At 68.5% G+C, this 57,671-nt stretch carries 51 protein-coding genes and 1 tRNA gene (1 of these 52 running past the window's edge); 17 read left to right on the forward strand and 35 right to left on the reverse strand.

What is annotated here, in order from left to right:
* Positions 1-160 precede the first annotated feature (160 nt).
* From VHB92_RS07845 to VHB92_RS07885, 9 genes are all read right to left on the reverse strand, one after another.
* On the reverse strand, positions 161-937 hold the full coding sequence (locus VHB92_RS07845) for a hypothetical protein (RefSeq protein WP_325453049.1): 777 nt from the start codon (positions 935-937) through the stop codon (positions 161-163).
* Positions 937-1,605, reverse strand: coding sequence for a helix-hairpin-helix domain-containing protein (locus VHB92_RS07850; protein WP_325453050.1), 669 nt, complete (start codon positions 1,603-1,605; stop codon positions 937-939). Before VHB92_RS07850 ends, VHB92_RS07845 begins: the two co-directional genes overlap by 1 nt.
* Positions 1,606-1,729: 124 nt before the next feature.
* Positions 1,730-4,303, reverse strand: coding sequence for a leucine--tRNA ligase (leuS, locus tag VHB92_RS07855; RefSeq protein WP_325453051.1), 2,574 nt, complete (start codon positions 4,301-4,303; stop codon positions 1,730-1,732).
* 223 nt (positions 4,304-4,526) lie between these two features.
* Positions 4,527-6,002, reverse strand: coding sequence for an aminodeoxychorismate synthase component I (pabB, locus tag VHB92_RS07860; RefSeq protein WP_325453052.1), 1,476 nt, complete (start codon positions 6,000-6,002; stop codon positions 4,527-4,529).
* Between the two features lie 79 nt (positions 6,003-6,081).
* Positions 6,082-7,014 carry an ABC transporter substrate-binding protein gene (locus VHB92_RS07865; RefSeq protein ID WP_325453053.1) on the reverse strand — a complete coding sequence of 311 codons (933 nt, stop codon included), beginning with the start codon at positions 7,012-7,014 and terminating at the stop codon, positions 6,082-6,084.
* Between the two features lie 41 nt (positions 7,015-7,055).
* Entirely contained in the window at positions 7,056-7,790 is a 735-nt protein-coding gene (locus VHB92_RS07870; protein WP_325453054.1) for an ABC transporter permease, read from the reverse strand.
* Positions 7,787-8,476 (reverse strand): ABC transporter permease, encoded by a 690-nt coding sequence (locus VHB92_RS07875; protein WP_325453055.1) that lies wholly within the window; start codon positions 8,474-8,476, stop codon positions 7,787-7,789. Before VHB92_RS07875 ends, VHB92_RS07870 begins: the two co-directional genes overlap by 4 nt.
* Positions 8,473-9,429, reverse strand: coding sequence for an ABC transporter ATP-binding protein (locus VHB92_RS07880; RefSeq protein WP_325453056.1), 957 nt, complete (start codon positions 9,427-9,429; stop codon positions 8,473-8,475). Before VHB92_RS07880 ends, VHB92_RS07875 begins: the two co-directional genes overlap by 4 nt.
* A 256-nt stretch (positions 9,430-9,685) precedes the next feature.
* Complete coding sequence (locus VHB92_RS07885) at positions 9,686-10,333, reverse strand: TetR/AcrR family transcriptional regulator (RefSeq protein ID WP_325453057.1); 648 nt, start codon at positions 10,331-10,333, stop codon at positions 9,686-9,688.
* 143 nt (positions 10,334-10,476) lie between these two features.
* Between VHB92_RS07885 and VHB92_RS07890 the strand changes: the two genes are divergently transcribed.
* The 3 genes from VHB92_RS07890 (at position 10,477) to VHB92_RS07900 (ending at position 13,449) form a co-directional block, all read left to right on the forward strand.
* Positions 10,477-11,529, forward strand: coding sequence for an App1 family protein (locus VHB92_RS07890; protein ID WP_325453058.1), 1,053 nt, complete (start codon positions 10,477-10,479; stop codon positions 11,527-11,529).
* A gap of 34 nt (positions 11,530-11,563) precedes the next feature.
* A complete protein-coding gene (locus VHB92_RS07895) occupies positions 11,564-12,661 on the forward strand; it encodes a winged helix DNA-binding domain-containing protein (RefSeq protein WP_325453059.1) in 1,098 nt (365 codons plus the stop codon).
* Positions 12,662-12,747: 86 nt separating this feature from the next.
* Positions 12,748-13,449: a TMEM175 family protein gene (locus VHB92_RS07900; RefSeq protein ID WP_325453060.1), complete on the forward strand. Its 702-nt coding sequence runs from the start codon at positions 12,748-12,750 to the stop codon at positions 13,447-13,449.
* Between the two features lie 25 nt (positions 13,450-13,474).
* Here the strand turns inward: VHB92_RS07900 and VHB92_RS07905 are convergent, their stop codons facing one another.
* The 5 genes from VHB92_RS07905 to VHB92_RS07925 form a co-directional block, all read right to left on the reverse strand.
* Positions 13,475-14,440: a carbohydrate ABC transporter permease gene (locus VHB92_RS07905; protein ID WP_325453061.1), complete on the reverse strand. Its 966-nt coding sequence runs from the start codon at positions 14,438-14,440 to the stop codon at positions 13,475-13,477.
* Entirely contained in the window at positions 14,437-15,393 is a 957-nt protein-coding gene (locus tag VHB92_RS07910; protein ID WP_325453062.1) for a sugar ABC transporter permease, read from the reverse strand. Before VHB92_RS07910 ends, VHB92_RS07905 begins: the two co-directional genes overlap by 4 nt.
* Positions 15,394-15,486: 93 nt before the next feature.
* Positions 15,487-16,869, reverse strand: coding sequence for an ABC transporter substrate-binding protein (locus VHB92_RS07915; protein WP_325453064.1), 1,383 nt, complete (start codon positions 16,867-16,869; stop codon positions 15,487-15,489).
* A 113-nt stretch (positions 16,870-16,982) separates the two neighbouring features.
* Positions 16,983-18,719: an alpha-amylase family glycosyl hydrolase gene (locus tag VHB92_RS07920; protein WP_414653083.1), complete on the reverse strand. Its 1,737-nt coding sequence runs from the start codon at positions 18,717-18,719 to the stop codon at positions 16,983-16,985.
* Positions 18,720-18,990: 271 nt separating this feature from the next.
* Positions 18,991-19,998 (reverse strand): LacI family DNA-binding transcriptional regulator, encoded by a 1,008-nt coding sequence (locus tag VHB92_RS07925; protein WP_325453066.1) that lies wholly within the window; start codon positions 19,996-19,998, stop codon positions 18,991-18,993.
* A gap of 91 nt (positions 19,999-20,089) precedes the next feature.
* Here VHB92_RS07925 and VHB92_RS07930 point away from each other — a divergent pair, with 91 nt between their 5' ends.
* The gene (locus VHB92_RS07930; RefSeq protein ID WP_325453068.1) at positions 20,090-20,938 is read left to right on the forward strand and encodes a UbiA family prenyltransferase; all 849 of its coding nucleotides are present in this window, start codon (positions 20,090-20,092) and stop codon (positions 20,936-20,938) included.
* On the opposite strand, the gene VHB92_RS07935 is transcribed toward VHB92_RS07930, so the two are convergent.
* The gene (locus VHB92_RS07935; protein WP_325453070.1) at positions 20,898-22,307 is read right to left on the reverse strand and encodes a DHA2 family efflux MFS transporter permease subunit; all 1,410 of its coding nucleotides are present in this window, start codon (positions 22,305-22,307) and stop codon (positions 20,898-20,900) included. The genes VHB92_RS07930 and VHB92_RS07935 overlap by 41 nt on opposite strands.
* Before the next feature lie 204 nt (positions 22,308-22,511).
* On the opposite strand from VHB92_RS07935, the gene VHB92_RS07940 reads away from it, so the two are divergent.
* From VHB92_RS07940 to VHB92_RS07950, 3 genes are all read left to right on the forward strand, one after another.
* Positions 22,512-23,678 (forward strand): hypothetical protein, encoded by a 1,167-nt coding sequence (locus VHB92_RS07940; RefSeq protein ID WP_325453072.1) that lies wholly within the window; start codon positions 22,512-22,514, stop codon positions 23,676-23,678.
* 43 nt (positions 23,679-23,721) lie between these two features.
* On the forward strand, positions 23,722-24,735 hold the full coding sequence (locus VHB92_RS07945) for an LLM class flavin-dependent oxidoreductase (RefSeq protein WP_325453074.1): 1,014 nt from the start codon (positions 23,722-23,724) through the stop codon (positions 24,733-24,735).
* Between the two features lie 273 nt (positions 24,736-25,008).
* Positions 25,009-25,848 (forward strand): MerR family transcriptional regulator, encoded by an 840-nt coding sequence (locus VHB92_RS07950; RefSeq protein ID WP_325453076.1) that lies wholly within the window; start codon positions 25,009-25,011, stop codon positions 25,846-25,848.
* 66 nt (positions 25,849-25,914) lie between these two features.
* On the opposite strand, the gene VHB92_RS07955 is transcribed toward VHB92_RS07950, so the two are convergent.
* The 10 genes from VHB92_RS07955 to rplU form a co-directional block, all read right to left on the reverse strand.
* Positions 25,915-25,990: transfer RNA gene (locus tag VHB92_RS07955), tRNA-Ala, on the reverse strand.
* A 76-nt stretch (positions 25,991-26,066) separates the two neighbouring features.
* The gene (rsfS, locus tag VHB92_RS07960; protein WP_325453078.1) at positions 26,067-26,441 is read right to left on the reverse strand and encodes a ribosome silencing factor; all 375 of its coding nucleotides are present in this window, start codon (positions 26,439-26,441) and stop codon (positions 26,067-26,069) included.
* 114 nt (positions 26,442-26,555) lie between these two features.
* On the reverse strand, positions 26,556-27,803 hold the full coding sequence (locus VHB92_RS07965) for a hypothetical protein (protein ID WP_325453080.1): 1,248 nt from the start codon (positions 27,801-27,803) through the stop codon (positions 26,556-26,558).
* Between the two features lie 239 nt (positions 27,804-28,042).
* Entirely contained in the window at positions 28,043-28,663 is a 621-nt protein-coding gene (gene nadD / locus VHB92_RS07970) for a nicotinate-nucleotide adenylyltransferase (RefSeq protein ID WP_325453082.1), read from the reverse strand.
* Positions 28,664-28,675: 12 nt separating this feature from the next.
* Positions 28,676-28,912, reverse strand: coding sequence for a hypothetical protein (locus VHB92_RS07975; RefSeq protein WP_325453084.1), 237 nt, complete (start codon positions 28,910-28,912; stop codon positions 28,676-28,678).
* Positions 28,913-29,012: 100 nt separating this feature from the next.
* Positions 29,013-30,299 (reverse strand): glutamate-5-semialdehyde dehydrogenase, encoded by a 1,287-nt coding sequence (locus VHB92_RS07980; protein WP_325453086.1) that lies wholly within the window; start codon positions 30,297-30,299, stop codon positions 29,013-29,015.
* Between the two features lie 94 nt (positions 30,300-30,393).
* Positions 30,394-31,227 carry a glutamate 5-kinase gene (proB, locus tag VHB92_RS07985; protein ID WP_325453088.1) on the reverse strand — a complete coding sequence of 278 codons (834 nt, stop codon included), beginning with the start codon at positions 31,225-31,227 and terminating at the stop codon, positions 30,394-30,396.
* A gap of 4 nt (positions 31,228-31,231) precedes the next feature.
* Complete coding sequence (gene obgE / locus VHB92_RS07990) at positions 31,232-32,746, reverse strand: GTPase ObgE (RefSeq protein WP_325453090.1); 1,515 nt, start codon at positions 32,744-32,746, stop codon at positions 31,232-31,234.
* A 216-nt stretch (positions 32,747-32,962) separates the two neighbouring features.
* Positions 32,963-33,217, reverse strand: a complete 255-nt coding sequence (gene rpmA / locus VHB92_RS07995) for a 50S ribosomal protein L27 (RefSeq protein ID WP_325453093.1) — start codon at positions 33,215-33,217, stop codon at positions 32,963-32,965.
* Between the two features lie 21 nt (positions 33,218-33,238).
* On the reverse strand, positions 33,239-33,547 hold the full coding sequence (gene rplU, locus VHB92_RS08000; RefSeq protein ID WP_325453094.1) for a 50S ribosomal protein L21: 309 nt from the start codon (positions 33,545-33,547) through the stop codon (positions 33,239-33,241).
* Between the two features lie 195 nt (positions 33,548-33,742).
* Between rplU and VHB92_RS08005 the strand changes: the two genes are divergently transcribed.
* Complete coding sequence (locus VHB92_RS08005) at positions 33,743-34,015, forward strand: DUF4031 domain-containing protein (RefSeq protein WP_325453095.1); 273 nt, start codon at positions 33,743-33,745, stop codon at positions 34,013-34,015.
* 84 nt (positions 34,016-34,099) lie between these two features.
* Here the strand turns inward: VHB92_RS08005 and VHB92_RS08010 are convergent, their stop codons facing one another.
* Positions 34,100-36,925 (reverse strand): Rne/Rng family ribonuclease, encoded by a 2,826-nt coding sequence (locus VHB92_RS08010; RefSeq protein WP_325453097.1) that lies wholly within the window; start codon positions 36,923-36,925, stop codon positions 34,100-34,102.
* Between the two features lie 534 nt (positions 36,926-37,459).
* Between VHB92_RS08010 and VHB92_RS08015 the strand changes: the two genes are divergently transcribed.
* A complete protein-coding gene (locus VHB92_RS08015; protein ID WP_325453099.1) occupies positions 37,460-38,071 on the forward strand; it encodes a vitamin K epoxide reductase family protein in 612 nt (203 codons plus the stop codon).
* A gap of 116 nt (positions 38,072-38,187) precedes the next feature.
* Here the strand turns inward: VHB92_RS08015 and ndk are convergent, their stop codons facing one another.
* From ndk to ileS, 4 genes are read right to left on the reverse strand one after another with little or no spacing between them, the layout of a single operon-like run.
* Positions 38,188-38,604 (reverse strand): nucleoside-diphosphate kinase, encoded by a 417-nt coding sequence (ndk, locus tag VHB92_RS08020; protein ID WP_325453101.1) that lies wholly within the window; start codon positions 38,602-38,604, stop codon positions 38,188-38,190.
* Positions 38,601-39,140, reverse strand: a complete 540-nt coding sequence (locus tag VHB92_RS08025) for a DUF4233 domain-containing protein (protein WP_325453104.1) — start codon at positions 39,138-39,140, stop codon at positions 38,601-38,603. Before VHB92_RS08025 ends, ndk begins: the two co-directional genes overlap by 4 nt.
* Entirely contained in the window at positions 39,137-40,510 is a 1,374-nt protein-coding gene (locus VHB92_RS08030; protein ID WP_325453106.1) for a folylpolyglutamate synthase/dihydrofolate synthase family protein, read from the reverse strand. The genes VHB92_RS08025 and VHB92_RS08030 overlap by 4 nt, the downstream gene beginning before the upstream one ends.
* A complete protein-coding gene (ileS, locus tag VHB92_RS08035) occupies positions 40,507-43,848 on the reverse strand; it encodes an isoleucine--tRNA ligase (protein WP_325453108.1) in 3,342 nt (1,113 codons plus the stop codon). Before ileS ends, VHB92_RS08030 begins: the two co-directional genes overlap by 4 nt.
* Positions 43,849-44,263: 415 nt before the next feature.
* Here ileS and VHB92_RS08040 point away from each other — a divergent pair, with 415 nt between their 5' ends.
* The 6 genes from VHB92_RS08040 (at position 44,264) to VHB92_RS08065 (ending at position 51,612) form a co-directional block, all read left to right on the forward strand.
* Positions 44,264-45,763 carry a sensor histidine kinase gene (locus VHB92_RS08040; protein ID WP_325453110.1) on the forward strand — a complete coding sequence of 500 codons (1,500 nt, stop codon included), beginning with the start codon at positions 44,264-44,266 and terminating at the stop codon, positions 45,761-45,763.
* Positions 45,764-45,767: 4 nt separating this feature from the next.
* Entirely contained in the window at positions 45,768-46,424 is a 657-nt protein-coding gene (locus tag VHB92_RS08045) for a response regulator transcription factor (protein ID WP_325453112.1), read from the forward strand.
* A 152-nt stretch (positions 46,425-46,576) separates the two neighbouring features.
* Positions 46,577-47,941 (forward strand): MFS transporter, encoded by a 1,365-nt coding sequence (locus tag VHB92_RS08050; protein ID WP_325453114.1) that lies wholly within the window; start codon positions 46,577-46,579, stop codon positions 47,939-47,941.
* A 257-nt stretch (positions 47,942-48,198) separates the two neighbouring features.
* The gene (gene valS / locus VHB92_RS08055) at positions 48,199-50,820 is read left to right on the forward strand and encodes a valine--tRNA ligase (protein ID WP_325453117.1); all 2,622 of its coding nucleotides are present in this window, start codon (positions 48,199-48,201) and stop codon (positions 50,818-50,820) included.
* A gap of 79 nt (positions 50,821-50,899) precedes the next feature.
* The gene (locus VHB92_RS08060; RefSeq protein ID WP_325453119.1) at positions 50,900-51,355 is read left to right on the forward strand and encodes a GNAT family N-acetyltransferase; all 456 of its coding nucleotides are present in this window, start codon (positions 50,900-50,902) and stop codon (positions 51,353-51,355) included.
* A gap of 2 nt (positions 51,356-51,357) precedes the next feature.
* Positions 51,358-51,612 carry a hypothetical protein gene (locus VHB92_RS08065; protein WP_325453122.1) on the forward strand — a complete coding sequence of 85 codons (255 nt, stop codon included), beginning with the start codon at positions 51,358-51,360 and terminating at the stop codon, positions 51,610-51,612.
* Positions 51,613-51,627: 15 nt separating this feature from the next.
* On the opposite strand, the gene VHB92_RS08070 is transcribed toward VHB92_RS08065, so the two are convergent.
* From VHB92_RS08070 to VHB92_RS08080, 3 genes are all read right to left on the reverse strand, one after another.
* Complete coding sequence (locus VHB92_RS08070; RefSeq protein WP_325453124.1) at positions 51,628-51,828, reverse strand: hypothetical protein; 201 nt, start codon at positions 51,826-51,828, stop codon at positions 51,628-51,630.
* Positions 51,825-52,496 carry a helix-turn-helix domain-containing protein gene (locus tag VHB92_RS08075; protein ID WP_325453126.1) on the reverse strand — a complete coding sequence of 224 codons (672 nt, stop codon included), beginning with the start codon at positions 52,494-52,496 and terminating at the stop codon, positions 51,825-51,827. Before VHB92_RS08075 ends, VHB92_RS08070 begins: the two co-directional genes overlap by 4 nt.
* A gap of 186 nt (positions 52,497-52,682) precedes the next feature.
* Positions 52,683-53,495, reverse strand: coding sequence for a methyltransferase domain-containing protein (locus tag VHB92_RS08080; protein ID WP_325453129.1), 813 nt, complete (start codon positions 53,493-53,495; stop codon positions 52,683-52,685).
* 40 nt (positions 53,496-53,535) lie between these two features.
* Here VHB92_RS08080 and VHB92_RS08085 point away from each other — a divergent pair, with 40 nt between their 5' ends.
* Together VHB92_RS08085 and VHB92_RS08090 are read left to right on the forward strand one after the other, a co-directional pair.
* Positions 53,536-55,557, forward strand: a complete 2,022-nt coding sequence (locus tag VHB92_RS08085) for a M3 family metallopeptidase (RefSeq protein ID WP_325453132.1) — start codon at positions 53,536-53,538, stop codon at positions 55,555-55,557.
* Between the two features lie 153 nt (positions 55,558-55,710).
* Complete coding sequence (locus VHB92_RS08090) at positions 55,711-56,040, forward strand: hypothetical protein (protein WP_325453134.1); 330 nt, start codon at positions 55,711-55,713, stop codon at positions 56,038-56,040.
* A 123-nt stretch (positions 56,041-56,163) separates the two neighbouring features.
* Here the strand turns inward: VHB92_RS08090 and VHB92_RS08095 are convergent, their stop codons facing one another.
* Complete coding sequence (locus VHB92_RS08095; RefSeq protein WP_325453136.1) at positions 56,164-56,547, reverse strand: four-helix bundle copper-binding protein; 384 nt, start codon at positions 56,545-56,547, stop codon at positions 56,164-56,166.
* Between the two features lie 242 nt (positions 56,548-56,789).
* Positions 56,790-57,671: the 3' portion of an ATP-dependent Clp protease ATP-binding subunit ClpX gene (clpX, locus tag VHB92_RS08100; RefSeq protein WP_325453139.1), read on the reverse strand. Its footprint extends 399 nt past the window's final position; the window shows 882 of its 1,281 coding nt (coding positions 400-1,281); its start codon lies beyond the right edge, outside the window — the gene reads right to left on this strand; its stop codon occupies positions 56,790-56,792.

Raw genomic sequence — 57,671 nt, forward strand, 5'->3', positions numbered from 1 at the left:
CGCGCTCAGGTCGTTGTCCACCAGCTCGCCAGCGATGGCGATGCCTCGGCTCTTCTCGAACGCCTCCAGCTCCGCGCGCTGCCGGTCGATGCCCGCCTGCTCATCGCGGGGGTCGCTGCTGATTCGGAGATATCGCCACGCTGTCATGGCGTCAGTGTAACTAGGTGTTCCTTAGGCTGGCCTGCTTCATGTCGGCCGACAGCGACTCGGGCAGGTCGTGCACGTCTCCGATCGCCAGCCCGGGCAGGAGCGCTCCTCCGTCGCCGGGGAGACCCCGTGCCACGGCGGCGAACGCGGACCGGACGGAGTCCGCCGCAGCCAGAAGAGCAGGCGGATCGCGCAGCGCACGGGGACGAGCCGACGCATACACGAGCGCGGCGTTCTCCGACGACGACGGAAGCATACGCAGCGTGCCGGTGACCTGGACCGTCTGGCCGATGCGCACACTCGTTCCCTCAGGGGCGAACACGAGCACGGGCATCCGAGCGGGAAGGGACGTCTCACCGGCCGTGAGGACATCGACGGTAGCCGAGAAGCGGACTCCCCCGGCCCCCGAGCCCGCAGTCAGCGAGCCTGCCGAGCTTCCGGAGGCCTGCGCGAGAGATCCGACCTCGAGCCGCATGCTCACCGTGTGGTGCGCGAGGCGGGATGCGGCATCCGGATGCCTGGCGGGCATGGCCGCAGCCGCCGCCGTCGCGACCAGGGCGGCTCCCGCGGCCGCAACGCAGACCGCCGCCGCTATCGCCGTGGCCGTGGCCTTGACGCCACGCGTCCCGCCTCGGTCGGCCGCGAGGCGCAGCACGACCGCGGCGCCGGCCGAGGCCACGGCAAGCACCCACAGCGTGCAGGCGAACCATTCACCGTCGGGCAAGGCGATCGCCACCGCTCCGCCTATCCACGCTGCGACGGCAGGCAGGGCGAGCCGGAGATCGAGCATCAGACGGTCACCAGGTCTTTCAGCCCATCGAACGTCTTCTGGCCGATGCCGCTCACGTTCATCAGGTCGTCGATCGACGTGAAGCGGCCGTTCTCGGCGCGCCAGGCGAGGATCTTCGCCGCCATGGCGGGACCGACCCGAGGAAGCGTGTCGAGCTCCGCCTCGGTCGCCGTGTTCAGATTCACCTTCGCGCCGGGCAGCGCGCCCGCCGGCTGCCCTCCGGACCCAGGTGCTTCAGGCTGTTGCACGGGATCGCCCACATGCGGAACGACGAGCTGCTCGCCGTCGCTCAGCAGCCGGGCCAGGTTCACGCCCGACTGCTCGGCGTCGTCCGTCATCCCGCCGGCCGCACCCACCGCGTCGACGACGCGGGAACCTGCCGCAAGCGTGTAGAGGCCAGGTCGCTGGACGGCTCCGAGCACGTGGACGTAGAGCACAGCCGGCTGGGTGGCCTCCGGTGTGCTGCGCGACGAGTCCGCCGTGGTGACGCTGACGGACGGAACGTGGCCGGAATCGCCTCGCGGTGCGAGCATGCCGACCAGAACGGCGGTCGCGAACGCTGCGATCAGCAGGACGGCCGCGGCGCCTACACCCAGCCGCACCTTGAGCGAACGCGGCACGGCGCGCGAACGTGGAGACAGCTGTTCCAGGGGGTCGTCGGCATCCACTTCCGCGACGATAGAAGGCGCACGACAGGCGTGATCGTCGAACGGGTCCAGCAGGGGACGACGACCTCACGCTGCCCGCTGTGGACGACGACCCGGCCAGCGGCGCCGGCCCGTCGTCTCGCGGCTACTTCTTGGTGGCGATGTTCACGACGCGTGGCGGGCGCGCGATGACGGCGGCCACCTCACGGTCGCCCAGAGCCCTCTGCACCGCCGCCGACGCCCTCGCGAGCTCCTCGAGCTCCTCGGCTCCGATCCGCGGCGACACCTCGATGCGATCACGCACCTTGCCGTCGACCTGCACGATCGCGGTCACCGACTCCTCGACGAGCAGGCTGGGGTCGGCCTTGCGCCACGGCTGCGCCGCAACCGTCGGCTCGTAGCCGAGCGCCGCCCACATGTCCTCCGCGGTGTACGGAGCGAAGAGGTTCAGCATCAGGGCGATCGCCTCTGCTGCCTCTCGGACCGCGGCATCCTTCGGGCCCGGGCCCGAGTCGATCGCCTTGCGCGTGGCATTGACGAGCTCCATGAGCCGTGCGACGACGACGTTGAACTTGTACGACTCGATCAGCGCTGGAGCGTCGGCCAGCAGCCGGTGCGTGACCCGGCGCAGCGCGACATCGCCCGTCCGCCAGTCGATCTCCGGGGCGCTGTCGACGTCCTGTGCCACGCGCCAGGCGCGGGCGAGGAACTTCGCGCTGCCTGCTGCGGAGACGTCTGCCCAGTCGATGTCGTCCTCAGGAGGGCCGGCGAACACGAGCGTGACCCTGAGCGCATCAGAGCCGTGCTGACGCAGCTCGTCGGCGAACTCGACGAGGTTGCCCTTCGACTTGCTCATGGCCGACCCGTTCAGGATGACCTGCCCTTGGTTCAGCAGCGATGTGAACGGCTCGGTGAACGAGACGTAGCCCAGGTCGAAGAGCACCTTCGTGATGAACCGGGCGTAGAGCAGGTGCAGGATGGCGTGCTCGACGCCGCCCACATACTGGTCGACGGGCGCCCACTTCTCCACCTCGGCCGGGTCGAACGCCTGAGTGTCGTCGTTCGGCGAGAGGTAGCGCAGGTAGTACCACGAGCTGTCCACGAACGTGTCCATGGTGTCGCTGTCGCGCGTGGCTGTTCCGCCGCACCGCGGGCACTCGACTGTCGACCACTCGGTCGCGGCGCCCAGCGGGCTCGAGCCCTTCGGCTTCAGGTCCAGCCCGTCGGCATCCGGCAGCAGCACGGGCAGCTGGTCCTCGGGCACCGGGACTTCACCGCAGTCGGGGCAGTGGATGATCGGAATCGGCGTGCCCCAGTACCGCTGGCGCGAGATGAGCCAGTCACGCAGCCGGAAGTTGCGCGACGCGTGACCGATCGACGCGGATGCCAGCGCCTCCGTGATGCGGTGGATGGCGTTGTTCTTGCTCAGTCCGTTGAACGGCCCTGAGTTGATCAGTCGCCCGTCGCCGGTCAGCGCGACACGCGTGGACGCGGGATCCAGCGGGGGCAGGTCCTCAGGCAGCAGCGCCTCGCCGGTCTGCGGATCCCTTGGGATGACGGGGATCGCGCCGGTGACGGGCGCGTTCGTGTCGACGACGACGCGCACCGGCAGGTCGAACGTCCGCGCGAAGTCCAGGTCCCTCTGGTCGTGAGCGGGAACGGCCATGATCGCGCCGTGGCCGTACTCGGCCAGCACGTAGTCGGCGGCCCAGATGGGCAGGCGCTCACCGCTCAACGGGTTGATCGCGTACCGCTCCAGGAAGACACCGGTCTTCTCACGGTCAGTGCTCAGCCGGTCGATGTCGGTGGTCGCCTGCGTCTGCCTCAGGTACGCGTCGAACCGCTCGCGAACCTCGGGCGAGGCATCCTCGACCAGTTCGGCCGCCAGGTCGGAATCCGGCGCGACCACCATGAATGTCACGCCGTACAGCGTGTCCGGCCTCGTCGTGTACACCGAGATCGGCTCTTCGCGGCCCTCGATCTTGAAACTGACATCCGCGCCGATCGAACGGCCGATCCAGTTGCGCTGCATGGTCAGCACCCGAGCGGGCCACGCGCCCTCGAGCTGGTTCAGGTCGTCGAGCAGCCGGTCGGCGTAGTCCGTGACGCGGAAATACCACTGCGTCAGCTTCTTCTTCTCCACCAGGAAGCCGCAGCGCTCGCAGTGGCCGTCGATCACCTGCTCGTTGGCCAGCACGGTCTGGTCGTTGGGGCACCAGTTGACGGTGCCCGCCTTGCGGTAGGCCAGACCCTTCTCATACAGCTTCAGGAACAGCCACTGGTTCCACTTGTAGTACTCGGGGTCGCTCGTGTGCAGCTCTCGGCTCCAGTCGAACGACGGTGCGTAGATGCGGAAGCTGCGCTTCTGCTGCGCGATGTTGTCGTACGTCCAGCCGCGCGGATCGATGCCGCGCTTGATGGCCGCGTTCTCCGCGGGCAGACCGAAGGAATCCCATCCGATCGGGTGCAGCACGTTGAAACCCTGCTGGCGCCAGTAGCGCGCCACGACATCGCCGAACCCGAATGCCTCGGCGTGGCCCATGTGCAGGTCACCGGACGGGTACGGGAACATGTCCAGGATGTACTTGCGCGGGCGGTTGTCGCCCGGCACGTCGGCACGGAACGGTTGAAGCTCTTCCCACACCGGCAGCCACTTGGCCTGAATGGCGGCGAAGTCGTAGCGGGCGTCGGGCGCCTCTCGCTCGTCGTGTTGTGACACGTCGCTCTCAATCTCTGTGCGGGGATGGGTGTGCGGACAACCCCGTCCGCACGGAAAATGGGGGCGTTCAAAGATTACCCGCTCGTGTCGGCGCGATTGCCGCGCGATCACGGGGGACGCAGCGATGCGGGAGCGCCTGCTCTCGGAACCGCCTCGATGACTCGGAACGCTACTAGTGACAACGTCTCGGCACCCTGGTTCGTTCCGAGCACCGGGGTCGGGCTCAGATTCCGAGGGCGGCCAGCGGAGCCGCGGCCTTCAGCTCGGTTTCCGCCAGCTCGTTCTGCGCGACGGACAGGGCAGTGATCCCGCCACCCGTGCCGACGGATGCCATGCCGTCGCGCATCACGATCGTGCGGATGACCATGGCCAGCTCGGCCGAGCCGTCGAGTCCCAGGCGGCCGAGGCATCCGCTGTACACGCCTCGCGGGCCGCGCTCCAGGTCGTGCAGGATGCCCATGGCGCTCAGCTTCGGCGCGCCGGTCATCGAGCCTGCTGGGAAGCACGCGTCGACCACGTCGAGCACGTCGACCCCGTCGGCGAGCTCCGCGCGCACCGTGCTCACCAGCTGGTGCACGTGCCTGTGTGTCTCCACCTCGAGGAGCTCGGGAACCGACACCCCGCCGACCGTGGCCACTCGAGCGAGGTCATTGCGCATCAGGTCGACGATCATCAGGTTCTCGGCACGTTCCTTCTCGTCTGCTGCGAGCTCTCGCGAGAGCTCGCGATCCTCGGCGGCATCCCTTCCGCGCCGTCTCGTCCCTTTGACCGGCCGGGTCACGGCCACCCGTCCCGCTACCTGCAGGAACAGCTCGGGCGAGGCGCTCAGCACGGCGACGTCGTCGACGCGTACGAACGCTCCGTGCGTCGCCTGGGAGATGCGTCGCAACCGCCGGTAGACGTCGAACGGCGGCGCCTCCGTCGCCACCTGGACGCTGTTCGTCAGACACAACTGGTACGCGTCACCTGCTCTGATCGAGTCCTGGCACGCCTCGATCATCCGGAGGTAGGCGTCGCCGGAGTGCCGCCAATTCGGTCTCGACGAGGGCGCAGGAACGTCGGGGAGCTTCTGGTCGCATCCACTCGCTCGGCCCGCCCAGGGTGGTCGTCCTCGCGCCATGCTCCGCAAGCGTTCGCTCGTCACGGCCGCCCACGCACGGCCGTCGGCATCGTCGAAGAACCAGAGGAACAGCCCACCGTCGCGATGGTCGATCTCGATGACCCGGTCGGCGAAGAGCATTGCCGCCTCTGGCACCTCGGATCGGGCGACGGAGATCGCGAGCCGCCTGGCACCGTACTCGTAGCCGAACCAGCCCACCCAGCCGATCGGCGAAGGCGGCGCAGCCGATGCTCCCCCGTCGGCGGAGCGCGACCCCCGGTCGGCGCCGACGGCCTCGTGGGACCATGCGCCCGGCGCAGCACCGCGCGACTGCGAGCGCAGGGCGGCGTCGAGCGTGCCTTCGGCAGGCATCACCACGCCAGGGCGCAGGTCGTACAGCCTCTCCTGATCGACCAGATAGCTCGGCCGCACAGGTGATGCTGCGCCGAGATAGCTCGAACCCGTGTCCGCGTGGATGCCCGGGTCGAGCCAGAACGCACGGGTCTCGTCCGCGTACAGCGCCTCGAACACCCGCTCGGGGTCCAGGCGCAGGGGGAGCCGTTGCCTTCGCACGGACGCTGACGCGTCGTACTCAGGCAACGGCTCCCCCTCGTCGGACTCTCCCGGGCGCGTCACCGCGGAACATCCCGGCTTCGGGCCGTGGCCCCGTGCACACCTCCTACTTGAAGAGGTTCTTCGAGTCCAGCCACTCCTTCGCGATCTGCGACGCCGACTCCTTCGCCGATCCGGAGCTCTTGTCGTTCAGGCTCACGAGATCGTCGGTGGTGAGAGCGCCGGAGACCGTGTTCAGCACGTTCTTCACCTTGTCGGTGACCTTCTTGTCGTTGATGACCGGCACCACGTTCTCGGCGATGATGATGTTCTTCGGGTCCTTGAGCGTGACGAACCCGTTGTTCTTGATCGCCGAACTCGTCGTGTAGATGTCCGCCAGGTTCACGGTGCCGTCCAGCAGCGCCTTCACCGTCAGCGGGCCGCCGCTGTCGCTGATCGGATCGAGCGTCGCGGTCACCCCGTACGCCTGCTGAAGGCCCTTGATGCCGTACGGCCGTTCGGCGAACTCGGGGTTCGCACCGACCTTGAGCGGCTCGGTGACGTTCTTGAGATCCGACAACGAGGTCACGTTGTACTTCTGCGAGAACTCCTTAGTGACGTTGTAGGAGTCCTTGTCCTGCGCCTTCGACTGATCGAGCACCTCGTAGCCCTTCGGCAGCGCATCGCTCAGCGCCGCATAGACGTCGTCGCTCGACTTGGCGTCGCTCTTCGGGTCGTAGTACTGCAGGAGGCTCCCCGAGTACTCAGGGACGAGGTCGATCGAGCCGTCCTGCAGCGCCTTCAGGTACACCTCTCTGGCGCCGATGTTCGGCTTGATGCTGGCGTCGACCCCGTTCTGCTTCAGCGCCTGCGTGTAGATCTGGGCGATGATCTCGGACTCCGGGAAGTTGGCCGAGCCGACGACGATGGCTCCGCCGGGCTTGGCGGACGAAGACGAGGACGAGGAGTCCAGGGGGTTGCCTGACGAGCAGCCGGCAAGAGCGAGGGCACTCACCGCCGCGACGGCTGCGAGGGCGATAGCGCGTGTTCTCAGTGACATGGTGCTTCGCTTTCTTGTGATGGGCTGAGACCTGACTGCACTCAGCCTGCTGTGGTGGATTGCGAGGTCGTGGCGAGCCTCTTGGATGACCGCACGCGCACGTCGGACGCCCGTCCGACGACGACGCCGCGCGGCACGACGAGCCGCTGTACGACGGCGAAGATGCCGTCCGCGATCAGGGCGAGCAGGATGACCAGCACGGATGCGCCCAGCATCTCAGCGTAGTTCTGCACGGCCAGGCCGTCGTAGATGAACCGGCCGAGCCCGCCGAGCGGGAGATACGCCGCCACGGTCCAGGTGGCGATCACCTGGAGACATGCCGACCGCACGCCCCCGATGATGATCGGCAGCGCGAGGGGAAGCTCGACCTTGACGAGCACCTGCCACCCGGTCATGCCGATCGACTTCGCGGCGTCGATGGTCTCGCGGTCGACGGCATCCACACCGGCGTACGCGCCGGCGAGGAGCGGCGGCAGCGCCAGAACGACCATCACGATCAGGGCCGGACCGAATCCCAGTCCGAGCAGAAGGGCGAGCAGCAGGAGCACGCCGAGCGTCGGCAGCGCGCGCAGCACTCCCGAGAGCTGCACAGCGAGTGCCCTGCCCTTGCCGGTGTGGCCGATCGCCAGACCGATGGGCACGGCGATGACCGCGGCGATCACAAGGGTGACGATGGTGTACAGCAAGTGCTCGCCGACACGGGCCGGGATGCCGCCTGGACCGGCCCAATTGGCGGGATCCAGCAGCCAGACGAACGCGAGATTCCAGGAGGTCATGCTGCACCCGCCAGCTGTGTCCTCTCGGCGGCCCGACCCCGCTGACGGCCGACGGCGCGGCTCGTCCAGGGCAGAAGCAGCCGGCCGACCGCGGCGAGCACGAGGTCGAACACGACCGCGATCACGACGGTGCCGATGATTCCGACCAGGATCTCCAGCGGGAAGTCACGCTGGAAGCCGTCGATGAAGAAGTATCCGAGGCTCGTCACGCCGATCACCGAGCCGACGCTCAGCAGACTGATGGTGCTGACCGACACCACCCTGATGCCCGACAGCAGAACAGGCCCGGCCAGCGGCAGTTCGACGTACCAGAACCGGCGCCACGTCGAGAATCCGACGGCGGTTGCAGAGAGCAGAATGTCGACATCCACGGAGGCGAACGCGTCCGAGGCCGTGCGCACCATGATCGCGAGCGCGTAGAGGCTCAGTGCGACCTCGATGTTGACGGGGTCGAGGATGCGCGTGCCCAGAAGGCTCGGCAGCGCGATGAAGAGCGGCAGTGACGGGATGGCGTAGAGCAGCCCCACGATGGCGAGCACCGTGCCGCGGCTCGCGTGGTAGCGATTCGCGAGCCAGCCGACGGGGATGGCGAGCACGAATCCGACGACGATAGGCACCGCGGACAGGGCCGCGTGAACCAGGGTCAGCTCCCAGATCTGACCCGCGTTCTCGACCAGCCAGTTCACGGCTGCCGATCACCCTGCGCCGAAGCACCCGAAGCGGTGGCGGCCGCTCCGGCCTCGTCGGAAGAACCGAGTGCGGTCGTCGTCGCCCGGCCTTCGCTGTCGTTTTTCTCCCCGGATCCGCGCGAGTCGTCTCGAGTCCGCCCGTCGACGAGCACGCCGGCGGCACGGCCGTCGCCGTCGACGACGAGCTCCCGTCCCGCCTCCGAGCGGAGGTGCAGCGCGCGCTTGCCGCGATCCGCTCCCACGAAGCGCGCGACGAAGTCGTCGGCAGGCTCGGCGAGGATCTCGTCCGGCGTGCCGATCTGGGCGACGATGCCGCCCTTCTTGAAGATGACGACCTGGTCGCCGAGCAGGAACGCCTCGTCGATGTCGTGCGTGACGAACACGACGGTCTTGTCCAGTTCGCGCTGCAGGCGCACGAGCTCCTGTTGCAGCTCGGCGCGCACTAGCGGGTCGACGGCGCCGAACGGCTCGTCCATGAGGAGAATGTTCGGATCGACCGCCAGTCCTCTGGCCACCCCGACCCGCTGCTGCTGGCCGCCGGAGAGCTGGCTGGGGTACCGGTCGGCCAGCGAACGATCGAGACCCACGGTGTCCATCAGCTCGAGCGCCCTCGCTCGCGCGTCGGTGCGGGACACGCCTCGCAGCCGTGGCACCGTCGCGATGTTGTCGGCCACCTTGCGGTGCGGGAGCAGACCGGAGTTCTGCATCACGTATCCGATGCTTCTGCGCAGACCGACGGGTTCGAGGGTGGACACGTCGGCGCCGTCGATCTCGATGGTTCCGCTCGTCGCGTCGACCATGCGGTTGATCATCTTGAGGATGGTGGTCTTGCCACTCCCGGACGACCCCACGAGCACCGTGGTCTTGCGCGACGGGATGACCAGGCTGAAGTCCCTGACGGCAACGGTGCCATCGGGGAACTGCTTCGTCACCGATCGGAACTCGATCATCGTCTGGCTGGCTCATTCCTGGGTGGCGACCGCCACGGCCGCATCGAGTTGCTGTGCCCCAGCGAATCACGGAACCGCTGCTGCTGGGCGGGGCGAACCCCGGAAACAACTATGTCGTAAGGCACCGACATTCAGGGCGTTGTTCAGGAAATACGCTGTAACCGGCGTTCCCGTTCGGTAGGACCGTTCAAGTGCGACACAGTCCGCGCCGCGCTCAGCTGGTCGCTATGGTCAGGATCGGGGACGCCGGCTCCGGTCAGTCGTAGTACTTCTCGAGGTAGGCGATGGCCACGACGGCCGCCTCGGCGAGGATGCGCGCGTCGCCGTCCGGCGCCCGCAGGTAGGCGCGCTCGATGAGCGACTGCGCCATCTGACTGGCGATGTCCAGCCGGAACACGAGCTCGTCGTCGTAGCTGAAGCCGTAGCTGGCGACCAGGATCTCGGCGAGGCGTTCGGCGAACTCGTGCACGTGGTCGACGGTGGTCGTGCCGTCGTCGACGCCGCGGACCTCTTCGAACCGCATGATGCGGAATCCGGGCTCCGTGCGGAACATCGCGGCGAACTGCTCAGCGAGCGTCGCGATCGCCTCCTGCCACGTCGCCGGTTGCCTGCGCTCCAGCTCCTCGGATGCCGCGAGCCGGTACCGGAGCACGGCGCGGTCATGCAATGCGGACAGCAGCGCGATGCGGTCGGGGAAGTAGCGGTAGACGGTTCCGATGGATGCTCCGCTCAGCTCCGCCACCTGCGCCGTGGTGAGCCGGTCGAAGCCCACCTCGTCGACGACGGCGGCAGCTGCGTCGAGAAGCGCATCGATCCGCGCGAGACTCCGTTCCTGCGCCGGTTCGACGCGAAGCGCCCCGGCACTGACCGTCTCCTGCGTTCCGACGAGGATCTCCTCGATCATCTACTGCCAACTCCTTTCACCGCGCGCGACACTGCGCACGTTCACCGCCATTGCGTCCGTTGCGACGGTACCCGACTGTTCTTCATGTTCCTAGGGTTTGCCCGAACCGTCACCCGGGGCAACGGGCGTGGAAGACTGTACCGATGGCCGAACGTCCCCGCTCCGTGACGCGCATCCACCGCGCAGCACGCATCGAGGACGCCTTCCACGCGTTTCGCGCCCGGCGCGCGTTGAAACGCGGATATCTGCCGACCGTGCTGTCGTACACCGGGTACGGGACGACCGAATGGATCCGCGTGCTCGGCAGAGTCGTGCTCGCCAGGGATCCACGGCCGGGATCCCGCGCCGAGCGCAAGAACCGCCGGCGTGAGGAGAGCGTGCGCGGGTGGCGCAGCTTCATGAGCGTTCCCTACAGCGAGGCCGAGGTGGTCGTCGAGGTCGACGGAACGCGTCATGCCGTCAGACCGGACCGCGGCGGTGTGATCGACGAGGTCATCCCCGTCCGGCTGGAGCCGGGCATCCACACGGTCACGCTGCGGGCGAACCGCAGCGGTCACGTTTCACAGGCGCCCGTGCAGGTGGTCGGGGATGACACACCGTTCGGCGTCATCTCCGATGTGGACGACACGGTCATGGTCACGGCGCTCCCCCGGCCCTTGCTGGCCGCCTGGAACACGTTCGTGCTCGATGAGCACGCCAGGGTGCCCACGCCGGGCATGGCCGTGCTGCTCGAACGGCTGGCCGCCTCTCATCCCAACGCTCCGGTGCTGTATCTCTCCACCGGCGCTTGGAACGTCGCGCCCACCGTCACCCGGTTCCTCTCCCGCAACCTCTTCCCGCCGGGTGCGCTGCTCCTCACCGACTGGGGGCCGACGCACGACCGCTGGTTCCGCAGCGGCAGAGAGCACAAGGAACAGAGCCTGCGGCGTCTCGCCCGCGAGTTCCCGGGCGTGAAGTGGCTCCTCGTCGGCGACGACGGCCAGCACGACGAGGAGATCTACGCGCAGTTCGCGAAAGAGCATCCGCAGAACGTGTCCGCCGTGGCGATCAGGCAGCTCTCCAGCACGGAGTCGGTGCTGGCCGGTGGCCGCTCGACGGCGGAGAAGCATGCCCAGACCAGCGGCGTCCCCTGGGTCTACGGCGGGGACGGCGCCGACCTGCTGGCGCAGCTCAAGGAGCTCGGCATCCAGGCCTGAGGCCGGTGTCGGCGGCCGCTGAGAGGATGACCGCATGACCGGCACACCGTCCACGGCCTGGCTACGCGCTCAACGGCTGCGCTCGCAGCTCCTCGACGGCACCGAGGCCTCCCCTCTCGAGGTGGTACGCACTCTGGGCGCCGTGCAGGCGCAGAACGCCCTCGCTGGCAGGTGGGCGATCGGCCTCCGTGCGGCCGGCGCGACGGATGGCGACATCGAGCGCCTGTACGCCGACGGCGCCATCGTGCGGTCGTGGACGATGCGCGGCACGTTGCACATCGTCGCCGCAGAGGACCTCGGCTGGATGCTGTCGCTCACTGCCGCTCGGCAGAGGGCGGGCGCCGCACGCGAGGCCGTCGTGAGGGGCATCACCGAGGCGGATTTCGAGCGGGCGTCGGAGCTCATCGCACAGGAGGTCGACGAAAGCAGTCCGCTGACGCGGGCAGAGGCGCTGGCGGCACTGCAGCGCTCCGGCGTCGACGTGGGCAACGAGCGCGGATACCGCTTCATCAGAGACGCAGCGCTGCGCGGCCTCGTGGCGTGGGGACCGTCGCGCGGCAAGCAGCAGCAGCTCGTCGCGGTGCCTGGCCCCGTCGCAGCGGCGAGCGAGGCGGACCGCGATGAGGCGCTGGCGCGCTTCCTGCTCCGATACGCCACAGGCCACGCACCCGTCACGGTGTCCGATTTCGCGTGGTGGTCGGGTCTCACGCTCACCGATGCGCGCCGTGCCGTTGCCGTGGCCGGCCGTCGCATCGAGTCGCTCGGCGAAGAAGGCTGGCTCGTGCCGGCCGAGGGCGAGTCCCTGGTGCAGGGCTCGCCGTCGGGCGGCACATCCGCCCTCGCGCCCGTGCAGGCGACGCCGGCATGGGACGAGTACGTGCTGGGCTACCGCGAGCGCTCCCCCGTGCTCGATCCGGCCTTCGCGGGCCGCGTCTCGCCGACCGGCAACGGCGTGTTCCTGCCGACCATCGTGTCCTCCGGTCGCGTCGTCGGCACCTGGCGCCACAGCGTGCAGCGCTCACGCCTGATCGTGCAGACGGATCCGTTCACGTCGCTCACGGCCTCGGAACGCCGTGGCTTCGATGCCTCCGTCGATCGGATGGCGCGGTTCCTCGGCGTCTCACGGGCATAGCGGCGACGGCGTTCGTCACTGCAGCCCATGGCATCGTTCGGCGTGCCTGTCCAGCAGCGCGACATGCGCCGCCCTACGTTGTGATCATGTCCGGCGACGCGACCCCCAGGGATACGAACGTGCACGACGCCGTTCCCAAGACGTTGTCCTCTCGCCGTCTGGAGGCGTACTCAGACGGCGTCTTCGCCATCGCCGCGACGCTGCTCGTGCTCGACCTCAGCGTGGACAAGCTGAAAGTGGGGTCTGATCCGACATCCGGCGAGCTCTGGGATGCCCTGGGCAAGGACTGGGCGAGCTTCCTCAGCTTCGCCATCAGCTTCATCCTGCTCGGGCTGCTGTGGGGCATCCACGTGCGCCAGTTCGAGTTCGTCGAACGCGTCGACGGCATGGTGCTGACGCTCAACACGCTCCGGCTTCTCGGCGTCGTGCTGATCCCGTTCACCACGAGCCTGACGGACAGATTCAACGAGACCGTGCCAGGCAGGTTCCTGCTCCCGCTCAACTTCTTCTACGTGATCGCCGTCGGCTGGGTGCAGTGGCGGTACGTGTCGTCCGCCTCCCGCGGGATGACCCCGAACATGTCCGACCACTACCGTCGGCTGTCGCAACGCAACGCCCTCATCGCCATGGTCATCTCCGCCGGCGTCGCGATCGCCTCGATCTGGGTGGGCTCCATCGCCTTCCTGCTCTTCATCGTGAGCAACGTGTTCGACGCGCGGGACCGGCGGCGGGCCAGGGGTGAACCCGGAAGGCGGAGCCGCCGCGAACGCCGGGAGGCCGAACGCTAGGCGGCCAGCCGCTCGCGACGCCCGTTCATCCCTTCACGGCACCGCCCAGCCCTCCGCCGCGCAGGAACGTGCGCTGGAAGATCAGGAAGATCACGACCGGAATGAGCGTCGCGATCGTAAGCGCGGCCAGGTAGACGCCCAGGTCCGTCGACGACTGGATCTGCGGAAGCCGCACCGACAGCGGCTGGATGCCGATGTCTTTCAGCACGAGATTGGGCCAGAGGAAGTCGGCCCAGGCGGCGTTGATCGCGAACACGGAAACGACGCCGAGGATGGGCTTCGACATCGGCAGCACGACCGACCAGAACAGCCGGAACGTGCCTGCGCCGTCGGTCTTGGCCGCCTCGAACACCTCCTTCGGCAGACTGTCGAAGAACCGCATTACGAGCAGGACGTTGAATGCGCTGGCGCCGGCCGGCAACCAGACCGCCCAGAACGTGTTGATGAGCGAGTGCCCGATGAGCGGAGGGTGCAGCACGGTGAGATACAGCGGGACGAGCAGCACCACGGCCGGCACGAACAGGGTGGCGAGCACGAGACCGCTGATGATCCTGCCGTAGCGGGGCTTCAGCACCGAGAGCGCGAATCCCCCGGTGGTGGCCACCAGAAGCTGAACCGCCCACTCTCCCGCCGCCATCCAGATCGTGTTGAAGAAGTACTTGCCGATCTGCACGTCGTTCCATGCCCTGGCCAGGTTCGACCAGGCAGCGCCGCCCGGGAAGAGCGCGAGCGGATGCGCGAGCGTGTCCTGGGTCGGCGTGATCGCGGACTTCAGCAGCCACAGCAGCGGAAGCAGGCCGACCGCCACCAGGCAGACCCCGAGGGCGACGCTGAGGATCGTTCCCACGATGCGCACCTGCGGACGGCGCCGATCGGCGGTGGAGAGGATGCCGCGATCGGCCTGCTCCTGAACGCTCCTGCGTGCACGGCGCCTCGGCGGCTCCGCGGCCTGCTCTGGAACGGGAAGCTCGGCCTGGATGCTGGTGGTCAATTGTCGCTCCATCTCGCGGTGAGCCTGAAGTACGCGATCGACAGCACGGCGAGGAACGCGGCGAGCATGAGGCTGAGCGCCGTCGCCTCCCCGTACGCCCCGCCGAGCGACTGGGTGAACGCGTACTGGTAGATGAGCAGCAGGATGGTCGTCGTCGAGTCGACGGGTCCGCCGCCGGTGAAGAGGAACGGCTGCAGGAACACCTGCGCGGTCGCGATGATCTGCAGGATCAGCGTGATGAAGAGGATGCCGCGCAGCTGCGGCAGCGTCACGTGCCAGATCTTGCCCCAGAGGGAGGCGCCGTCCACCTCCGCGGCGTCGTAGAGGTCGGGCGACACGGACGTGAGCGCCGCCAGGTAGATGATGATGGTGCCGCCCGCTCCCGCCCAGGTGGCCTCGAGCACAAGGGACGGCATCGCGGTGGCGGCATCCTGGATCCACGGCTGCGGCGGGATGCCGACCCAGCCCAGGATGGTGTTGAAGACGCCGCGCGGACTCGCGTCGTAGAAGATCTTCCAGAGCAGCACAGACACCACGGGCGGGATGACCACCGGCAGGTAGGCGAGCACGCTGAAGAAGCCCTTCATGCGCTTCACCTCGCTCATCAGCACGGCGGCGACGAGCGGGATCGGGTAGCCGAAGAGCAGCGCGAGCCCGGCGAAGTACCCCGTGTTGCGCACGGCGATCCAGAACACCGGGTCGCGGAACACCGCGACGAAGTTGTCCCAGCCGACGAAGACCGGTGCCGTCACCAGATTGGTCTTCTGGAAGCTCATGACCACGGCCTCGACGATGGGGGTCCAGGAGAAGACTCCGAAGATGATCAGGAGCGGCAGCAGGAAGACCAGCGTGGTCAGGCCGCCGCGCTGCACCCAGGTGACGGGGTTGTGCCGCCGCCCGATTCGCAGCCGCGCCGTGCCGCTCTGCGAACGGGCAGAAGTGTGAACGCTCATGGTGCTCTCGTCTCGATGTCGGACACCGCGACGCGTGGCCGCCGACCTGGGCCGGCGGCCACGCGACTCGCGGTCTGGCTGCGTGGCGTGCGGCTACTTGCCGTCCGCGTCCACCAGCGCCTGCACCTTCGTGTCCACACCCTTCAGAAGCGTGTCGACATCGGCGTTCTGATCGGTGAGCACGGCCTGCACGACGCTGTCGAGCGCTCCGTAGAGGTCCTGCGTGTGCGATGGCGGCTCAGGCGAGATCTTCTGGTTGAAGATGTTGTCGTTGAACGGCTTCAGGTTCTCGACGGGGATGTTGTCGTACGGCTTGATCCACTCCTGGTTCTGCTCCCACGTGGCCTTGTCGAACACCGGCAGCGTCGGCGCGTTCACGGCCTGGTCGCCCTTGGCCAGGGTCTTCGCGTTGTTGATCGCCGCGGTCTTGTCGACCGTGGGCTCGGTGCGGTAGAAGTTGATCCACTTCACGGCCGCGGCGACCTGCTCGGGGCTGTCCTTCACGTTCACCACGTCGACGTTGCCGCCGGAGAGGATGCCTGCGCTCGCGCTGGATGCCAGCGGGAACGTGGTCACCCCGTACTTCTTCTGGTCGAATCCGTTGGCCTGCATGAGCGAGCCGATCACGTCGGATCCGCTCATGTACATGGCGATCTGACCGGAGGCGAAGGCCTGGTTGATCCCGCTCCAGTCGAACAGGAAGTTGCTGCCCATCGAGTTGTCGCCCCAGCGCAGCTTCTTCAGCCAGGCGAGCGCCTGCTTGGTCTGCGGGTTGTCGGCCGTCACCGTGACCTTGCCGTCCGACGCGACCTTCTCGAGCTTGCCGCCCATCGACTGCGTCAGGGTGGCCAGCTCCCAGCCTCCCGTGTTGTCCTCGGTCATCTGCATGTAGCCGGCGACGCCCGGCACCTTCGCCGCGATGGTCTTCGCGTCCTGCTGGATCTCGTCCAGGGTCGTCGGCGGCTTGTCGGGATCGAGCCCGGCCTTCGTGAAGATGTCCCTGTTGTACGAGAGCGCCATGGCGTACGGACCCCACGGGATGCCGTAGATCTTCCCGTCGTTACCGGTGGCGACGTCCAGCACATTCTTGTTCCACTTGTCGGCCGTCGGCGTCTGCTTGAAGTACTTCGTGATGTCCGCGAGCTGTCCGTTGTTCGCCAGCGTCTTCGAGTCGGTGAACGGCACGTTGAAGACGTCGGGCAGCGTGCCGCCGGCGAGCTCAGCGGCGAACGTGGTGCCGGTCCACTGATACTCGATGGCCTTCACCTTGATGTCCGGGTACTTCTTCTCGAACTGCGCGACCCGATCGTGCAGCGACTTCAGCGCATCCGCCGTCGCGCCGGGCAGCACGGGTGCGACCACGAGGTTCACCTTGCCGTCGTCGCCGCCGCCGCTGCTCGAGGAGCAGCCGCTGAGGATGCCGACGCCGACGAGCGCCGCAGCGGTCAGCATCGCGATCTTTCCTGGTGACTTCATTGTCCTGTCCTTCCGGAGTGTGATGGTGCGGTTGGTGATTCGGGTCGTCTGTCCGAGCGGCTCGCCCGCGGCGTCCGCGAGGACGGGGGTCGGTGTCGGGCCGGACCGTGCCGTCATGTGCTGTCCCTGCGGCCGGTGTGCCGAGCGCGATGCGTCCCGTCGGGGTCGGTGCGAAGCCAGACCGTGGCGTCCGGGGGCAGCAGTCCCCGATCGAGCGGGCTGCTGGCCAGCAGGATGCCGTCGTTCTCAGGCAGCTGGACGCTCACCCCGGTCAGGTTGGTGACCGACAGGAATCGCTCGCCGCGTCGGAATGCGAGGATGCCGTCGGCCAGGTCGCGCCACGCGAAGGCGCCGCCTGCAGCTGCGTTGAGCGCGCGCCTGAGGCGGAGCGCCTGCCTGTAGAGCCAGAGCATCGACGACGGGTCCGCCTGCTGCGCCTCCACGGTGAGGGACGCCCAGTTCGCGGGCTGCGGCAGCCACGGCCGGGCCGTGGCATAGCGGGGGCTGAACCCGAACGGCGACGCGACCCCGCTCCACGGGAGGGGCACCCGGCATCCGTCCCGCCCGGGATCCACCCCGCCGGAGCGGAAGTGCATGGGGTCTTCCAGCACCTCCTCGGGCAGGTCCTCCACCTCGGGCAGCCCGAGCTCGTCGCCCTGATAGAGGTAGAGGGCACCGGGAAGGGCAGCCGTGAGCAGCCCGGCCGCGCGAGCCCTCCTGGTTCCGGATGCCAGGTCGGTCGGCGTCCCTGTGCGCTTCTTCGCGAACGCGAACGACGTGTCGTCACGTCCGTACCTGGTGACGGGCCTCGTGACGTCGTGATTGGAGAGCACCCACGTGGAGGGTGCTCCGACCGGCGCGTGCGCGCGCAGCGTGGCGTCGATCGACTCGCGCAGCTCACGGGCATCCCACGGTCGGGCGAGGAACTCGAAGTTGAAGGCCGTGTGCAGCTCGTCGGGCCGCAGGTACTTGGCGAAGCGCTCGATGTCGGGCAGCCAGATCTCTCCCACCAGCACTCTGGTGCCCGGATAGGAGTCCGCGATCGCGCGCCAGTTCCGGTAGATGTCGTGGAGCTCGTCGCGATCCTGCGTCGGGTGTTCACCGGGGCCCGGGGTCTCCGGCACCTCCGGCAGGCTCTCGTCTTTCACGAGCAGCGCCGCCGAGTCGATGCGCACCCCGCCGACGCCTCGATCGAACCAGAACCTCAGAACGTCCTCGTGCATGCGGCGCACGTCGGGGTGATTCCAGTTCAGGTCGGGCTGCTGCGGGGTGAAGAGGTGCAGGAACCACTCCCCTGGCGTTCCGTCGGGATTCGTCGTGCGCGTCCAGGTCTCGCCCGAGAAGTTCGACACCCAGTGAGTCGGAGGCTCGGAGCCGTCCGCTCCTCGCCCCGGATGGAACCAGAACCGCTCGCGTTCCGGCGAGCCCGGCCCCGCTGCCAGCGCCGCTTGGAACCAGGGGTGCCGGTCGGAGATGTGGTTGGGGACGATGTCGATGATGGTGCGGATGCCGAGCGCCAGCGCATCCCTGATCAGTGCCTCCGCCTCCTCGAGCGTGCCGAAGCGCGGATCGATCGAGGTGTAGTCGGCGACGTCGTAGCCGCCGTCGGCGAGCGGCGACGCGTACCACGGCGTGAACCAGATGGCGTCGACTCCGAGATCCTTCAGATAGCCGAGACGGGATCGCACGCCGGCGAGATCGCCCACTCCGTCACCGTTCCCGTCCGCGAAGCTGCGGGGGTAGATCTGGTAGATGGCTGCACTGCGCCACCACGCGGGATCGTCCGACGACGGCGACGGACGGCCGGCGGCCGCCGCCTGTTCGACGGGCGCCGGCGGATGAGCGCGCACGGCATCGGCAACGGGAAGGTCCACTGAAGGAGCCTTTCTGGGGCGGCGGCACGGCCGCGCAAGGCGGCGATGCCGGAACAGAAGAGCGGGTTGAAGGGCCACGCGACACGGTTGACCGGAGGCTTGAAAGCCAAAAGTAGCTATCTCGACAAGATGACGCAAGAACTAACCATTTGGCAATTGGCTTGCGTGAAATTGCGTCTGTTTGCACGCACAGAACCGATGCGCACGCGCGGAACCCCGCGAGTGTGCGGTGCTCGGCGCCTCTCTGTCAGCGGCGAACCGGCGACGTCGACGCCCTCACGACGAGCTCCGGCTCGAACAGGAACTCGTCGACCGAGGGGCGCACGCCGCTGATCTGCTGGGTCAGGAGCTCCATCACCATGCGGCCCATGGGTTCGATCGGCTGCCGCACCGTGGTCAGCGGCGGCTCGACGCATCCCATCAGAGCCGAGTCGTCGTATCCCACCACCGACACGTCGTCTGGCACGCTGAGACCAGCTCTCCGCACGGCCCGGATGACACCCAGCGCGAGCGGATCGCTGGCGGTGACGATGGCGGTGACCCCGGCGCGCACCAGCTGGACGGCCGCGGCCTGGCCGGCCTCCAGCGAGTAGAGCGAGCGCACGACGAGGCTGTCGTCGAACTCGAGCCCGGCATCGTGGAGCTCCTGCTGCGCCGCCTCGTACTTGCGCTTGGAGGGCACGTGGTCGGGCGGGCCGAGCACGAACCCGATACGCGTGTGGCCGAGCTGCAGGAGATGCCTGATGGCGAGCTGCGTGGCGACCCGGTCGTCGCACGAGACGGTGGGGAACCCGATGCCGTCGATCGGCGCACTGACCAGCACGGTCGGGAGATCGACGTCGCGCAGCCTGTCGTAGTGCTCGTGCGATCCGAGCTCCTGGGTGTAGAGACCGCCTGCGAACACGACGCCGGACACGTGCTGCTCCAGGAGCAGGTTCACGTAGTCCGATTCGGAGATGCCGCCTGCCGTCTGCGTGCACAGCACCGGCGTGTATCCGTTCTGCGCGAGCGCGCCGCCGACCACTTCGGCGAACGCGGGGAAGATCGGATTCGACAGCTCGGGGAGTACGAGACCCACGAGTCGCGCCCGCTCTCCACGCAGTTTCGTCGGCCGCTCGTAGCCGAGCACGTCGAGGGCCGTGAGCACTGCCTGGCGGGTGGCCTCGCTCACCCCGGGCTTCTCGTTGAGAACGCGGCTCACGGTCGCCTCGCTCACTCCCACCTTGCGAGCCACCTCGGCCAGACGCTTCGCCATGCAGCCATCGTTGCAAACCTTTGCGGGATTACGCAAGAAGCCGACGGGTGCCGCGCAGAGACGGTGTCCCACTCGATCTAACATGTCCTTCATGCCGGCAGCCCTGCGAGGTCTCGCGCGAGCGAGTCACCCGGGGCCCGCGCTCGTCGTGACGGCCGTCGCGGCCGTGCTGGCGGCATCCGTCTCCTACCCGCCTGGCCGGCTCGTCATGCTGACGGCCGCTATCCTCGCCGGCCAGCTCTCGGTCGGCTGGTCCAACGACTGGATCGATGCCGCCAGAGACCGCGCGGTGGCGCGCGCCGACAAGCCGGTCGCCCTCGGACTCGTCTCACGCCGAACCGTCGGTGTCGCCGCCTGGATCGCTCTCGCCTCAGCCCTGCTGCTCACTGCGGCGCTCGGCCCGCTCGCTCTGGCGGCGCACGCGCTGGCCCTGCTCAGCGCGTGGAGCTACAACGCCTGGCTGAAGCGGAGCGTGCTCTCCGTGCTGCCCTACGTCGTCAGCTTCGGCCTGCTGCCTGCCATCGTGACGCTGGGAGCGCTCGAGCCCCGGATTCCCGCCTGGTGGGTGGTGACGGCCGGATGCCTGCTGGGCGCTGCCGCGCACATCACGAACGTGCTGCCCGACCTCGAGCAGGACCGTGCGACGGGTGTGCGGGGCTTCGGCCACCTGCTCGGCGCCACGGCAGGCGGCCTCGTCGCCTTCGGTCTGCTGGCACTCGTCGGCATCGTGATCGCCGTCGGCGCACTGGCATCGGGACTTCGGGGCTGGCCGGCCGCGCCGGTGGTGGCGGGAGCCGTGCTCACCGTGCTCATCGCGGCGGCGGGCGTGGGACTCACGCTGCGCGGCAGCCGGACGAGGTGGCTCATGCGGCTTATCATGGGCAGCGCCGTCGTCGACGTCATCGCGCTGGTGGCTGCTGGCTCGGTACTGGCGGCGTGAAGGCGGGAGGCAGGTCTGCTTGCGCAGGCGCCTTCTTGTTCTCGATCCCGATGGCGGAGACGACGCCGCCCATGACGAGCAGCACGATGCAGACGATGAGCACGCGCTGAAGTCCGGCCTGTCCGAGCGGGCCGGCCACGATGAGCCCGGCGCACGCCACGGCGACGAGGCCCGCGATCCTGGCGACGGCGTTGTTGATCGCCGATCCTATGCCGGCGTGTTCCGGCGGAACGGCGCCCAGGATGGCCGCAGTGAGCGGTGCGACGGTGATCGACAGGCCCAGGCCGAACACGAGGATGCCGGGCAGCAGCTCGACCCAGTAGTTCACCTGGGTGCCCATCATGAGCATGAGCGCGAAGCCTCCGGCGGCGACCACGGGACCGACCCCCATGAACAAGCGCGGGCCGATCTTGCCGGAGAGCGCGCCGAACCGGCCGGAGAGGAGCAGCATCACGACGGTGGGCGGAATGAGCGCGAGGCCGGCGAACGTCGCGGGATACCCGGCCACCTCCTGCAGGTAGATGCCGATCATGAGCGTGCCGAGCGACAACGCGCCGTAGACGACGAGCGTGGCGAGGTTGCCGACGCCGAAGTTGCGGATGCGGAAGAGGGTGAACGGGAGCATGGGATGCGTGCTGCGCAACTCGACCACCGTGAACGCGGCGAGGGCCAGGCATCCGATCAGTCCTACCGCCCACACCAGCGGACTGGACCAGCCGACCTGCCCCTGTTCGATGAGTGCGAAGACCACTCCGCCGAGACCGACCGCACCGAGCACGGCTCCGGCGTAGTCGACATTGCCGTGGGCGTGCTTGTGGTCCAGCTGCACGCGCCAGAGGATGAGCACCGTCACGGCGATCGGCAGCGGGTTGATCCAGAACACGAGGCGCCACGACAGCGTGTCCACGAAGAGGCCGCCGAGAAGCGGCCCGGCCAGCATCGCGGCTGACGTCCAGGCCGTCCACCTGCCGATCGCCTTCGGCTGGTCGTCCTGGCTGAAGACCTGGATGATGAGCGCGAGCGAGCTCGGCACGAGCAGCGCGCCGGCTATCCCCTGCACCGCCCGGAAGACGACGAGCGACACGCCGTCCGGCGCCAGCGCGCACGCGATCGACGCGAGGCCGAAGCCGAACAACCCGATCATCATGATGCGCTTGCGTCCGAACGCGTCGGAGAGCGAGCCGGCGAGCAGGATGAGCGCACCCAGCGTGATGAGGTAGGCATCCACCACCCACTGCTGCAGCACGAGCCCGCCGCCCAGCTCCCGCTCGATGGCCGGAAGCGCGACGTTGACGACCGAGCCATCGAGGAAGGCGACGAGCGAGGCGAGGATCGCCACGGTCAGCACGGCACGTTGCAGGGAGCTCACGAACGCCAGTCAAGCACTCACGGGTGTCATCCGCTCCCCCTGGTCGGCGCTGTGAGCCGTGCGAGCGGTGCTCCGGGGTCCGCACTCTCTCCATTCGCGCCGCAGCCGGCTCCCCACTCGCGGCCGCAGCACGCGCCGAAGCACGAAGCGGCATGCCGGGCGATGGCCACGGAACGCAGCCTCACCCTGCTTAGGGTGGAGACCGTGGCTGCGCGCAACGAGATCGCGACGACGGGGAGACGACCCGTCGGCATCCGCGCGCGCCTCGTGGTCCTCGGCGCCGTCGCCGCGGTGGCGATACCTCTGGTGACGGCGGGGCCGGCACGCGCAGACGACTACCCCAGCTGGGACGAGGTGCAGGCAGCAAAGGCCAACGCGGCGGCCGCCCAGGCGGAGTACGCCAAGATCGCGAGCCTGATCGACGGGCTGCAGCAGGCGGCTCAGGCGGCGGCGGCCGACGAGCTGAAGAAGCAGTTCGAATACACGCAGGCCAAGGATGCGTTGGACGCCCAGACCGCCAAGCTCGACACCATCAACCAGCAGGTGACAAGCGCGCAGAAGGATGCCACCCAGGCCAAGACGCAGTACGGCAAGCTCGCGTCGCAGCTCTACATCTCCGGTGGCGGAAGCCTCACGGCCAAGCTCCTGCTCGACAACGGCACGAGCGACAACCTCCTCGATCAGCTAGGGTCGATGAGCCAGCTGACCGGGCACATCTCGCAGCTGCAGACCTACGCGAAGCAGAAGCAGAACATCGTGACGTCGCTTCAGGCGCAGGCGAAACAGGCGGAAGGCATCCGAGCGGGCCTCGAGCAGGATGCCGACAGCAAGTACAAGGCGGCGCAAGCCGCGAAGGCCGCGGCGGACTCGGCGCTGGCGGCCGAGCAGGCTCAGGGTGCCGTGCTGCAGGCCCAGGCCGCCACGCTGAACGCGCAGGCCGCGCAGCTCGATGCGCAGCGCAGAGCGGGTCTCGCCCGGGATGCCCAGAACCAGAGTGCATCGACCGGAGGCGGGAGCGACAGCGACGTCGACCTTTCTGCTTCCTGCACCGGGGGGTGCACGGCCGGCGCCGCCCAGGCGTACGCGAGCAGCATCCTCGGCAGCTACGGGTGGGGCCAGGGCCAGATGTCGTGCCTCGTCAGCTTGTGGAACATGGAGTCGAACTGGCGCTGGAACGCGTACAACTCCTCCAGCGGCGCGTACGGCATCCCGCAGTCGCTGCCCGCGGACAAGCTCGCGAGCGCCGGCGGCGACTGGATGACGAACGGGAACACGCAGATCCGCTGGGGCCTCTCGTACATCTCGGGCCGGTACGGCTCACCCTGTGCCGCCTGGGACCACGAGCTCTCCGAGAACCCGCACTGGTACTGATCGCGCGAGGAATAGCTGATCGCCTGTGGCTGCTGAGGATGTAGTGAAACGCATAGGTTTCCTGTCGTTCGGTCACTGGTCGCCGGCTCGCGGCTCCGTCGTGCGCACGGCATCCGACGCGCTGCTGCAGACCATCGAGCTCGCGCAGGCCGCAGAGGAGGTCGGTGCAGACGGCGCGTTCGTGCGCGTCCATCACTTCGCGCCGCAGCTCGCCTCGCCGTTCCCGCTTCTGGCCGCGATCGGTGCCAGTACGTCGCGCATCGAGATCGGCACGGCGGTGATCGACATGCGGTACGAGAACCCGCTGTACGCTGCGGAGTCCGCGGCCGCCGCCGACCTCATCGCCGGCGGCAGGCTGCAACTGGGCATCAGCCGGGGCTCACCGGAGACGGCCGACAAGGGCTACGAGTCGTTCGGCTTCACCCCGGGCGAGGACGAGACGGATGCCGACATGGCCCGTTCGCACACCGAGCTGTTCCGTGCGGCGATAGCGGGAGCAGGTCTCGTGTACTCCAACCCGCAGATGACCGGTCAGCGGGTTCCGCTGCGGATCGAGCCACGATCGGAGACGCTGCCCGAACGCATCTGGTGGGGAGCGGGAAGCCGGGCGACGGCCGCCTGGACGGCCGAACATGGCATGAATCTGATGAGCTCCACGCTGCTCACGGAGGACACCGGGGTGCCGCTGTCCGAGCTGCAGGCCGAGCAGGTGCGACTGTTCCGCGACACCTGGCGTCAGGCCGGGCACGAACGGGAGCCGCGCGTCTCCGTGTCGCGAAGCATCCTGCCCATCATCGACGACGAGACCCAGCGGTACTTCGGATTGCGCGCCCAAGCCGACGCGCAGGATCAGGTAGGCTACATCGGCGACGAACTCGCCCGTTTCGGTCGCAGCTACATCGGCGAGCCGGACGTCATCGCCGCCGAACTCGCGCAGGATGCCGCGGTGCAGGAGGCCGACACGATCCTCATCACGGTGCCGAACCAGCTCGGCGTCGATTTCAATGCGCGCATCCTGGAGTCCATCGTGCGCGACATCAAGCCCGCCCTCGGCTGAGTCCTGCTACGGTTCCCCCGCCGGTCGAGCCTGTCGATACCGCCACCAGCCGATACCGCCCGGGTTTGGACAGGCTCAACCCTCGATACGGCCGATTGAGCCCGTTGAAACCGCCGCCGGGCTTCGACAGGCTCAACCCTCGGTGCCGTCGGTTGAGCTCGTCGAAACCGCCGGCAGCCGCACCGCCGGGTTTCGGCGAGCTCAACGCTCGATGGTGCGCCTTTCGATGGTGTTGACTCTCACACGGTGTCAGGCCTCACGCTCGGAGATGTCATGTTGACCATTGGAGAGTTCGCGTCGATCGGCAGGGTTTCCGTACGGATGCTCCGCCACTACGACCAGATCGGCTTGCTGCGCCCCGCGCACGTGGACCCGAACACGGGATACCGCGCTTACACGGCCATGCAGCTCACGACGCTCACCCGCATCGTCGAGCTCAAGGGCCTGGGTCTCACGCTGGAGCAGGTCGCGCGGGTCGTCTGGGGCGAGCCGGCAGACACCGAGATCCAAGAGATCCTGGAATCGGCTCGGCTCGAGCTGGAGACGACGATCGCGGCCGCCCACGCACGCCTGCGCCGGCTCGACGCGAACCTCCGCCGAATCAGAGGAGAGACAGTCATGCCCACCGCACAGACGATCGCCGCGGACGTGCGATCCATCGACGCCCAGCGAGTCGCCACGCTCACCCGCCGGGCACCAGGGTTCGGCCCCGCCAACATCGGCCCCGTCGTCGGGCCGATGTTTCCCGAGTCCGCCGCACTCATCCAGGCAGCCGGCATCGCCGACTTCGGTCCAGCCATCGCGCTCTACGAGGCCGACGAGTCCGGTGACGGCACCGGCGCACGCATCACCGCCGGTTTCGTCGTACCCGACGGCACGGCGTCCATCGACGGACTGGACGTGCAGACGCTGCCCGCCATCGCGCAGGCTGCGGTCACCGTGCACCGAGGTGAGATGGCCACGATCGGCGAATCGTGGGATGCGGTCGTGACCTGGGCCGGCGAGCAGGGGTACGAACTGGCCGGCGTCTGCCGGGAGGTCTACTGGACGCCAGCAGACCGGCCGCAGTCCGAATGGGTCACAGATCTCGTGCAACCGGTGTCGCGCGGCTGAAATCGCCGACGACGAGCGAAGGGCTCCGTCACCGTGGTGGTGACGGAGCCCTTCGTGAGTTCCGAATGGTGGATCTGAGGGGACTCGAACCCCTGACCCCCTGCATGCCATGCAGGTGCGCTACCAGCTGCGCCACAGACCCGTGATGGCCGCTCCGCCGTGCGGAACAACCTCACCAGAGTACTACATCGCCCGCACCGGATACGAATCGGCGACGCTCACGCCTCGTGGGCGACCGGGAGCTCGAAAGGCACCGTCGGGCAGTCCTTCCACAGCCGCTCGAGCGAGTAGAACGTGCGGTCCTCCTGGTGGAACACGTGCACGACGAGGTCGCCGAAGTCGAGCAGGATCCAGCGGCCTTCCGACCGGCCCTCCCGGCGGAGCGTCTTCGCTCCTGCTTCGTTGAGCCGGTCCTCCACCTCTGCCGCGATCGCGATGACGTTGCGCTCGGAGTTTCCCGAGGCGAGGAAGAACACGTCGACAAGTGGCAGCGGACCGGACACGTCGAGTGCGACGAGGTCGGTCGCGGCCTTCGAATCGGCGGCCTCGGCCGCGAGCTGGAGAAGTTCGCGCGAGCGCGCGGACGCAGTCATACAGGTACCACCTTGAATGTCAGAGGGATGTCGTCTGGTTCTGCTCGCTGCCGCGCGCCGTCATCGCAACGACGGGCAGCGAGTCGAAAAGCAATGGTGCTGAAGGCGAATGGCTCAGAAGGCATGGAAGACGAAGCCGGCGACGAGGAGCGCTGCCACACCGAGCGCGAGGAAGGCCGCCGTCACAGCCAGCACGACGGGGAGCCTGTTGCCTCTGGCCTTGGGCGGCGCGATCATGCCTCGAGTGGACGTGTGCGTCGCCACGGCCTTGCTCGCGCGCACCGGTGCGACACCGGACGTCGCGGGAGCCGCATCCGACTCCTCGAACAGCCGATCGATGTCGGACGTGTCGAAGTGGTCGGGATGCTGACCCGTGGCGCCCAGCGACTTGGGAAGGTCGATGGAGCCGGTGACCATCACCTCTCCGGTGCTGGTGAGCGGCGACGTAGCCAAGCCGGTCGCCGGGATCGACGGAAGGATGAGCGCGTTCGCCGTCGTCACGCTTCCGGTGGACACCGCGGAGCGCGGAGTGCCGCCCGTCGCGTCCTCGTCGTCGCCCATGGTCGACCAGTGCCCGGCAGCGCGGGCCCGGAGCTGCGGATCCGTCGCGGGACCGGCGACGCGGCCACCGGTTTCGGCCCCTGCCGCACGATCGTCGACCGTCTCGTCGGGGAACGTCTCCGGAAGAACCACCGGCGAGACCGCCGACGCGTTCTGCGTCGACCGAACGGCGGTGATCGGTGTCTGCGCCGCGCTGTCGTCACGACGGGCAGGCGTCGCGGGCGGGATGATCCGGTGCGACGTGAGCTCGGCCGGTTCCGCCACCGAAGCGGGGAGTTCGACGCGGTCAGGTTGCGACACGGCGGCGGCCGCTTGGGCGGCTCGGCCCGTCGGCGCTTCCGACGTGCCCGCGTGGGACTGGCCGGCAACGCCGGAGTCCGGCGTCCCGTCCTCCGCCGCCTGATTCGCGGATGCTGCCTGATTCGCGGCCTGAGCCTGCAGCATGGCGCGCAGCTCACGTCGCGTGAGCGGATGTCCGTCGACAGGAGACACCGTCGGCAGCACCGGCGCGGGACGCTGCTCGGGCTCGGTGTCGGCAGCCGCGTCGGCCTCGCTTGCGCGGTCCGGTGGGACGGGCGCCGCGCCGGCAGGGGTGGCACGGGATGCGAACGATGATGCAGCGTCGTCTGCGCTGCGCGCCGCTGCCGAGTCATCGGCGGGCACGGGTGCGACGGCGACCGCTCCAGGTCGGCCGGCCGAGCGCTGTTCGGCGGGCGCCGAGCCCATCGGACCACCGGCGTGCGACGCCGCCAGCAGGCTGTCGAAGGAGAGGTTCTCGTATCGAGGTGCGCGCGGTCGCACGGGCGGCGCATCCGAGGGCCCATGGTCCTGCTGAGTCGAGGTGTCCCTAACGGTGGAGGAGAACGAATACGGAGTCGCGACGTCGGGTACTTCGCCTGCGGGAGTCGGGGTGGCGGTGGCTGCGCGACGAGAGGTGGGCTTCGGCTGCTCGGGGGTCGACGAGTCCAGCTCGCGCTCGGCGGCGCGCCAACTCTCCCTAGCCTGTCGCCGCGTCTGTGGCGGCTGGTCTGGCCACGACGTCATGCCACACTCCGATAAAGGTGATGCTTGGAGATGTACTGGACAACTCCATCGGGTACGAGGTACCAGACAGGGAACCCCCTGCTGACACGGTCCCTACAGTCGGTCGACGAGATCGCCAATGCTGGAACCTCCAACAAGCTTACGTCTCCGTTGGGGAGACCCGTCACTTCCAACAGATGTCCCGGACGACTCACAGCGACGAAATGGGCCAGTTTCCAGAGTTCCTCGACGTCTCGCCAGCTGAGGATCTGGGCTATGGCGTCCGCTCCGGTGATGAAGAACAGGTCGGTGTCCGGCCGCGACGCCTGCAGGTCGCGCAACGTGTCGATCGTGTAGGTCGGTCCGCCGCGGTCGATATCGACGCGGCTCACGGTGAAGCGCGGGTTGGATGCCGTTGCGATGACGGTCATGAGGTAGCGATGCTCGGCCTCGGTCACGTGGCCCTTCTGCCAGGGCTGACCGGTCGGCACGAAGACGACCTCGTCGAGGTCGAACGACTGAGCCACCTCGCTGGCGGCCACCAGGTGCCCATGGTGGATGGGGTCGAACGTTCCACCCATCACGCCGAGACGCCGACGGCGCTCTCCTGACGGTCCCGTGGTCGTTGACGGCCGCATGGAGCTCGCCGGTCAGTGATCCTGCGTCGTGGGGTGTCCGCTTCCGTGGTGATACGCGCCAGGCGCACCGGCGTGCTCCGCGGCATCCGGGTCGGGCCGGTGGCTGTGCCGGTTCGCGACGTCACGATAGGTCCAGGTCACGAAGGCGAGTGCCGCGAAGAAGCACAGAACGACGATCCCGAGCACCCAGGGCTCCACCCCGAAAACCGGGTTGCTTGCCTCGGCGATGGATGCTGCGACGAACGACATGCGACTCTTCCTTTCACGGCTGACGCCAGGGTACAAGTCTACTCATGAACTTCCTTCAGGTGCCGCGGGCCGCGCCAGGCGGCGCGTCACCGACGGGAGGTCACGACCGGATCTGACCCGTACCCCGCACGATCCACTTGGTGCTGGTGAGCTCGGACAGGCCCATGGGGCCGCGCGCGTGCAGCTTCTGCGTGGAGATGCCGACCTCGGCGCCGAACCCGAATTCGCCGCCGTCGGTGAACCTGGTCGAGGCGTTCACCATGACGACCGCTGAGTCCACCTCGGCCAGGAAGCGCTCCGCGTTGCCGAGGTCGTCGGTGATGATCGATTCGGTGTGCTGCGTCGAGTACCGGCGGATGTGCGCGATCGCGTCATCGAGCGAATCCACGACTCCGACCGAGACGTCGAGGCTCATGTGCTCCGTCGACCAGTCGTGGTCGGTGACGGGCACGGAGTCGGGGAAGATCGCCCTGGCGCGGTCATCGGCGTGCACGGTGACGCCCTCGGCGCGCAGCGCGTTCAGCACGGGCGGAAGCAGGCGCTCCGCCGCCGCGCGGTGCACGAGCACGGTCTCGACGGCATTGCACACGCTGGGCCGCTGCACCTTCGCGTTGCGCACGATGTCGACGGCCCATTGCTCGTTGGCGCTCTCGTCCAAGACGATGTGCACCACTCCCGCGCCCGTCTCGATGACGGGCACGGTGGAGGACTCGACGACGGTGCGGATGAGTTCGGCGCTTCCGCGTGGGATGAGCACGTCGACGAGACCTCTTGCCGTCATGAGGCGGGCTCCGCCCTCGCGACCGAACTCGTCGACGGTCTGCACGGCATCCGCCGGGATGCCTCCAGCGGCGATGGCCTCCTGGATGAGCTCGACGAGAACCGCGTTGCTCGACTGTGCCGCGCGTCCACCGCGCAGCACAGCCGCGTTTCCGCTCTTCAGCGCGAGCGCTGCGATGTCCACGGTGACGTTGGGCCGTGCTTCGTAGATGGCGCCGACCACGCCGAACGGCACCCTGACCTGCTGGATGACGACACCGTTCGGCAGCCTGCTTCCCCGCACGGAGTCACCCACCGGGTCGGGCAGCGCGATGATGTCGCGCACCGCACCGGCAAGACCGGCGATCCGACGCTCGTCGAGGGCGAGGCGATCGAGGAGTCCCTGCGACATCCCGCTCTCGCGCCCGCGCTGCAGGTCGTCGGCGTTGGCCAGGATGATCCGGCCCTGGTTCGCCTCGAGCGCCTGCGCGATCCGCTCCAGGGCATCGTTCTTCTGTGCCGTCGTCGCGGTGGCCAGTGGCACGGATGCCGCCTTCGCCGCCTCGAGCTTACGCGTGAACGAGGAGGCGTCCGCCACCGGCGCGGATTCCAGCGTGTCGAGAGCCATGAGCCCAGTTTATCCGGGCTACCGCGCCGGCCCGGGGTGGGAACGGACGAGGGGTCGGTGGTCACAGCCGACCCGTCCGGACGGTTCCGGACGCTCAGTCCGGTATGGCAGAGGTCGCGGAACCGCCCGACGCCATCCGATCGCGGTCCAGGCGGGGTGCGAACCAGGTTCCGACCTGCTCCCCCGACAGCGCGGCGGCGACCAGTGCCGTCGAGGTGAGCAGCACGGCGCTTCCCGCCTCGGCAGCGTGGCGCGCTGCGGAGACCTTCGTCACGGCTCCCCCTGTGCCCACCCCGGCCAGCCCCGTTGCACCGATCTCGACCCCGTCGAGCCCATCGCCCGCCGAGACGAACGGGATGGGTTCGGCGCCCGCCTCGTGCGGCGGTCGCGTGTAGAGCGCATCCACGTCGGACAGCAGCACGAGCAGGTCGGCACCGATCAGCGTGGCCACGAGGGCGGCGAGCCGGTCGTTGTCACCGAAGCGGATCTCATGCGTGGCGACCGTGTCGTTCTCGTTCACGATGGGCAGGATGCGCAGGTCGAGCAGTCGTTCCATGGCACGGCGCGCGTTCGAGCGGTGCGTCGGGTTCTCCAGGTCGCCGGCCGTGAGGAGTACCTGGCCTGCGACGATGCCGTAACGGTCGAGGCTGTCCTGGTAGCGGTAGATCAGCACGTTCTGCCCGACGGCCGCGGCGGCCTGCTGGGTAGCGAGATCGTTGGGCCGTTCGCTCAGAGACAGATACGGGATGCCCGTCGCGATGGCGCCCGACGACACGAGCACCACCTGCGTCCCCCGCCCGTGCGCATCCGCGAGCGCATCCACCAGAGGGCCGATCTGGTGCGCGTTATCGCCACTGATCGACGACGACCCCACCTTCACCACGATGCGCCGGGCAGAGGGCACCAGCGAACGGTCGGTGATCACCATCTGCCTACGAGTCCTCCTCGTCGTCGCGCCACAGTCCGGCTTCACGTTCCCTGATCAGCTCGGCGCGCGCCTCCGCCTTGGCGTCCATGCGCTCGTGGTACTCCTCGCGGCGCTGGCCGCGCGTCGGGCGGTGATGGTCGTCGAGGCGCACGTCGGTTCCGCGCGGCGACGTCACGAGCTCGGCGGTCGAGGTGAGCGTCGGCTCCCAGTCGAAGACCACGCCGTTGCCCTCGCCGATCACCACGGTCGACCCTGCGACCGCACCCGCTTTCACGAGCTCGTCCTCGACGCCCAGCTTCGCGAGCCTGTCGGCCAGGAAGCCGACCGCCTCGTCGTTGGCGAAGTCGGTCTGCGCGACCCACCGCTCCGGCTTGGCGCCCACGATGCGGTACACCGGGCCATCCGTCCCGCCTTCGACGCGCACGACGTAGCCGCTGTCGTCGACCGGCCGCGGCCGCATCACGATGCGGGGCCGCACATCGAGGTCCTCGGCCGCCGCCTTGCGGGCCTCCTCGACCACCTCGGCCAGCGCGAACGAGAGAGCACGAAGACCCGCGTGGCTCACCGTCGAGATCTCGAAGACGCGGTAGCCGCGCGCCTCGAGATCGGGGCGCACGAACGCGGCGAGCTCCTCGGCATCCGGCACGTCGACCTTGTTCAGCGCGATGAGCTGCGGTCGCTCGAGCAGCGGCACCTGGCCTTCGGGCACGGGGTAGGCGGCGAGCTCGCGAAGGATGACGTCGAGGTCGGTGATCGGATCGCGGCCCGGGTCGAGCGTCGCGCAGTCCAGCACGTGCAGAAGGGCGCTGCAGCGTTCGACGTGCCGCAGGAACTCCAGGCCGAGCCCCTTTCCCTCGCTCGCACCCTCGATGAGCCCGGGAACGTCGGCGATGGTGTAGCGCACGTCGCCCGCCTGAACCACACCGAGGTTGGGGTGCAGTGTCGTGAACGGGTAGTCGGCGATCTTCGGCTTCGCGGCCGAAAGTGATGCGACGAGGCTCGACTTGCCTGCCGACGGGAATCCGACGAGCGCGACGTCGGCGACGGTCTTCAGCTCGAGGACGACGTCGCCCTCCCAGCCTGGCGTGCCCAGCAGCGCGAACCCCGGAGCCTTGCGCTTGGGTGAGGCGAGCGCCGCATTGCCGAGTCCGCCCTGGCCGCCGGGCGCGACCACGAACCGCATGCCCGGCTGGTCGAGGTCGACGAGAGTCTGGCCGTCGGCATCCTTCACGACGGTGCCGACCGGAACTGGCAGCTGGAGGTCGGCTCCCGACGCCCCGCTGCGGTTGTCACCCATGCCGAAGCCGCCGCTTTCCGAGGAACGGTGCGGATGCCTGTGGTAGCCGAGGAGCGTGGTCACGCCCGGATCGCTCACGAGCACGATGTCTCCGCCGTGCCCGCCGTTTCCGCCATCGGGTCCGGCCAGGGGTTTGAACTTCTCGCGGCGCACCGAGACGCACCCGTTGCCGCCGTGGCCCGCCCGCAAGTGCAGCGTCACGGTGTCGACGAACGTCGCCATGATGCTCCTCTCGCCCGCACGCGGGCTCTCACTGGATCGATGGATGCCGGGAGGCGGTCACGCCTTGTTCCGGCCGTGCAAACACGGATGGGCGGGCACGAGGCCCGCCCATCGGCTGTGTTCGTCACAGGACTGGTCAGTGTTCGCGCTTCGCGCTCCGACTGACTCCATCGGTTCGGCAAAGCGTGCAAGCGCGCACTGATCTCACCTCAGTCGTCAGTCGACCGCCACCACGTTGACGACCTTGCGGCCGCCCTTCGCGCCGAACTGCACGGCGCCCGCCTCGAGGGCGAAAAGCGTGTCGTCTCCGCCGCGTCCGACGTTGGCGCCCGGGTGGAAGTGCGTACCGCGCTGGCGGACGATGATCTCGCCCGCGTTCACGACCTGGCCGCCGAAGCGCTTGACGCCGAGGCGCTGAGCATTCGAGTCGCGACCGTTGCGAGTGGAGCTCGCTCCCTTTTTGTGTGCCATGAGTGTCTCTCCTCGCGCTGCTTACTTGATGCCGGTGACCTTGACGCGCGTGAGCTCCTGGCGGTGGCCCTGGCGCTTCTTGTAGCCGGTCTTGTTCTTGAACTTCTGGATCACGATCTTCGGGCCGCGAAGGTCGCCGAGCACCTCTGCGGTGACGGTCACCTTCGCCAGAGCCTCGGCGTCGCTGGTGATCTTGTCACCGTCGACGAGGAGGACTGCGGGAAGTTCGACGGTGCCGTTCTCTCCGGCCTTGACGCGGTCCATCGTCACGATGGTGCCGACCTCGACCTTCTCCTGCCGACCGCCGGCGCGCACAACTGCGTAAACCACTACTCGTACCTATCTGATGAGGGGCGTCGGAGCCCCAGACTGACGTTGATTTTCGCTGGTCACGCCCCCAAGTGGGAGAAGGGTTCGAGCCAGAAAACGAAAGGGTGCTGGCCGCGATAAGTCAGCGCACACCAACGCCCAACCCTACCAGACCGGCTCTGGTCGCTCAAACCGGGGCGGCCGTAGACTCGCCGGATGGCGATCCTGATCGACACCCCGATGTGGCCCAACCACGGCACCCTGTGGTCGCATCTGGTCAGCGATTCCTCACTGGATGAGCTGCACGCATTCGCTCGCGCCAACGAGGTGCCGGCTCGCGCGTTCGATCTCGATCACTACGACGTTCCGGCATCCCGACACGCCGAGCTGGTGGAGGCCGGTGCGCGAGAGGTCTCCAACCGGGAGCTCGTCGTGCGGCTGCTCGCCAGCGGACTGCGGATCAGCCAGGCAGAGCGACGCCGCGACTGAGACGGCGTCGCTCACTCCACTGCATGCCAGCGCCCGAGAGCGCCGGCCGGCGGGTGCCGGTCTGCGAGTCGGCCGGCTGGCGAGTCAGCTGGCCTGTGAGTCGTCCGCCTGCGTCGCCACGGTGCCGCCGGTCAGTCCGGCCGTTGTGACGCGTCGCCGCGACCGACCCTGTCCCGGCTTCTTCGGCTCAGGAAGGGCGTCGAGCACGGAGCCCAGGATCTCCTGCGCTTGAGCCGGGTCGACGACAGGCTTCTGATCGACATGCGCGGCAACGGGGATGTCGAGGATCGACACCGCAGCCGCCGGGCGCGAAGCGCCTTCGGAGGCCGTCTGCGACGGCGGCAGCTCGCCGCCCTCCGGGTCGCGGGATACAGGCGACTGGTCACTGACGGCAGCATCCGAGGGACGCGAGCTCTGGGCGCCAGCCGCGTCATCCGATCGGTCATCGAACGCGCCGGCCGCCTGGACCGTCTTGTCGGCGTCATCCTGGATGCGGCGCGCACCGCGACCGCGGCTGCCTCGGCGCCCACGAGGGGCATCCTGCCTGCCGGCCTGCCCTGCGGCCGTGACCTCGCCCGCGAGATGGCGCGGGTGAGCCTGATCGCCGGCGGCCCGCTCGTCCTCGCGCGGCTCGCCGCTCGGGGATTCCACGCGCTGCGCGTCGGGAACCTTGGAATCGGAGACCTGACCGTCTCGAGCCTGAGCGTCGCTCGATGCGGATGCGGCGGACGAGGACCCCGCAAGCGACGCATCCTGGTGCTCGGCCGCGGTGGTCGCGGCATCCTGATGCGTGTGCAACGTGCTCGCCGCGATCTGGGCGAGCGCGTTCTTCACGTCATCCGTCACGGCGTGCGTGCCCGTGTGGTTGGCGGATGACGCTCCGCCGTTCCCGTTCGACCCGGAGTTCTGGCCGCCGCCCTTGCCGCCGCGGCGACGTTCCGGCGGCTGCGGTGCCCTGTGTCGTGTGACGGGGTCGTGGTGCACGATCACACCGCGTCCCGCACACACCTCGCACGGCTCGCTGAACGTCTCGAGCAGGCCGAGACCGAGCTTCTTGCGCGTCATCTGCACGAGCCCGAGAGACGTGACCTCCGCCACCTGGTGCTTCGTGCGGTCGCGGCTCAGGCACTCCACGAGCCTGCGCAGCACGAGATCCCGGTTGGACTCCAGCACCATGTCGATGAAGTCGACGACGATGATGCCGCCGATGTCGCGCAGCCTCAGCTGGCGAACGATCTCCTCGGCCGCCTCGAGGTTGTTCTTCGTGACGGTCTCTTCGAGGTTACCGCCCGATCCCACGAACTTGCCCGTGTTGACGTCGATCACCGTCATCGCCTCTGTGCGGTCGATGACGAGCGAGCCTCCCGAGGGCAGCCACACCTTGCGGTCCAGCGCTTTCTCGATCTGCTCGGTGATGCGGAACTCGTCGAACGCGTCACGGGCGCCCTCGTAGGACTCGATCCGATCGACCAGGTCCGGCGCCACCTGACGCAGGTAGCTCTCGATCGTCTGCTTGGCGTCGTCGCCCGCGATGATGAGCTTCTGGAAGTCCTCGTTGAAGACATCCCGCACGATCTTGATCAAGAGGTCGGGCTCGCTGTGCAGCAGGGCGGGAGCCTGAACCGTCTCGGTCTGCTTCGCGATCTCCGCCCACTGCGAGGTCAGACGGTTCACGTCGACCGTCAGCTGCTCCTGGGTCGCACCCTCGGCGGCCGTGCGCACGATGACGCCGGTGTTCTCCGGAAGGACCTCCTTGAGGATCTTCTTCAGGCGAGCACGCTCCGTGTCGGGCAGCTTGCGGCTGATGCCGTTCATGGAGCCGTTGGGAACGTAGACGAGGTACCGGCCCGGGAGGCTCACCTGGCTCGTGAGCCGCGCGCCCTTGTGACCGACGGGATCCTTCGTGACCTGGACGAGCACCTTGTCGCCTGGCTTGAGGGCGAGCTCGATGCGACGCGGCTGGTTGCCGGTCTCTGCCGCATCCCAGTCCACCTCGCCGGAGTACAGCACGGCGTTGCGACCGCGACCGATGTCGACGAATGCCGCCTCCATGCTGGGCAGCACGTTCTGCACGCGACCGAGGTAGACGTTGCCGATCAGCGACGCCTCCTGCGACCGGGCGACGTAGTGCTCGACGAGCACGCCGTCTTCCAGCACACCGATCTGGATGCGGCCGCCCTTGGAGCGGACGATCATCTGGCGATCGACGGCCTCGCGGCGCGCGAGGAACTCCGCCTCGGTGATGACGGGACGCCGGCGGCCTGCGTCGCGGCCGTCTCGCCTGCGCTGCTTCTTCGCCTCGAGGCGCGTCGAGCCCTTCACCTTCTGCGGCTCGGTGATGAGCTCGGGCTCGCGGTCGCGCTGGCGCCTGCCGCTCTCTTCCTGGCCGTCACTCGACGCGCCGCGGCGACGCGTGCGGCGCCGGGACGACGACGTCTCTCCACGCTCCTCGTCCTCGTCGCGTGGCGCGGCCGGCAGCTGCGGAAGCTCCGGCGGTGCCTGGAAGAACAACGCGGTGCTGGGCAGGCCGGGCGCTTTGGCGACGTGACCGTACGGGGTCGCGGATGCCGGGGCATCCTGCTTCTCGCCGGCCGGTGTCGAGACCGTCGATCCCGCGTCGGACGCGGCGGGGTGCGCTTCGGCGGATGCCTGCGCACTGACCGGAAGAGCTGCGCCGGCTCCACTGACTGCATCGCTCTGCCCGACAGCTGCGCTCGGCTCCGCGGACGAGCGCTGCTGTTCGGATGCGCTCTGCTGTTCGGATGCGCTCTGCTGTTCGGACGCGCTCTGCTGTTCGGACGCGCTCTGCTGTGCGGGCGTGCCATCGTGAGCGGCGACGTGCTGCTGCACCTCGGTCTGCTGCACTGGCGGAACCGACGAGGTGCCGCCCTGCGGCTCCTGATCGCGCATCACCGCATCCGTCTGACCGGAAGGCGCCTGAGCCTGCTCGGACCTGCGGCCGCTTCGACGACCGCCGAAGAGCCGTCCGCGCCTACGCTGCGATCCGCCCTCCCCGTTGCGTCCGTTCGAATCGTCTCGTGAATTCTGATCGTTCTCCACCATCTCTGGTGCACTCCTCGACCGCACGGCGCACGCGCGCGCCTGGTACGGGTGTACTCATGCGGGCTGCGCGCTGGGCGCTCGCTCGCCAATCCTCGGTGCGGCGATCGAAAGGGTGCGCGACGGATGCTGCGCTTCGTGGCGCTGCCGTCGCTGCTCTCGCTTTCGTTCGCCCATCCCTGTCTGTCACGTGGTCTGCACTGTCTTCTCGTTCGATCGCGCGCGATCGAACCACGAGCATCCGCACTCTCGGCGATGCTCGAAAAGCTTGTTCTTCGCCGAACGGATGGCCTCCGGTCGGCTGCGCACCATTATCGCACGGCGTGCTGCAAGACCGGTTCAGCCCCCAGCGGAGCTCGCGTGTCGCTCTGCCATAATGCGATGGTGTCGCTCGACTCCCCCACCGAATCCCGTCGACCCATCGGTCTCGCGATCTTCTTGATCGTGGCCGGCCTGATCGGCTGGTTCGCCGCTTTCGCGCTCACTCTCGACAAGTTCACGCTGCTGGAGCATCCGGCAGCCCAGTTGACCTGCAACATCAACCCGCTGGTCGGCTGCGGCAAGAACCTCGACTCCTGGCAGGGCTCGGTTCTCGGGTTCCCCAACCCGATCATCGGCATCGCCTGCTGGGCTGCGCCGATCGCGGTGGGTGTCGGCATACTGGCTGGCGCCCGGTTCCGCCGGTGGTTTTGGATGCTGTTCAACCTCGGCGTGCTCGGCGCCCTGGTGCTCGTGATCTTCCTGATCTACTCGAGCCTGTACGACCTCTACGTGCTGTGCCCGTACTGCATGATCACCTGGGTCGTGACGATCCCGACGTTCTGGGCCGTCACGTTCTACAACCTGAAAGAGGGGAACATCCCCAGCAACGAGCGCGCGCGGGACTTCTTCGCCGCCGCATACGGCTGGATCCCGCTCATCACGCTCGTCTGCTACGTGATCGTGGCCGTCTTCGCCCAGATCCAGGTGCAGTGGATCCCCAACGCGTTCCGCTAGGCCGCTTCGGCTGGACGCCCTCGCTGCACCCGCCGCGTCGGCTTCGGTACGAGAAGGCGCCCAGCGCGACACGCGTCCGCGCCGGGCGCCTTCTCGGCCGGCGGCCGAAGAGGACCCTAGAACCAGAGTGCTAGCTCGCGGGCAGCGGACTCCGGAGAGTCGGAGCCGTGCACCAGGTTCTGCTGAACCGGCAGTCCCCAGTCCCTGGCCAAGTCGCCCCGGATCGTGCCGGGTGCCGCGGTCGTCGGGTCGGTCGCGCCCGCCAGCGAACGGAATCCCTCGATCACCCGGTTGCCTGCGACGCGGATCGCCACGATCGGCCCCGACTCCATGAACTCCACCAGCGGCTCGTAGAACGGCTTCCCCTGGTGCTCGGCGTAGTGCTGGGCGAGAAGCTCTCGGTCGGCCTCGACCAGCTTCAGGTCGACCAGCGCGTATCCCTTCGCCTCGATGCGGCGCAGGATCTCGCCGGTGAGTCCTCTCGCCACGCCGTCGGGCTTGACGAGCACGAGGGTCTCTTCGATGGTGGTCATTCCTTCTCCTTGCCTGTGGTGTCGGATCTCCTGGCGGACTCCGCTGGATGTGCCGGGGTCGGCCGGCCGTTCTCGTGTACCGGCCCGGTGGACGGGGACTGTGCAGTCGACGGCTGGGCGGACGGCGCCTGAGCGGACGACGACTCCGGGGACAGCTGCGCGCGAAGCGTCGCGTTCCTCCGATCGAGCCTGGCGCCGGCGATCATCGCGTACGCCCAGATCGCCGTGAAGATGGCGCCCACGATGAAGAGCATGCCGACGAGGAACCCGGATGCCACGACGACCAGCTGCACGAACCATCCGAGCCAATAGCCGACGCGGTATCGCAGAAGCCCGATGGCCACGATCATCAGCAGGATGAGCACCGCTCCCCCGCCGAGCGCCTGCAGCGGCGGAAGGGAGTGCAGGCCGAACACCACGAGCGCCCCGAGGAACACGACGACGAGCTCGAAGCCGAGCACGATGGCACCGAGGCTCTCCTGTGCCGAGCGCTCGCGCCGGGCGCGCGGCGAGCGGGAGGACGTGGGATCGCTCATTCGGTCTTCGCCTTCCAGTCGCGCTCCTGCGCGAGACCCAGCGCCTCGCCGATGAGCGCGATCGAGCCGGTCACGACGACGGCGCGCCGTGGATCGGATGCCGCCCAGTCGCGGGCCGCCTCGATCGCGTCGCCGAGCTCGTGATGGGCCTCGGCGTGCTCGTGCGTCCACTCCTCGACGCTGTCGGCGAGCTCGGCCGACGAGGTCGAGCGCTCGGAGTGCGACTGCGTCACGAAGATGCGAGCGGCGAGCGGCGCGAGAGCATCGACGATGCCGTGCGCGTCCTTGTCTCTGAGGATGCCCAGCACGAACGCGATCTCGTCGAAGTCGAAGAACTCGGGGAGCGCCTTCGCGAGCGTGAGCGCGCCGGCCGGGTTGTGCGCGGCATCCACCAGGATCGTCGGGTCGGTGCCGATGAGCTGCAGCCTGCCAGGCGACGTGACGGTCGCGAACGCCTCCTCGAGAAGCGGAACCCGCAGCGGCTCCGCTCCATCGCCGAGGAACGTCTCGACGGCAGCAACAGCCACTGCCGCGTTCTGAGCCTGGTGCGCCCCGTAGAGCGGCAGGAACAGATCGCTGTACGTGCCAGCGCGGCCCCGGATGGTGACGAGCTGGCCGCCGACGGCCACGGCGTCGTCCTGCACGTCGAACTCGACGGGCTGGAACGCGATCGACGCCTCGCGCAGTTCGGCGGCGCACACCAGCTCGCGCACGGCATCCTCGACCTGGGCCGCACTCACGACGGAGGCGGACGGCTTGATGATGCCGCTCTTCGTGCGCGCGATCTCGGCGATGGTCGAGCCCAGCCGCTCCGTGTGATCGAGCGAGATGGGCGTGAAGACCGCGACCTGGCCGTCGCCGACGTTCGTGGAGTCCCACTCGCCGCCCATGCCCACCTCGATCACGGCGACGTCGACGGGCGCGTCGGCGAAGCACGCGAAGGCGAGCACCGTGATGACCTCGAAGAACGTGAGCCGCTGCTCGCCTTGCTCGGCGAGCTCGGCATCCGCCAGCTGGATGTAGGGGGCGACGTCATCCCAGTTGCGCGCCAGCGCCTCGTCGCTGATCGGCTCGCCGTCGATCATGAACCGCTCGTTGAACCGCAGCAGATGCGGGCTGGTGAACAGCCCGACGCGAAGACCGTATGCCCGCAGGATGCTCTCGATGACCCGGCTCGTCGACGTCTTGCCGTTCGTGCCGGTCACATGGATGATCGGGTACGCCCGCTGCGGGTCGCCCAGTAGCTCGACCGCGCGCCTGGTCGGCGCCAGACGCGGTCGGGGGCTGCCCTCTCCTAGCCGGGTGAGCAGGGTCTCGTAGACGACGTCGGCCGCTTCGCGGAACTCGTCGTCGTCAGTCGCGTCGGTCATCGCACCTTCTCCAAGCTCACCAGCAGAGCAGAACCCGCGCCGACGGGCGTCGATTCCTCGGCCGCCGCCACATCGTCGTCGACATCGACATCGAGCTCGACGGCCAGCGTCTCCGAGCTCACCAGATCGGCGTGCGCGCGAACCGCGTCCGCGCCCGTTCGATCGAGAACCAGGCGCAACCGGATGCGATCGCTCACGTCGAGGCCTGCCTTCTTGCGGCTCTCCTGCACCACACGCACGGCGTCCCTGGCGAGGCCTTCCGCCTCGAGCGCCTCGTCGGTGCTGGTATCGAGCAGAACGAACCCGCCACCAGGCAACAGCGCCAACGCGCGCCCGGTCTCCTCGGCGTCCGCGGTCTCCAGCACGAGGTCGTACTCCCCGTCCTGCAGCTGGACGCCGCCGGCCGTGATGACGCCGTCGACGTCGCTCCAGTCGCCCTCCCGTGCAGCGCGGATCGCCGTCTGCACACTCTTGCCCAGGCGAGGACCCGCCACGCGCGCGTTGACCGTCAGGCGCTTGCTCACCCCGTACTCGGCGGGGCTGTCGTCCGTGAGTTCCACGAGTCGAACGGCCTTCACGTTCAACTCGTCGCGGAGGATGCCGTCGAACGGCCCGAGCGCCCCGGCCGCCTCGGTCACGACCGTGAGCTCGGCCAGCGGCAGACGCACCCGCAGTCCCGCGGCCTTGCGCAGCGACAAGGCGACGGAGCTCACCTCACGAACGCGGTCCATGGCGGAGACGAGCGCGTGGTCCGCCGGGAACCGTGCGGCATCCGGCCAGTCCGTGAGGTGCACGCTGCGCCCGCCGGTGAGCCCCTTCCAGATGCGCTCGGTGATGAGAGGCAACAGCGGCGCGGCGACGCGCGTCACGGTCTCCAGCACGGTGTAGAGCGTGTCGAACGCCTCCGCGTTGCCGCCGTCCGGCGTCACGCCCTCCCAGAACCTGTCGCGCGAGCGCCGCACATACCAGTTGGTGAGCACGTCGGCGAAGTCGCGGATCTTCGCGGCGGCGAGCGTGGAGTCCAGGTTCTCCAGGTCGCGGGTGACGGCATCCACGAGCTCGTTCGTCTTGGCGAGCAGGTAGCGGTCGAGCACATCCGTCGAGTCGGTGCGCCAGCTCGCCTCGTACCCGCACGCGTTCGCGTACAGGGAGAAGAAATACCAGGTGCTCCACAGCGGAAGGAGCGCCTCGCGCACCCCTTGCCTGATGCCCTCCTCCGTCACGATGAGGTTGCCGCCGCGCAGCACGGACGACGACATGAGGAACCAGCGCATGGCATCCGAGCCGTCCCGGTCGAACACCTCGGCGACGTCGGGGTAGTTGCGCAGCGATTTCGACATCTTCTGCCCGTCGCTGCCCAGCACGATGCCGTGGCTGACGACTCGAGAGAACGCCGGCCGGTCGAACAGCGCCGTGCCGAGCACATGCATGAGGTAGAACCAGCCGCGTGTCTGGCCGATGTACTCCACGATGAAGTCGGCCGGATTGTGCGCGTCGAACCATTCGCGGTTCTCGAACGGGTAGTGCACCTGCGCGTACGGCATCGAGCCGGAGTCGAACCACACGTCGAGCACGTCGGTGATGCGGCGCATCCTCGACCGTCCCGTCGGGTCGTCGGGGTTCGGCCTGGTCAGCTCGTCGATGTACGGCCGGTGCAAGTCGGGCTCCCCGTCGGCGTTCACGGGCAGCCGGCCGAAGTCGCGTTCGAGCTCGGCGAGCGAGCCGTAGACGTCCACGCGCGGATACGCGGGGTCGTCGCTCTTCCACACCGGGATCGGCGAGCCGAAGTACCTGTTGCGGCTGATCGACCAGTCGCGCGCGCCGGCCAGCCACTTTCCGAACTGGCCGTCCTTGACGTTGTCAGGCACCCACTCGATCTGCTGGTTGAGCTCGACCATGCGGTCGCGGAACTCCGGCACCCGCACGAACCAGCTCGAGACCGCCTTGTAGATGAGCGGGTTGCGGCAGCGCCAGCAGTGCGGATAGCTGTGCTCGTAGGATGCCTGCCGCAGCAGCCGTCCCATCGCCTTCAGCGACTGCGTGAGCGGCTTGTTCGCATCGAACACCTGCAGACCGGCGACATCGGACACCTCGGGAAGGAACCGGCCGCCCTCGTCCACCGAGATGACGACGGGAATGCCCGCTGCCGCGCAGACCCGCTGGTCGTCCTCACCGTAGGCGGGCGCCTGGTGGACGATGCCGGTGCCCTCCTCGGTGGAGACGTAGTCGTCGACCAGGATCTGCCAGGCGTTCTGCGTTCCGTACTTCTCGGCATCCGCGTAGTAGTCCCACAGCCGGTCGTACTTCACGCCGGCCAGCCCGGAGCCGGTCACCGTGCGGGAGACGGCAGCCATCGCCTCGTCGGCGGAGTCGTAGCCCAAGTCTTTCGCATACGAGCCGACGAGGTCGCGCGCCAGCAGGTACTCGGCGCCCAGCACGACGGACGCGTCACCGCCCTCGCGCTCCACCTCGGCATCCGGGGTGCCGTTCGGTCCTGCGGGAACCACCGCGTACTCGATCTGCGGGCCTACGGCGAGTGCGGCGTTCGTCGGGAGCGTCCACGGCGTGGTGGTCCAGGCGAGCGCGCGCACGGCGGTGAGGCCGAGCGCCTCGGCCTTCTCTCCCACCAGCGGGAACGTGACCGTCACCGTCTGGTCCTGACGCATCTTGTAGACGTCGTCATCCATGCGCAGCTCGTGGTTCGACAGCGGCGTCTGATCGCGCCAGCAGTACGGGAGCACGCGGTAGCCCTCGTAGGCCAGGCCCTTGTCGTACAGCTGCTTGAACGCCCAGATCACCGACTCCATGTAGCCGATGTCGAGCGTCTTGTAGTCGTTGTCGAAGTCGACCCAGCGTGCCTGGCGCGTCACGTAGTCGCGCCATTCCCGGGTGTACTTCAGCACCGAGGACCGCGCCGCCTCGTTGAAGGCGGCGATGCCCATCTTCTCGATCTGGCTCTTGTCGGTGATGCCCAGCTGCCGCTCGGCCTCCAGCTCGGCGGGCAGGCCGTGCGTGTCCCAGCCGAACCGGCGATGCACCTGCTTGCCGCGCATCGTCTGGAAGCGCGGGAAGACGTCCTTCGCGTAGCCGGTGAGGAGGTGACCGTAGTGCGGAAGTCCGTTGGCGAACGGCGGTCCGTCGTAGAACACCCACTCCTCGGAGCCTTCGCGCTGCTCGACGGATGCGCGGAACGTGTCGTCACGCTTCCAGAACGCGAGGATCTCCTCCTCGATCTGGGGGAACCGCGGAGACGGTGTGACCTGCTGCGCGGCGGCGGCCGAGGCGCCTGCGTCCCGGCGCTCGGCAGCCCGTGAGTCTTCAGATCGGGGGTACGTCATGCTTCTCCTGGCAGGTGAGGACTTCTGCGCGAGGACGCCGCCGAACGTTTCGAGACGTTGCGGGAGACGCGGTACCACCCCGTTTGCCGCACCCCGGCATCCGTCGGCGAGGCGCGACCACTCAATGTCAGGCTGTGACGGGCCCGCCCGCCCGGTTCTACTGGATGCTCCGGCCGTGCCGTCGCATCGTTCTTCCGGGGACTCCCCGGTGATGGCCGGATCGCAGTCGCTTCCGCCATTCTACAGGCGCTGCAAGCCGCCCCTGTATGGATAACCCCCGTTCGCTTTCGGGAACGGGCCGGATGGGATGCGACCCCTCGCGCGGCGACGCTGGAGGCATGCATCCATTCGCGTGCCGAACCCGACGGACACTCCGCCGCGCGTGCCGGCAGGCAGCATCCAGGAGGAGCCGATCATGAGCACACCTACAGCGGGCGGTCAGCCACTGCCCATCGCCTCGACCGGGCTCGGCATCGCACCGAGCGGGCCCGCGCCGACGGGGCCCGCACTGACGGAGCCCGTACCGGCGGAGACGCAGCAGACTGTCAGCATGACAGCGAGCACGCCCGGCATCGCTCCCTCGCCGAGCCGGTACGACCGGCCGGACGGGTTCTGGGCTTCGTACGGCAGGCTCTGGTCGCGAGCTCCCATCGAGGCCGGAGTCCTCTTCATCGCGTTCCCGCTCGCGGTGATCGCGATGTCGGTGCTGTGGTCGGTGTTCTCCACAGGACTCGGCCTGCTCGTGCTCATCGCCGGCTTCTTCCTCGTGCTGGCGGCGCTGTACGTGGCGCGCGGATACGGCACCCTGACGCTCACTCTCCTGGAGGCCGCCGGGCGTCCCCGCATCGCGAGGCCCGTGTGGGACCGCAAGGTGGGCACCGGGTTCCTCGGCAGGGTGTTCGGACCGTTCGCGAACGGGCACTACTGGCTGTACCTGCTGGACGCGATGGTCGTGCAGGTCGCGCTGACCACGGTGACCTGGGGCATCCTGATCACCTGGGCGTCCGTGGCGTTCGGCGGCGTCACGTACTGGATCTGGGCCGGATTCCTGCCGCGAGACGGGCAGGAGGTGTGGCTGTCTCAGGTGATCTGGGAGTGGGCGACGCACTCTTCTGCCACGTTCGACCCGCTGGCGGGCGACGTGGTGCTGTACGGCGTCACCGGTGTCATCTTCCTCTTCACGCTTCCGTTCGTCACCCGTGGCCTGATCAGCCTGCACTGGGTCGTGGCCAGGGGCTTCCTCGGGTCATGGCAGACCGACGCGCTCCGCCGCGAGGTCAGCGAGCTGTCCGAGTCCCGTGCGGCCGCCGTCGCCGCCGAGGACCGCGAGCTGCGCCGGCTCGAACGCGACATCCACGACGGACCCCAGCAGCAGCTGATCCGGTTGCGCATGGACATCGCGGCGGCGCAGCGCCGCCTGCGGGAGGACCCGGAAGCGACGAACCGGCTGCTCGATGAGGCGGGCACCCGTGCTCAGGACGCCCTGGACGAGCTGCGCGCGCTCTCCCGCGGATTCGCGCCGCCCATCCTGCAGGATCGCGGACTGGCCGCGGCACTCGAGTCGCTCGCCGCCCGCAGCGTCGTTCCCGTCACTGTCGTGAACCGCCTCGACGAGCTGCCTCCGTCCTCCAAGCCGACTGTGCCTTCCGAGGTGGAACGCAACCTGTACTTCGTTGCGGCCGAGCTGCTCACCAACGTGGCCAAGCACGCGAACGCGACCTCAGCGCGACTCGAGCTGGCCGTCGACGGCTCCTTCCTCGCTCTCGTGGTGGCTGACGACGGAACGGGTGGCGCGACCGAGAACGGTCATGGCCTGTCCGGCATCAGGGAACGCGTCACCGCCATGCGCGGAACCACCCAGCTGACCTCCGGGCCGAACGGCACGACGCTGAGGATCTCCGTGCCGTTATCGTGAGAGCGTGACCGCGCCTCTTCGTGTGCTGCTGGCCGACGACTCCGTTCTGCTCAGGGAGGGTCTCGTCCGGCTGCTCGAAGAGGCCGGTTTCGACCCCGTCGGCGCGTTCGGGGATGCGGACGCGCTTCTCGCGGCGGCGAGCACGACGGCCTTCGACGTGGCCGTGCTCGACGTGAGGATGCCTCCCACGTTCCGCGACGAGGGGGTGCGCGCGGCGCTCCGGCTGCACAGCGCGCATCCCTCGTGCGGCGTGCTGCTGCTCAGCCAGTACGTCGAGACGACGTACGCGCGAGAGCTGCTCGGCGGCGGGGCGGGCGGCATGGGCTATCTGCTGAAGGATCGCGTGGCGAGCCTGGACGAGCTCGCGGATGCCGTGACCCGCGTCGCGGCCGGCGGCACCGTGCTCGACCCGGAGGTGGTCGCCCAGCTGGTCGGGCGCAGGGCCGATCCGCTCTCCGCCCTCACGCCCCGTGAGCGCGAGACTCTCGAGCTCATGGCCGAGGGCCGCACGAACGCCGCCATCGCCGAGCGTCTGCACGTGGGAGTCGGCGCCGTGGAGAAGAACGTCACCTCGATCTTCGCCAAGCTCGGCCTCGAGGACTCGGGAGCGGATCGCCGGCGGGTTCTCGCCGTTCTGGCCTGGCTCGACCTCGCGGACTGACGGCCGGCACTGAGAGGTGGTGCACTGCGAGGTGGGGCACTGAAGGTTGCGCACCGACGGCCGGCCCTGAGAGGTGGTGCACAACTCCGGCGGCCGTACGCTGGAGGAAACATTCGCCCCCCGGCGGTGCACACGCACCACACTTGAAGCCCGTGACCGATTTCACAGCCATCGCAGCACGCAAGGCCGACCGCAACGCCTGGCGGGTGACCCTCGCCTCCGTCGTCGGCACCTCGCTCGAGTCCTACGACTTCTACGTCTTCAGCTACTTCAGCGCCCTGTTCAGCGCGTCCGTCTTCTTCCCCACCGAGGACCGGGTGGCGGGAACGCTCGCGGCCTTCCTCACGCTCGCCACGTCGTACTTCGTGCGCCCCATCGGCGCCATCGTGTTCGGGCACCTCGGAGACCGCATCGGGCGGCGCGCGACGCTCATCTGGACCATCGGCATCATGGGCGTCTCCACGGCCCTGATCGGACTGCTGCCCGGGTACGCGACCCTCGGCGTCGCCGCGCCCATCCTGCTCATCCTGCTGCGGATCATCCAGGGCATCTCGCTCGGCGGTGAATGGGGCGGCTCGATCCTCGTCGGCGTCGAGCACTCGACGGAGAAGCGTCGCGGCTTCTATGCCGCGCTCCCCCAGCTCGGCTCGCCGATCGGCACCATCGTCACGTCCGTGCTCTTCCTGGTGCTCAGCTCGACGATGCCGGGCGAGGCGCTCGCTTCGTGGGGCTGGCGCATCCCGTTCCTGCTCGCCCTTCCGCTGCTCGCGGTCTCGCTGTACCTGCGGCTCTCGATCGACGAGACTCCGGTGTTCTCGCATCTCGTGCAGGAGAAGCGACGCACCAGGCTGCCCGTTCTCGACGTGTTCCGTAGGCAGCCGGTCGCGCTCGTCGTGGCCGTGGGCGCCGCGCTTCTGGGCATCGGGTCGTACTCGCTGATGAACACGTACACCATCAGCTACGGCGTGAACGCGTTGCACTTCGACTACAACCAGCTGTTCGTGGCGACCACCATCGGCAGCCTGCTTCAGCTGGTCACCATCCCGCTGTTCGGACTCCTCGCCACGAGGATCGGTTCGGCCAGAGTCGTCTGGATCGGCGCGCTCACCACGCTGCTGATCGCGTTCCCGATGTACTACCTGCTGCAGTTCGCCACGTTCCCGATCCTCGTCGGAACGATGATCGTCGGCGGCATCTTCCCCACGCTGAGCTGGGCGGGCCTCGGCGGGCTCATGGCCGACATCTTCGGGCAGTCGATCAGGTACAGCGCCCTCTCGATCGCGTACGCGGTCGCCGCCGCGCTGTCCGGTCTCATCCCCCTTGTCACGGAGGCGTTCGGAGCCGCGACGCACAACGCCTGGTGGCACCCGGGGGTCGTGCTCGGGGTGCTGTCGGCCATCACGCTGGTCGCGGCGCTGGCGGCCGCCGGCATCGCCCGTCGCCGTCGCGAAGACGTCGCGGACACGGAGGACGTGCTCGAGTCCGAGGAAGCGGCCGAGCTCGCGGCAGCTGAGTAGGCAAACCGGGGCACCTGAGTAGGCGAACCTGCGGCAGCTGAGCAGGCGAACCACCTCAGCTGAATAACGGAACTTCGGCAGCGGAACGGCCCGAACTCGCGGCAGCGGAAACGCCGGGCCCGCGTCGGCGAACGCGCGCGTGAGCCCGCTGCAGAGCCCGTCGCCGGGAGCGTCCGCGTTCTCACGATAGAATCGGCACATCCCACACTCAGGCACCAGTTGACGCGGTGCCGCACATATCGACCCGGAGATCCGCCATGACCGACGCCGCGAAGCCCGACGCATCCACCGCACCCGGTGCCTTCGGCACGATCCCCGACAAGCCGGCACTCGAGGGTCTCGAGCAGGTGTGGGATGCGAGGTGGCGCGAGGCGGGCACGTATCACTTCGACCGAGAAGCGGCGCTTGCGGCCGGCCGGTCCGCGATCTACTCGGTCGACACTCCCCCGCCCACGGCATCCGGATCGCTGCACATCGGCCACGTCTTCAGCTACACGCACACCGACATCGCGGCGCGCTTCCAGCGCATGCGCGGCAAGCACGTGTTCTACCCGATGGGCTGGGACGACAACGGCCTGCCCACGGAGCGCCGGGTGCAGAACTACTACGGCGTGCGCTGCGACCCGTCTCTGCCGTATCAACCGGACTTCGTGCCGCCCTACGAGGGCGGTGACAACAAGAGCTCCCGTGCCGCGGACCAGAAGCCCATCTCGCGCCGCAACTTCATCGAGCTGTGCGCCAGGCTGACGATCGAAGACGAGAAGCAGTTCGAGGCGCTGTGGCGCGACCTCGGACTGTCCGTCGACTGGAAGCAGACCTACCGCACCATCGGAGACGAGTCGCTTTTCGTCTCCCAGCTCGCGTTCCTGCGCAACGTGGAGCGCGGCGAGGCGTATCAGGCGCTGGCTCCGACGCTGTGGGACGTGACGTTCCGCAGCGCGGTCGCGCAGGCGGAGCTCGAGGACAGGGACCAGCCGGGCGCGTTCCACACGCTGTCGTTCCACGGCGACGACGGCGAGGTCGTCATCGCGACGACGCGTCCCGAGCTGATCCCTGCGTGCGTAGCGCTCGTCGCGCATCCCAGCGACGAGCGGTACAAGCCGTTGTTCGGCAAGACCGTGCGCACCCCCGTGTTCGGCGTCGAGGTGCCCGTGCTGGCACATCATCTCGCCGAGCCCGACAAGGGCACCGGCATCGCCATGGTGTGCACGTTCGGCGACATTACGGATGTCACGTGGTGGCGCGAGCTCGACCTGCCGACGCGTCCCATCATCGGGTTCGACGGCCGCATCCTGAGCGACCCGCCCGAGGCGATCGCCTCGGACGAGGGCAAGGCCGCCTACGCGCAGCTCGCCGGCAAGACCGTGTTCTCGGCGAAGCAGGCGATGGTCGAGCTGCTCAAGGCGTCGGGCGACCTGCTCGAGGATCCGAAGCCGATCACGCATCCGGTGAAGTTCTATGAGAAGGGCGACCGCCCGCTCGAGATCGTGTCCACCCGCCAGTGGTACATCACCAACGGCGCCCGCGACCCGGAGCTCGCGGAGCGGCTCATCGAGCTCGGCAAGCAGATCGACTGGCATCCCGAGTTCATGCGGGTGCGCTTCGAGAACTGGGTCGGCGGCCTCTCGGGCGACTGGCTGGTGTCGCGCCAGCGGTTCTTCGGTGTGCCGATCCCTGTGTGGTACCCGGTGGACGAGCAGGGCGAGACCGACTTCGAAAACCCGATCCTGCCGGCACGAGAGCAGCTCCCCGTCGACCCGACCATCGACACCGCACCTGGCTACGACGAGTCGCAGCGCGGGAAGGCCGGCGGCTTCGTCGGAGAGACCGACATCCTGGACACATGGGCGACGTCATCGCTCACGCCGCAGATCGTCGGCGGCTGGGAACGCGACCCCGAGCTGTTCGAGGCCGTGTTCCCGTACGACCTGCGCCCGCAGGGTCAGGACATCATCCGCACCTGGCTGTTCTCAACGCTACTGCGTGCTCAGCTCGAAGACGGCGTCTCGCCGTGGTCGAACGCGGCCATCTCCGGCTTCATCGTCGACCCCGACCGCAAGAAGATGTCCAAGTCCAAGGGCAACGTGGTGACGCCCGCCGACATCCTCAGGCAGCACGGTTCGGATGCCGTGCGCTACTGGGCGGCATCCAGCAGGCTCGGCACCGACGCGGCCTTCGATCCGCAGAACCCGACCCAGATCAAGATCGGCCGCCGTCTCGCGATCAAGGTGCTCAACGCGGCGAAGTTCATCCTCGGGTTCCCGGAAGGCGAGTCGGAGGTGACCGAGGCGCTGGACCGCAGCATGCTCGCACAGCTCGCCGAGGTGGTCGCGGACGCCACCACCGCGCTGGAGGGCTACGACCACGCGAGAGCGCTGGAGACGACCGAACGGTTCTTCTGGACCTTCTGCGACGACTACCTGGAACTCGTGAAGGAGCGCGCGTACAGCGACGGTCCGGGCGCAGGCTCTGCGGCTGCCGCCCTGCGCATCGCGCTGTCGACGTTGCTGCGCCTCTTCGCTCCGTTCGTGCCGTTCGCCACCGAGGAGGCCTGGTCGTGGTTCCAGAGCGGCTCCGTGCACACGGCCGCGTGGCCGTCGGCCGATGAGGTGCGCACGGCGGCCGGTGACGCGACGCCGCTGGTGCTCACGGCCACCTCGGGAGTCCTGGTGGGCATCCGCGGTGCCAAGACGTCCGCCAAGGCCTCGCAGAAGGCTCCTGTCGCTCGCGCGGTCGTCACGGCGCCCGAAGACGAGCTCTCGGCCATCGAGCAGGCCGGGCACGACATCCGGGCGGTCGGGCGCATCGAGGTTCTCGATTTCGCGCCCGGCGAGCGTCTGAGCGTCGAGGTCGAGCTGGCGGACGAGAGCGTCGCGTAGCGGCGTAAACGCCCGGATACGGCCTAAGTTGTAGATCACAGTGCGCAATACCGCGATCGGCTTGTGCAGAGGGGGACTGATGGGAATCACGATTCGAGAGCCCGGCGAAGGGGACTTCTTCTCGTGGCTCGCGCTCTATGAGGACTACGCGGCGTTCTACGGACGAACGCTCACCGATCAGGGAGCCCTGCTCGTGTGGAGCTGGCTGACGGATGCCGCACACACCGAGCGCGGACTGGTCGCCGTGGACGACGAGGGCGCGCTGGTCGGCCTCGTGCACTTCCACGACGTTCCGCGTCCGCTGGACGGACGGCACGCCCTGCAGATCGACGACCTCTTCGTTCTCGAGGAGCAGAGGGAGCAGGGACACGGGCGCGCGCTGATCGAGGCGGTCGCCGCCGTCGGCGCCACGTCGGGGATCGACATCGTGGAGTGGATCGCGAAGCCTGCCGACACCGAGGTCAGGGGCTTCTACGACGAGATCGCCGACGCCTCGGAGGTGGTCGTCTACCGTCTGCGTCCCCAGGAGAGCTGAGGATGCAGCTGGGCACCAGGTGGCCGGTGGGCGGCACGGCCCCCGAGCAGCTCCCCTCGGTCGTGCTCTCCGCGGTGCGAGCCGTGGAGGACGAGCTCGAGGCACTCGACGTCGACGCCGCGACGTGGCGGTGGACGCTGACCTGGCTGGAGCACAAGCCCGTCGTGACGCTCGACGATGGGACCGTCATCCGGTACCACCCGGAGGAGGACACCGCGACGGTGTCCCAGCCCGACGAAGGCGACGAGCAGGAGTAGCCGTCCGAGGCCGCGTCAGGGAAGCAGCTGAGACCTCACGAGCGCCGACCGCATGGATGCCTCCTGCTCGACGACGGCCTGGCGCCGGTACAGCGCCTGCCTGGCATCCTCTCGGCGTGTCCGTCGCTCGCCCCACACCACCATCGCTCTCCCGACGCGGATGACGACGCGTTCGATGGCGAATCCGCGGGAGTGCACGGCCCCGATGGTGCTCACGATTTCTGCTCCTCTCCCCCGATGATGGGGAACGCGTTGAACTGCACTTGCACGGGCCGAGCTCCCGCCGGTGGTTCCCGATCGCGGAACGCGAGGATCGACTGGTCGAGCACCCGGTAGACCTCGACCGAGAGCCGCTCGAGCTCCTCCGCGGTCATCCGCAGGTTCGCCGTGGAAATGGTGGTCGCCTGCATCCAGGCGCGGGAGAGAACGTCGGTGCCGCGGGCCAGATAGTCGTCGAGCGCCTGTTCCTGGTTGCGCCGGAACTCCCGGTTCACCAGGTCGTACGCCTCACGGCCGGCCGGCGTGTCGCTCAGTTCCGTCGGATCCATGCTCAGACCGACGGGGGTGCGTCGCCACCACCGTTCCCGCGCGCTGCCCTTTCCCTCCACCTCGCGCACGAAGTCGTGCTTCGCGAGCTGACGGAGGTGGTAGCTCGTCGCCCCGCTGGACTCGCCGAGCCTCTCCCCCAGGCCACTCGCCGTCAGGGGACCGAACTTCGACAGCTCGTCCAGGATGCGCACGCGCAGCGGGTGCGCGATCACCTTCAGAGCCGCAAGGTCGACATGCCGGTCTGCCGCCTGCGCGGTCTCCCGTGCGCGAGGAGGAGTATCGATCCCGCGTTCTGTGGCGACGGCGTCGCCGAGAGCGTCGCTCTGCTCATCCATGCTTCAAGACTACATATGCAAAGATTGCTTTGCAACACATTCTTTGCAACTAACCTTTTGCAACGCCTTCTTTGCAACGAGTCCTTTGCGATCGGTGCTCCGCACCGGCAATGCTCATCCCTCTGGCTCGCCGCCGACGAGCCGACGCCCGGAGACTGAGGAAGTCCTGCTGGGGCCGCACCGTGGCTACTTGCGAGCGAGAACCTCCCCGTGCAGGAGCGAAAACCAGCCGTCCTGGGCGGATGACCACTCGCGCCACGCTGCGGCGATCGCTTTCAGGTCATCCAGATCGGCGTGTCCGGATTCGATCGCCCTGGCGGCGAAGTCGGACTCGGTGGCACGCTCTGCCCACGAGGAGCCCCACCACTCGCGCTCCTCCGGCGAGGAGAAGCACCACACCGACGCCGAGGCCGAGACGTGGTCGAACCCCGCCTGGTGGGCCCATGCCTTCAGACGCCGACCGGCGTGAGGCTCTCCCCCGCTGGCGTTCGCAGCCTCCACATACACGCGCAACCACTCGGAGATGCCGGGAAGCTCCGGATACCAGACCGTCGCTCCGTAATCCACGTCGCGCGCCGCCACGATGCCTCCCGGCTTGAGCACCCTGCGGAACTCTCGGAGAGCCGCCACGGGATCGACCAGATGCTGGAGCACCTGATGCGCGTGCACCACGTCGAACGACTCGTCCTCGAAGTCGAGGTGGTACGCGTCACCGGTGTGGAAGGACACGTTGTGCAGATCGTTGTCGTACGCGAGCCCATTGGCGTTCGCCACCACCTGCTCCGACGCGTCGATGCCGACGACGCGTCCAGGGCTCACCAGGCGCGCCAGGTCGAGCGTGATGGTGCCTGGCCCGCTTCCCACGTCGAGCACGTCCTGTCCGCTCTTCAGCTCGGGGATCAGGTAGGCGGCGGAGTTCTCCGCCGTCCGCCAGGAATGGGAACGCAGCACACTCTCGTGGTGCCCGTGCAGGTAACGCTCGTTGTCGTGGGATGCCATGCGCTCAGCCTAGGAAACGGCGCGCCCTAGGCTGAGAATTATGACGACGAACCCGTTGCTGACGCCGAGTCCCCTGCCTCACGGCCTGCCTGCCTTCGCTGAGATCCGCGACGAGCACTATCTGCCGGCCTTCCAGCAGGCCATGGCGGAACAGGGCCGCGAAGTCGCGGCCATCGCGGCGGAGCCTGCGGAGCCCGACTTCGAGAACACGTTCGTCGCGCTCGAACGATCGGGGCAGCTGCTGCGACGAGTGGCGGAGGTGTTCTACAACAAGAGCTCGGCCGACTCGAGCGACGCGATCAGTGCGATCGAGGAAGAGCTCGCCCCGATGCTCGCCGCCCACGAAGACGCCATCCGGCTCGATCCCGCACTCTATGCGCGTATCCAGGCGGTGCACTCCCGACTCGACTCGCTCGACCTCGACGCGGAGTCCCGCTACCTCGTAGAGCGCTACCACGAGGAGTTCACCCTTGCCGGCGCAGGCCTGGGCGAAGCGGAGAAGGAGCGGCTGCGGCAGCTCAACGCCGAGCTCTCCACCCTGTCGACCCGGTTCGAGAAGAACCTACTGGCCGACACGAACGACCTGGCCGTGCACCTCGAGGATGCCGCCGAGCTCGACGGCCTCACGCCGGCCGAGATCTCCGCGGCGGAGCAGGCCGCGCGCGAGCGCGGGCTGGAGGGCTACCTCGTCACACTGGTGCTTCCCACTGGCCACCCGTATCTCGCGAGGCTCACCGACCGTGCCGTGCGCGAGCGGATCATGCGCGCCTCGCGCGCGCGGGGCACGCGTGGCGGCGAGCACGATACCCGCGACCTGGTCCTGCAGATCACGGCACTGCGTGCCGAGCGGGCCCGTCTGCTCGGGTTCGAGAACCACGCCGCGTACGTCACGGCGTCGCAGACCGCGCGCACCCCGGATGCCGTCGCCGGGATGCTCGGACGCCTCGCGCCCGCGGCCGCCCGCAACGCCGCGGCGGAGAAGGCCGACCTGCAGGCCTCCGCAGGATTCGCGATCGAGCCGTGGGACTGGTCCTTCTACTCGGAGAAGGTCCGCGCGGCGAAGTACGACGTCGACACAGCGGCGATGCGTCCGTACTTCGAAGCGGAGCGGGTGCTGGTCGACGGCGTGTTCTTCGCGGCGAACCGGCTGTACGGCATCCGCTTCGAGGAGCGGCCGGAGCTGACGGCGTACCACCCGGACGCCCGCGTGTTCGAGGTGTTCGACGAGGACGGCACTGCCATCGGCCTCTACATCAACGATCTGTACACCCGCGATTCCAAGCGCGGCGGCGCCTGGATGAACGAGCTGGGCGAGCGCACGCTGCTGCTGGGCGGCTCGACCATCGTGGTGAACAACCTGAACGTGCCGAAGCCCGCGGAGGGCGAGCCCACCCTGCTCACGTACGACGAGGTCGGCACGCTGTTCCACGAGTTCGGGCACGCGCTGCACGGGCTCTTCGCGGTGACGCGGTATCCGAAGTTCGCAGGCACGAACGTGTTCCGCGACTTCGTCGAGTTCCCGAGCCAGGTGAATGAGATATGGCAGCTCTGGCCGGAGGTGCTCGACAACTACGCGAGGCACTACCAGACCGGCGAGCGGATGCCAGAGCGGCTCGTCGAGCGCATCCGCGCGTCAGAGGCGTTCAACCAGGGGTTCGCCACGAGCGAGTACCTCGCGGCGGCGATGCTCGATCAGGCGTGGCACCGCATCGACGCCGGCACCCGCGTCTCGTCGGTGGAGGACTTCGAGGCCCAGGCGCTCGAGGATGCCGGCCTGAACGATCCGGCGGTTCCGCCCAGGTACGCGAGCACGTACTTCGCGCACACGTTCTCGGGCGGATACGACGCCGGCTATTACTCGTACATCTGGAGCGAGGTGCTCGACGCGGACACCGTCGAGTGGTTCAAGGAGAACGGCGGACTCTCCCGCGAGGCGGGCGAGCGGTTCCGCCGGCGGCTGCTCGGGGTCGGCGGCTCCAAGGATCCGCTGGAGGCGTACCGCGACTTCCGGGGGCGGGATGCCGCGATCGAGCCGCTGCTGAGGCGCCGGGGCCTGGACTGAGGGGCACGACCGGAAGCTCCGGCGCCGGCGCGCGGCGGCATCCGGCCAATGTTGCGCGCCGTGACGGCGCGAGGTGCGTGGCCGCGGCGCATTTCGTACGGTGATCGGGTCCTCCTCACGGCGGCGGCCCCATCACCGGATAGGAAGAAGCCCATGGCACACCTCCCCGAACTCGACCACACCGCCTCCTGCGCGTGCGAGTCGGGCGCGATGTGCGCGGACACCCGGCCCGGACACGGCCTGCACGCGCTGCAGCTTCGGCTCGCTGCCGCGACCCCGTCGCGCTGGGACGATGCCGTCGTCGTCGGAGTGCACGATGGCTGGGTGGATGCCGTGACTCTCGACGGCGCGACGCTGTCGCTGTGGAACCACGGGGACCTCGCCGAGGTCGTGACCCCGGGCGAGCCGGTCGCCGTGCACTCGATCTACAACGTGCTCAGCGCAGGTGCCCGACGCTTCAACGTGCTCGCGCGCGCGGCCTGATCCTCACGCGCGAGGGCCAGACCCGGCTCGACGGCGAGCGGCCCGACGGCGAGCGGCCCGACGGCATCATCGCGAGCCGGCGGCCACGGATGACGACGTCGGGCGACCGCACCGGGTCGAGCTTCAGGCCGCCTCCGACTCGCGCATCATCTCGAGCACGGCCTGGCAGGCCTTGACGCAGGCGTCGCACGCCATGGCGCACATGCGGCACGTCTCGCTCATCTCCGCGTGATTGCCGCACTCGTCGGAGCAGGCCGAGCACATCGCGATGCACGCGGCGAGCATGGCCTTCATCGCCGCCATGTCGAAGCCACTGGGGCGCATCATCATGCGCATCATCGTGTTGCAGACGTCGGCGCAGTCCATGCACATCGACGCGCACTTGATCATGCCGTCGGCCATCGCGTTGTCCGCGCACATCGTGCACGCCTGCTCGCACGCCGAACACGCCTCGATGCACTCCTGCATCGTCATCGGGTCTATCGCCGGCATGCCGATCGCGTCCATCGACATGTTCTGCATCATCTCGGCCGTCATGTTCGTGTCCATCGAAGCCCCCGCTCCGTCATCGCACCGGTGTGGTATCGCCTCATCCGATACCACGGCGATGCTACGCGCCGCCGACGCCGGGTGCCACGGCTTGACCGCACCGCTGACGGCCGGTGCGAACGTGCGCGGGCACCATGGCGTGCGCGAGTACGACGCTGCGGCGGATACGCCCGGATGCCGGCCCGGGACGCCGCGAGGCGTCAGGCGGACTTCTCTTCGCGCCGGGTGCGACGATGCGGAACGATCGTGGGCGCCGCGTTGTCGAGCACGGCCTCGCGCGTCACGACGACGCGCGCGACCTCTTCGCTCGACGGCACCTCGAACATGATGGGTCCGAGCACCTCTTCGAGGATGGCGCGAAGGCCGCGGGCACCGGTCTGCCGCAGAACGGCGAGGTCGGCGATGGCATCCAGCGCCGCGGCGTCGAACTCGAGCTCGACGCCGTCGAGCTCGAACATGCGCTGGTACTGCTTGACGAGCGCGTTCTTCGGCTCGGTGAGGATCTGGATGAGCGCTTCGCGATCGAGCTGAGCGACAGTGGTGACGACGGGAAGACGTCCGATGAACTCCGGGATGAGCCCGAACTTGTGCAGGTCTTCCGGCAGCACCTCGCTGAACAGGTTCACGTCGTCGCCCTTGCTGTGCAGTGGGGCGCCGAAGCCGATGCCCTTCTTGCCTGCACGCGCGGAGATGATGTCCTCGAGGCCGGCGAACGCACCGGCCACGATGAACAGCACGTTCGTCGTGTCGATCTGGATGAACTCCTGATGCGGATGCTTGCGCCCGCCCTGCGGAGGCACCGACGCGACGGTTCCCTCCAGGATCTTGAGCAGCGCCTGCTGCACGCCCTCACCCGAGACGTCGCGGGTGATCGACGGGTTCTCGGCCTTGCGGGCGATCTTGTCGACCTCGTCGATGTAGATGATGCCCGTCTCGGCACGCTTGACGTCGTAGTCGGCGGCCTGGATGAGCTTGAGCAGGATGTTCTCCACATCCTCGCCGACATAGCCTGCCTCGGTGAGCGCCGTGGCATCGGCGAACGCGAACGGCACGTTCAGCCGCTTCGCCAGCGTCTGCGCCAG

The organism is Humibacter sp., assembly GCF_035547335.1.
Lineage (GTDB): Bacteria > Actinomycetota > Actinomycetes > Actinomycetales > Microbacteriaceae > Humibacter.

Excerpts from the sequence above, each read along its gene's own strand:
- VHB92_RS07845 (WP_325453049.1), bottom strand. The coding sequence starts at position 937 with ATGCTCGATCTCCGGCTCGCCCTGCCTGCCGTCGCAGCGTGGATAGGC.
- VHB92_RS07865 (WP_325453053.1), bottom strand. The coding sequence starts at position 7,014 with ATGTCACTGAGAACACGCGCTATCGCCCTCGCAGCCGTCGCGGCGGTG.
- VHB92_RS07870 (WP_325453054.1), bottom strand. The coding sequence starts at position 7,790 with ATGACCTCCTGGAATCTCGCGTTCGTCTGGCTGCTGGATCCCGCCAAT.
- VHB92_RS07880 (WP_325453056.1), bottom strand. The coding sequence starts at position 9,429 with ATGATCGAGTTCCGATCGGTGACGAAGCAGTTCCCCGATGGCACCGTT.
- VHB92_RS07885 (WP_325453057.1), bottom strand. The coding sequence starts at position 10,333 with ATGATCGAGGAGATCCTCGTCGGAACGCAGGAGACGGTCAGTGCCGGG.
- VHB92_RS07890 (WP_325453058.1), top strand. The coding sequence starts at position 10,477 with ATGGCCGAACGTCCCCGCTCCGTGACGCGCATCCACCGCGCAGCACGC.
- VHB92_RS07895 (WP_325453059.1), top strand. The coding sequence starts at position 11,564 with ATGACCGGCACACCGTCCACGGCCTGGCTACGCGCTCAACGGCTGCGC.
- VHB92_RS07900 (WP_325453060.1), top strand. The coding sequence starts at position 12,748 with ATGTCCGGCGACGCGACCCCCAGGGATACGAACGTGCACGACGCCGTT.
- VHB92_RS07910 (WP_325453062.1), bottom strand. The coding sequence starts at position 15,393 with ATGAGCGTTCACACTTCTGCCCGTTCGCAGAGCGGCACGGCGCGGCTG.
- VHB92_RS07915 (WP_325453064.1), bottom strand. The coding sequence starts at position 16,869 with ATGAAGTCACCAGGAAAGATCGCGATGCTGACCGCTGCGGCGCTCGTC.
- VHB92_RS07925 (WP_325453066.1), bottom strand. The coding sequence starts at position 19,998 with ATGGCGAAGCGTCTGGCCGAGGTGGCTCGCAAGGTGGGAGTGAGCGAG.
- VHB92_RS07930 (WP_325453068.1), top strand. The coding sequence starts at position 20,090 with ATGCCGGCAGCCCTGCGAGGTCTCGCGCGAGCGAGTCACCCGGGGCCC.
- VHB92_RS07950 (WP_325453076.1), top strand. The coding sequence starts at position 25,009 with ATGTTGACCATTGGAGAGTTCGCGTCGATCGGCAGGGTTTCCGTACGG.
- rsfS (WP_325453078.1), bottom strand. The coding sequence starts at position 26,441 with ATGACTGCGTCCGCGCGCTCGCGCGAACTTCTCCAGCTCGCGGCCGAG.
- nadD (WP_325453082.1), bottom strand. The coding sequence starts at position 28,663 with ATGCGGCCGTCAACGACCACGGGACCGTCAGGAGAGCGCCGTCGGCGT.
- VHB92_RS07975 (WP_325453084.1), bottom strand. The coding sequence starts at position 28,912 with ATGTCGTTCGTCGCAGCATCCATCGCCGAGGCAAGCAACCCGGTTTTC.
- VHB92_RS07980 (WP_325453086.1), bottom strand. The coding sequence starts at position 30,299 with ATGGCTCTCGACACGCTGGAATCCGCGCCGGTGGCGGACGCCTCCTCG.
- proB (WP_325453088.1), bottom strand. The coding sequence starts at position 31,227 with ATGGTGATCACCGACCGTTCGCTGGTGCCCTCTGCCCGGCGCATCGTG.
- obgE (WP_325453090.1), bottom strand. The coding sequence starts at position 32,746 with ATGGCGACGTTCGTCGACACCGTGACGCTGCACTTGCGGGCGGGCCAC.
- rpmA (WP_325453093.1), bottom strand. The coding sequence starts at position 33,217 with ATGGCACACAAAAAGGGAGCGAGCTCCACTCGCAACGGTCGCGACTCG.
- VHB92_RS08005 (WP_325453095.1), top strand. The coding sequence starts at position 33,743 with ATGGCGATCCTGATCGACACCCCGATGTGGCCCAACCACGGCACCCTG.
- VHB92_RS08010 (WP_325453097.1), bottom strand. The coding sequence starts at position 36,925 with ATGCGCGATCAGGAGCCGCAGGGCGGCACCTCGTCGGTTCCGCCAGTG.
- ndk (WP_325453101.1), bottom strand. The coding sequence starts at position 38,604 with ATGACCACCATCGAAGAGACCCTCGTGCTCGTCAAGCCCGACGGCGTG.
- VHB92_RS08025 (WP_325453104.1), bottom strand. The coding sequence starts at position 39,140 with ATGAGCGATCCCACGTCCTCCCGCTCGCCGCGCGCCCGGCGCGAGCGC.
- VHB92_RS08030 (WP_325453106.1), bottom strand. The coding sequence starts at position 40,510 with ATGACCGACGCGACTGACGACGACGAGTTCCGCGAAGCGGCCGACGTC.
- ileS (WP_325453108.1), bottom strand. The coding sequence starts at position 43,848 with ATGACGTACCCCCGATCTGAAGACTCACGGGCTGCCGAGCGCCGGGAC.
- VHB92_RS08040 (WP_325453110.1), top strand. The coding sequence starts at position 44,264 with ATGAGCACACCTACAGCGGGCGGTCAGCCACTGCCCATCGCCTCGACC.
- valS (WP_325453117.1), top strand. The coding sequence starts at position 48,199 with ATGACCGACGCCGCGAAGCCCGACGCATCCACCGCACCCGGTGCCTTC.
- VHB92_RS08060 (WP_325453119.1), top strand. The coding sequence starts at position 50,900 with ATGGGAATCACGATTCGAGAGCCCGGCGAAGGGGACTTCTTCTCGTGG.
- VHB92_RS08065 (WP_325453122.1), top strand. The coding sequence starts at position 51,358 with ATGCAGCTGGGCACCAGGTGGCCGGTGGGCGGCACGGCCCCCGAGCAG.
- VHB92_RS08075 (WP_325453126.1), bottom strand. The coding sequence starts at position 52,496 with ATGGATGAGCAGAGCGACGCTCTCGGCGACGCCGTCGCCACAGAACGC.
- VHB92_RS08080 (WP_325453129.1), bottom strand. The coding sequence starts at position 53,495 with ATGGCATCCCACGACAACGAGCGTTACCTGCACGGGCACCACGAGAGT.
- VHB92_RS08085 (WP_325453132.1), top strand. The coding sequence starts at position 53,536 with ATGACGACGAACCCGTTGCTGACGCCGAGTCCCCTGCCTCACGGCCTG.
- VHB92_RS08090 (WP_325453134.1), top strand. The coding sequence starts at position 55,711 with ATGGCACACCTCCCCGAACTCGACCACACCGCCTCCTGCGCGTGCGAG.
- VHB92_RS08095 (WP_325453136.1), bottom strand. The coding sequence starts at position 56,547 with ATGGACGCGATCGGCATGCCGGCGATAGACCCGATGACGATGCAGGAG.